Source organism: Staphylococcus sp. SM3655, assembly GCF_016917315.1.
GTDB lineage: Bacteria > Bacillota > Bacilli > Staphylococcales > Staphylococcaceae > Staphylococcus > Staphylococcus aureus.
Genome location: NZ_CP070305.1, coordinates 2,537,541 through 2,595,211, shown reverse-complemented (window position 1 = coordinate 2,595,211; position 57,671 = coordinate 2,537,541). Strand labels below are relative to the sequence as shown.

General features: G+C 32.9%; 46 protein-coding genes (2 of these 46 cut by a window edge). 33 read left to right on the top strand and 13 right to left on the bottom strand.

Going from position 1 to position 57,671, the window contains the following annotated elements; translation table 11 throughout:
- Positions 1-199: the 5' portion of a tRNA 5-(aminomethyl)-2-thiouridylate-methyltransferase MnmM gene (gene mnmM / locus JQN76_RS12580; protein ID WP_000764419.1), read on the bottom strand. Its footprint begins 365 nt before the window's first position; the window shows 199 of its 564 coding nt (coding positions 1-199); it begins with the start codon at positions 197-199; its stop codon lies off the left edge, out of view.
- Positions 196-1,149, bottom strand: a complete 954-nt coding sequence (gene mnmL / locus JQN76_RS12575) for a tRNA modification radical SAM protein MnmL/YtqA (protein ID WP_000526539.1) — start codon at positions 1,147-1,149, stop codon at positions 196-198. The genes mnmM and mnmL overlap by 4 nt, the downstream gene beginning before the upstream one ends.
- Positions 1,150-1,258: 109 nt before the next feature.
- On the opposite strand from mnmL, the gene JQN76_RS12570 reads away from it, so the two are divergent.
- From JQN76_RS12570 to sasC, 4 genes are all read left to right on the top strand, one after another.
- Entirely contained in the window at positions 1,259-2,440 is a 1,182-nt protein-coding gene (locus JQN76_RS12570; RefSeq protein ID WP_001025061.1) for an MDR family MFS transporter, read from the top strand.
- A 287-nt stretch (positions 2,441-2,727) separates the two neighbouring features.
- On the top strand, positions 2,728-5,145 hold the full coding sequence (gene leuS / locus JQN76_RS12565; RefSeq protein WP_001808015.1) for a leucine--tRNA ligase: 2,418 nt from the start codon (positions 2,728-2,730) through the stop codon (positions 5,143-5,145).
- Between the two features lie 21 nt (positions 5,146-5,166).
- Complete coding sequence (locus JQN76_RS12560) at positions 5,167-5,478, top strand: rhodanese-like domain-containing protein (RefSeq protein WP_000836465.1); 312 nt, start codon at positions 5,167-5,169, stop codon at positions 5,476-5,478.
- 325 nt (positions 5,479-5,803) lie between these two features.
- Complete coding sequence (sasC, locus tag JQN76_RS12555; RefSeq protein WP_001050538.1) at positions 5,804-12,364, top strand: LPXTG-anchored aggregation protein SasC; 6,561 nt, start codon at positions 5,804-5,806, stop codon at positions 12,362-12,364.
- Positions 12,365-12,480: 116 nt separating this feature from the next.
- On the opposite strand, the gene JQN76_RS12550 is transcribed toward sasC, so the two are convergent.
- On the bottom strand, positions 12,481-13,749 hold the full coding sequence (locus JQN76_RS12550; protein ID WP_000285020.1) for a BaiN/RdsA family NAD(P)/FAD-dependent oxidoreductase: 1,269 nt from the start codon (positions 13,747-13,749) through the stop codon (positions 12,481-12,483).
- Positions 13,750-14,155: 406 nt separating this feature from the next.
- Here JQN76_RS12550 and JQN76_RS12545 point away from each other — a divergent pair, with 406 nt between their 5' ends.
- The 8 genes from JQN76_RS12545 (at position 14,156) to JQN76_RS12510 (ending at position 22,727) form a co-directional block, all read left to right on the top strand.
- Positions 14,156-15,817, top strand: coding sequence for a putative polysaccharide biosynthesis protein (locus JQN76_RS12545; protein ID WP_000004339.1), 1,662 nt, complete (start codon positions 14,156-14,158; stop codon positions 15,815-15,817).
- Positions 15,814-16,509 (top strand): pseudouridine synthase, encoded by a 696-nt coding sequence (locus JQN76_RS12540; protein WP_001217130.1) that lies wholly within the window; start codon positions 15,814-15,816, stop codon positions 16,507-16,509. Before JQN76_RS12545 ends, JQN76_RS12540 begins: the two co-directional genes overlap by 4 nt.
- Positions 16,510-16,525: 16 nt before the next feature.
- Complete coding sequence (locus JQN76_RS12535; protein WP_001051867.1) at positions 16,526-16,948, top strand: YtxH domain-containing protein; 423 nt, start codon at positions 16,526-16,528, stop codon at positions 16,946-16,948.
- A 204-nt stretch (positions 16,949-17,152) separates the two neighbouring features.
- Positions 17,153-18,562: an Mn(2+)-dependent dipeptidase Sapep gene (sapep, locus tag JQN76_RS12530; protein ID WP_000265411.1), complete on the top strand. Its 1,410-nt coding sequence runs from the start codon at positions 17,153-17,155 to the stop codon at positions 18,560-18,562.
- A 3-nt stretch (positions 18,563-18,565) separates the two neighbouring features.
- Complete coding sequence (gene dat, locus JQN76_RS12525; protein ID WP_000411083.1) at positions 18,566-19,414, top strand: D-amino-acid transaminase; 849 nt, start codon at positions 18,566-18,568, stop codon at positions 19,412-19,414.
- Positions 19,415-19,963: 549 nt separating this feature from the next.
- Positions 19,964-20,755, top strand: coding sequence for a phosphotransferase family protein (locus JQN76_RS12520; RefSeq protein ID WP_000434765.1), 792 nt, complete (start codon positions 19,964-19,966; stop codon positions 20,753-20,755).
- A 14-nt stretch (positions 20,756-20,769) separates the two neighbouring features.
- Positions 20,770-21,414 (top strand): tRNA (guanosine(46)-N7)-methyltransferase TrmB, encoded by a 645-nt coding sequence (trmB, locus tag JQN76_RS12515; protein ID WP_001266157.1) that lies wholly within the window; start codon positions 20,770-20,772, stop codon positions 21,412-21,414.
- 470 nt (positions 21,415-21,884) lie between these two features.
- Positions 21,885-22,727 carry a YtnP family quorum-quenching lactonase gene (locus JQN76_RS12510; protein ID WP_000689582.1) on the top strand — a complete coding sequence of 281 codons (843 nt, stop codon included), beginning with the start codon at positions 21,885-21,887 and terminating at the stop codon, positions 22,725-22,727.
- Positions 22,728-22,851: 124 nt separating this feature from the next.
- Here JQN76_RS12510 and JQN76_RS12505 read toward each other — a convergent pair whose 3' ends face one another.
- Positions 22,852-23,163 carry a PepSY domain-containing protein gene (locus tag JQN76_RS12505; protein ID WP_000163829.1) on the bottom strand — a complete coding sequence of 104 codons (312 nt, stop codon included), beginning with the start codon at positions 23,161-23,163 and terminating at the stop codon, positions 22,852-22,854.
- Between the two features lie 86 nt (positions 23,164-23,249).
- Here JQN76_RS12505 and JQN76_RS12500 point away from each other — a divergent pair, with 86 nt between their 5' ends.
- The 12 genes from JQN76_RS12500 to ccpA all read left to right on the top strand — a co-directional run bounded on the left by JQN76_RS12500 (position 23,250) and on the right by ccpA (position 36,772).
- Positions 23,250-24,326: a M42 family metallopeptidase gene (locus JQN76_RS12500; protein WP_001024574.1), complete on the top strand. Its 1,077-nt coding sequence runs from the start codon at positions 23,250-23,252 to the stop codon at positions 24,324-24,326.
- A 64-nt stretch (positions 24,327-24,390) separates the two neighbouring features.
- Positions 24,391-24,702: a thioredoxin family protein gene (locus JQN76_RS12495; protein ID WP_000811163.1), complete on the top strand. Its 312-nt coding sequence runs from the start codon at positions 24,391-24,393 to the stop codon at positions 24,700-24,702.
- Positions 24,703-24,801: 99 nt separating this feature from the next.
- Complete coding sequence (locus JQN76_RS12490) at positions 24,802-25,659, top strand: DUF1444 domain-containing protein (protein WP_001091387.1); 858 nt, start codon at positions 24,802-24,804, stop codon at positions 25,657-25,659.
- 28 nt (positions 25,660-25,687) lie between these two features.
- Positions 25,688-26,284 (top strand): YtpR family tRNA-binding protein, encoded by a 597-nt coding sequence (gene ytpR / locus JQN76_RS12485; protein WP_001048368.1) that lies wholly within the window; start codon positions 25,688-25,690, stop codon positions 26,282-26,284.
- A gap of 20 nt (positions 26,285-26,304) precedes the next feature.
- A complete protein-coding gene (locus JQN76_RS12480; RefSeq protein WP_000118284.1) occupies positions 26,305-30,129 on the top strand; it encodes a DNA translocase FtsK in 3,825 nt (1,274 codons plus the stop codon).
- A gap of 23 nt (positions 30,130-30,152) precedes the next feature.
- Entirely contained in the window at positions 30,153-31,466 is a 1,314-nt protein-coding gene (murC, locus tag JQN76_RS12475) for a UDP-N-acetylmuramate--L-alanine ligase (RefSeq protein ID WP_000150169.1), read from the top strand.
- Positions 31,467-31,539: 73 nt separating this feature from the next.
- On the top strand, positions 31,540-32,031 hold the full coding sequence (locus tag JQN76_RS12470; protein ID WP_000383814.1) for a DUF948 domain-containing protein: 492 nt from the start codon (positions 31,540-31,542) through the stop codon (positions 32,029-32,031).
- Between the two features lie 73 nt (positions 32,032-32,104).
- Entirely contained in the window at positions 32,105-33,457 is a 1,353-nt protein-coding gene (locus JQN76_RS12465) for a coiled-coil domain-containing protein (RefSeq protein ID WP_000193946.1), read from the top strand.
- Positions 33,458-33,612: 155 nt separating this feature from the next.
- On the top strand, positions 33,613-33,696 hold the full coding sequence (locus JQN76_RS12460; protein WP_031797498.1) for a hypothetical protein: 84 nt from the start codon (positions 33,613-33,615) through the stop codon (positions 33,694-33,696).
- A gap of 455 nt (positions 33,697-34,151) precedes the next feature.
- A complete protein-coding gene (locus JQN76_RS12455; RefSeq protein WP_000066378.1) occupies positions 34,152-35,243 on the top strand; it encodes a bifunctional 3-deoxy-7-phosphoheptulonate synthase/chorismate mutase in 1,092 nt (363 codons plus the stop codon).
- Between the two features lie 353 nt (positions 35,244-35,596).
- On the top strand, positions 35,597-35,710 hold the full coding sequence (locus JQN76_RS12450; protein ID WP_001788994.1) for a hypothetical protein: 114 nt from the start codon (positions 35,597-35,599) through the stop codon (positions 35,708-35,710).
- Positions 35,711-35,782: 72 nt separating this feature from the next.
- Positions 35,783-36,772, top strand: coding sequence for a catabolite control protein A (gene ccpA, locus JQN76_RS12445; RefSeq protein WP_000219066.1), 990 nt, complete (start codon positions 35,783-35,785; stop codon positions 36,770-36,772).
- A 97-nt stretch (positions 36,773-36,869) separates the two neighbouring features.
- Here ccpA and JQN76_RS12440 read toward each other — a convergent pair whose 3' ends face one another.
- Complete coding sequence (locus JQN76_RS12440; protein ID WP_001184008.1) at positions 36,870-38,039, bottom strand: acetoin utilization protein AcuC; 1,170 nt, start codon at positions 38,037-38,039, stop codon at positions 36,870-36,872.
- Positions 38,040-38,063: 24 nt separating this feature from the next.
- Entirely contained in the window at positions 38,064-38,696 is a 633-nt protein-coding gene (locus JQN76_RS12435; RefSeq protein WP_001016008.1) for a GNAT family N-acetyltransferase, read from the bottom strand.
- 168 nt (positions 38,697-38,864) lie between these two features.
- Here JQN76_RS12435 and acsA point away from each other — a divergent pair, with 168 nt between their 5' ends.
- Entirely contained in the window at positions 38,865-40,571 is a 1,707-nt protein-coding gene (gene acsA / locus JQN76_RS12430; RefSeq protein ID WP_205397775.1) for an acetate--CoA ligase, read from the top strand.
- A gap of 439 nt (positions 40,572-41,010) precedes the next feature.
- Entirely contained in the window at positions 41,011-42,678 is a 1,668-nt protein-coding gene (locus JQN76_RS12425) for a formate--tetrahydrofolate ligase (RefSeq protein ID WP_000149403.1), read from the top strand.
- Between the two features lie 244 nt (positions 42,679-42,922).
- Here the strand turns inward: JQN76_RS12425 and JQN76_RS12420 are convergent, their stop codons facing one another.
- Entirely contained in the window at positions 42,923-43,012 is a 90-nt protein-coding gene (locus JQN76_RS12420; RefSeq protein WP_000927785.1) for a hypothetical protein, read from the bottom strand.
- Here JQN76_RS12420 and harA point away from each other — a divergent pair.
- Both harA and JQN76_RS12410 read left to right on the top strand, forming a co-directional pair.
- Positions 43,011-45,698, top strand: coding sequence for a haptoglobin-binding heme uptake protein HarA (harA, locus tag JQN76_RS12415; protein ID WP_001032762.1), 2,688 nt, complete (start codon positions 43,011-43,013; stop codon positions 45,696-45,698). The genes JQN76_RS12420 and harA overlap by 2 nt on opposite strands.
- A gap of 130 nt (positions 45,699-45,828) precedes the next feature.
- Complete coding sequence (locus JQN76_RS12410) at positions 45,829-45,921, top strand: hypothetical protein (protein WP_001789987.1); 93 nt, start codon at positions 45,829-45,831, stop codon at positions 45,919-45,921.
- On the opposite strand, the gene JQN76_RS12405 is transcribed toward JQN76_RS12410, so the two are convergent.
- Positions 45,901-46,806, bottom strand: a complete 906-nt coding sequence (locus JQN76_RS12405; RefSeq protein ID WP_001836680.1) for a transglycosylase domain-containing protein — start codon at positions 46,804-46,806, stop codon at positions 45,901-45,903. The genes JQN76_RS12410 and JQN76_RS12405 overlap by 21 nt on opposite strands.
- Before the next feature lie 381 nt (positions 46,807-47,187).
- Here JQN76_RS12405 and tyrS point away from each other — a divergent pair, with 381 nt between their 5' ends.
- Positions 47,188-48,450 carry a tyrosine--tRNA ligase gene (gene tyrS / locus JQN76_RS12400; RefSeq protein ID WP_000186029.1) on the top strand — a complete coding sequence of 421 codons (1,263 nt, stop codon included), beginning with the start codon at positions 47,188-47,190 and terminating at the stop codon, positions 48,448-48,450.
- A gap of 93 nt (positions 48,451-48,543) precedes the next feature.
- Here tyrS and JQN76_RS12395 read toward each other — a convergent pair whose 3' ends face one another.
- The gene (locus JQN76_RS12395) at positions 48,544-49,818 is read right to left on the bottom strand and encodes a S1C family serine protease (protein ID WP_001279338.1); all 1,275 of its coding nucleotides are present in this window, start codon (positions 49,816-49,818) and stop codon (positions 48,544-48,546) included.
- A gap of 171 nt (positions 49,819-49,989) precedes the next feature.
- Between JQN76_RS12395 and JQN76_RS12390 the strand changes: the two genes are divergently transcribed.
- The 3 genes from JQN76_RS12390 to JQN76_RS12380 all read left to right on the top strand — a co-directional run bounded on the left by JQN76_RS12390 (position 49,990) and on the right by JQN76_RS12380 (position 53,438).
- Positions 49,990-50,607 (top strand): lysophospholipid acyltransferase family protein, encoded by a 618-nt coding sequence (locus JQN76_RS12390; protein ID WP_000287588.1) that lies wholly within the window; start codon positions 49,990-49,992, stop codon positions 50,605-50,607.
- A 127-nt stretch (positions 50,608-50,734) separates the two neighbouring features.
- A complete protein-coding gene (nagE, locus tag JQN76_RS12385; protein ID WP_000276363.1) occupies positions 50,735-52,201 on the top strand; it encodes an N-acetylglucosamine-specific PTS transporter subunit IIBC in 1,467 nt (488 codons plus the stop codon).
- Positions 52,202-52,307: 106 nt separating this feature from the next.
- On the top strand, positions 52,308-53,438 hold the full coding sequence (locus JQN76_RS12380) for an HAD family hydrolase (protein WP_000721708.1): 1,131 nt from the start codon (positions 52,308-52,310) through the stop codon (positions 53,436-53,438).
- Here the strand turns inward: JQN76_RS12380 and JQN76_RS12375 are convergent.
- The 4 genes from JQN76_RS12375 to JQN76_RS12360 all read right to left on the bottom strand — a co-directional run bounded on the left by JQN76_RS12375 (position 53,399) and on the right by JQN76_RS12360 (position 56,899).
- Positions 53,399-53,494 carry a hypothetical protein gene (locus tag JQN76_RS12375; protein WP_031775019.1) on the bottom strand — a complete coding sequence of 32 codons (96 nt, stop codon included), beginning with the start codon at positions 53,492-53,494 and terminating at the stop codon, positions 53,399-53,401. The genes JQN76_RS12380 and JQN76_RS12375 overlap by 40 nt on opposite strands.
- Positions 53,495-53,587: 93 nt before the next feature.
- The gene (gene serA, locus JQN76_RS12370) at positions 53,588-55,192 is read right to left on the bottom strand and encodes a phosphoglycerate dehydrogenase (protein WP_000808837.1); all 1,605 of its coding nucleotides are present in this window, start codon (positions 55,190-55,192) and stop codon (positions 53,588-53,590) included.
- Positions 55,179-56,339 (bottom strand): pyridoxal-phosphate-dependent aminotransferase family protein, encoded by a 1,161-nt coding sequence (locus JQN76_RS12365; protein WP_000291419.1) that lies wholly within the window; start codon positions 56,337-56,339, stop codon positions 55,179-55,181. The genes serA and JQN76_RS12365 overlap by 14 nt, the downstream gene beginning before the upstream one ends.
- Before the next feature lie 113 nt (positions 56,340-56,452).
- Entirely contained in the window at positions 56,453-56,899 is a 447-nt protein-coding gene (locus tag JQN76_RS12360; protein ID WP_000553927.1) for an OsmC family protein, read from the bottom strand.
- Positions 56,900-56,978: 79 nt separating this feature from the next.
- On the opposite strand from JQN76_RS12360, the gene JQN76_RS12355 reads away from it, so the two are divergent.
- On the top strand, positions 56,979-57,671 hold the 5' portion of the coding sequence (locus JQN76_RS12355; RefSeq protein WP_000174285.1) for a glycerophosphodiester phosphodiesterase. The gene runs 51 nt beyond the window's last position; only the first 693 of its 744 coding nucleotides appear in the window; the start codon lies at positions 56,979-56,981; its stop codon lies beyond the right edge, outside the window.

Sequence of the window (57,671 nt, the reverse complement as noted above, 5' to 3'; positions counted from 1 at the left end):
AATCCTTAACTTTATCACGTGTATTTTCCAAAGCTAAATCTTGAATGTCGAAACCATAAACATGTCCTTCTGGTACTTGTTCGGCTAAAAATAAAGTGTCATTGCCGTTACCGCAAGTTGCGTCTACAACAATACTTTCTGGTGTTATATGTTGTTTAATAAGTGTTTTTGAAAAAGGGAGTATACGTTCTAATTTCATTGCTTCACCTTAGACTTGTAACGCAAGCCTTGATAAGAATTTCTACGTGCTAATTCAGCATCGATGCCATTTAATACTTCCCATTTATTAACACTCCACATTGGACCTACCATGATATCTATTGGACCATCACCGGTAATTCGGTGAACGATCATTTCAGGGGGAATCACTTCTAATTGGTCCACAACTAGGTTTGTGTACTCTTCTTGAGTCATAAAAGTTAATAAACCTTTATCGTATTGTTTTACCATCGGTGTACCTTTTAACAAATGAAGTAAATGAATTTTAATACCTTGTACATCCATTTGTGCAACTTCTTTGGCAGTAGCCATCATCATGTCATAGTCTTCGCCAGGTAAGCCATTAATGATGTGTGTACATACATTGATATTATGCTTACGTAATTTTGCCACACCATCATAATAAGTTTTCATATCATGGGCACGATTGATTAAATCAGATGTTGACTGATGGATTGTTTGTAGTCCTAATTCAACCCATAAGTATGTTCGTTGATTCAAATCTGCTAAATATTCGACAACATCGTCTGGTAGACAGTCAGGACGCGTACCAATAGATAATCCCACAACACCCGGTTCTTTAAGTACAGGTTCGAATTTTTCTTTTAATACTTCAACCGGTGCATGTGTATTTGTAAATGCCTGAAAATAAGCAATATATTTTCCTTCGTGCCATTTCTCATGCATCTTTTCTTTAATTTCTTTAAATTGTACTGCGATTGAATCTGCACGATTACCTGCAAAGTCTCCGCTACCTGCAGCAGAACAAAATGTACATCCACCATGTGCTACAGTGCCATCGCGGTTAGGACAGTCAAACCCGCCATCCAATGCAACTTTAAATATTTTTTGTCCAAATTTATTTTTTAAATGGTAATTCCATGTGTGATAACGTTTGTTTTCAAAAGCGTATTGGAAATGATTGCCCATATGTCATTTTCCTTTCTATAAAAAAAGAGTTCTAAGTACAGATTTTAACATATTTTAATGTTATAGTGTTTATTATAGTTTGACAAAAAAGAGAGAGGAACTATGAAATATGAATATACCTAAATCAGTCTGGTGGCTAGTAATTGGCATGGCGTTAAATATTACTGGTTCCAGTTTTTTGTGGCCTTTAAATACAATTTATATGAAACAAGAACTTGGAAAAAGTTTAACTGTTGCTGGTTTAGTGCTAATGATAAATTCATTTGGCATGGTTATTGGAAACTTATTAGGTGGTTCACTATTTGATAAATTAGGTGGATACAAGACGATTTTAATTGGAACTTTCACTTGTCTTTGTAGTACAACGCTACTTAATTTCTTTCACGGGTGGCCTTGGTATGCTGTATGGCTTGTAATGTTAGGCTTTGGTGGCGGAATGATTATTCCTGCGATATACGCTATGGCTGGAGCAGTGTGGCCGAATGGCGGAAGACAAACGTTTAATGCGATATACTTAGCGCAAAATATTGGTGTGGCTGTCGGTGCTGCAATGGGCGGCTTTGTCGCAGAATTTAGCTTTAACTATATCTTTTTAGCCAATCTTATTATGTATGTTGTGTTTGCGCTTGTCGCGGTAACGCAATTTAATATTGAAATTAATGCAAAAGTTAAATATCCAACTCATTTAGATATTACTGGTAAAAAGAATAAAGCAAGATTTATTTCATTAGTACTAATTTGTGCAATGTTTGCAATTTGTTGGGTTGCATATATTCAATGGGAGTCTACAATCGCATCATTTACACAATCTATTAATATTTCAATGGCACAATATAGTGTCTTATGGACAATTAACGGAATAATGATTTTAGTAGCACAACCATTAATTAAACCGATTCTCTATCTGTTAAAAGGAAACTTAAAGAAGCAAATGTTTGTCGGCATCATCATTTTTATGTTGTCGTTCTTTGTCACGAGTTTTGCTGAAAACTTTACAATATTTGTTGTCGGTATGATTATTTTAACTTTTGGAGAAATGTTTGTATGGCCAGCAGTTCCAACTATAGCCAATCAGTTAGCGCCAGATGGTAAGCAAGGACAGTACCAAGGTTTTGTGAATTCAGCTGCTACAGTAGGAAAAGCATTTGGTCCATTTCTTGGTGGTGTATTAGTTGATGCGTTTAATATGCGCATGATGTTTATCGGTATGATGCTACTACTTGTATTTGCATTAATATTATTAATGGTTTTCAAGGAGAATAATACGCAACCTAAAAAAATAGATGCATAATGAGTAAATAGAATTAACGTTATAGACTTGAAATAAATGTCGTTATAACATAATATTAATTTGTATAATTTAATTTCGTTTGGAGCTTTTCTACAGAAAGCTAGTGATGCTGAGAGCTAGTGTTAAGGACTAAATGTAAATCGTATTAATTTTAAATTGAATGAATGACATCTCTTACTATTAAAATGAGTGCACAATTTTTGTGAAATAGGGTGGTAACGCGGCAAATGTCGTCCCTATGTAAATAGAATAGTTAGAGGTGTCTTTTTTATTGAATAGGAGGAAATGTGTTGAATTACAACCACAATCAAATTGAAAAGAAATGGCAAGACTATTGGGACGAAAATAAAACATTTAAAACAAATGATAACTTAGGTCAAAAGAAATTTTATGCTTTAGACATGTTTCCATATCCATCAGGTGCTGGTTTACATGTTGGACATCCTGAGGGCTATACAGCAACAGATATCATTTCAAGATATAAAAGGATGCAAGGTTATAATGTATTACATCCGATGGGGTGGGATGCATTCGGATTACCAGCAGAGCAATATGCTTTAGACACTGGCAACGACCCACGTGAATTTACAAAGAAAAATATCCAAACTTTTAAACGACAAATTAAAGAATTAGGGTTCAGTTATGATTGGGATCGTGAAGTTAATACAACAGATCCAGAATACTATAAATGGACACAGTGGATTTTCATACAGTTATATAACAAAGGTTTAGCATACGTTGATGAAGTTGCAGTTAACTGGTGTCCAGCATTAGGCACTGTTTTATCTAACGAAGAAGTGATTGATGGTGTCTCTGAACGTGGTGGACATCCAGTTTATCGTAAGCCGATGAAACAATGGGTACTTAAAATCACAGAATATGCAGATCAATTATTAGCAGATTTAGATGATTTAGATTGGCCTGAGTCTTTAAAAGATATGCAGCGCAATTGGATTGGACGTTCTGAAGGGGCCAAAGTTTCATTTGATGTAGATAATACGGAAGGAAAAGTAGAAGTATTTACGACTAGACCAGATACTATCTATGGTGCATCATTCTTAGTCTTAAGTCCTGAACATGCATTAGTTAATTCAATTACAACTGATGAATATAAAGAAAAAGTAAAAGCTTATCAAACAGAAGCTTCTAAAAAGTCAGATTTAGAACGTACAGATTTAGCAAAAGATAAATCAGGTGTGTTTACTGGTGCATATGCAATTAATCCTTTATCTGGTGAAAAAGTACAAATTTGGATTGCTGATTATGTATTATCAACATATGGTACTGGAGCAATTATGGCAGTACCAGCGCATGATGACAGAGATTATGAATTTGCTAAAAAGTTTGATTTGCCAATCATTGAAGTCATCGAAGGTGGAAATGTTGAAGAAGCAGCATACACTGGTGAAGGTAAACATATTAATTCTGGTGAACTTGATGGTTTAGAAAATGAAGCGGCAATTACTAAAGCTATTCAATTATTAGAGCAAAAAGGTGCTGGCGAAAAGAAAGTTAATTACAAATTAAGAGATTGGTTATTCAGTCGTCAGCGTTATTGGGGCGAACCAATTCCTGTCATTCATTGGGAAGATGGAACAATGACAACTGTTCCTGAAGAAGAGCTACCATTGTTGTTACCTGAAACAGATGAAATCAAGCCATCAGGGACTGGTGAGTCTCCACTAGCTAATATTGATTCATTTGTAAATGTTGTAGATGAAAAAACAGGTATGAAAGGACGTCGTGAAACAAATACAATGCCACAATGGGCAGGTAGTTGTTGGTATTATTTACGTTACATCGATCCTAAAAATGAAAATATGTTAGCAGATCCTGAAAAATTAAAACATTGGTTACCTGTTGATTTATATATCGGTGGAGTAGAACATGCGGTTCTTCACTTATTATATGCAAGATTTTGGCATAAAGTCCTTTATGATTTGGGTATCGTACCTACTAAAGAACCTTTCCAAAAATTATTTAACCAAGGTATGATTTTAGGAGAAGGTAATGAGAAGATGAGTAAATCTAAAGGAAATGTAATCAATCCTGATGATATAGTAAAGTCTCATGGTGCAGATACTTTACGTCTTTACGAAATGTTTATGGGACCTTTAGATGCTGCAATTGCATGGAGTGAAAAAGGATTAGATGGGTCTCGTCGATTCTTAGATCGCGTATGGCGTTTAATGGTAAATGAAGATGGAACATTGAGTTCAAAAATTGTAACTACAAATAATAAATCTTTAGATAAAGTTTATAACCAAACTGTTAAAAAGGTAACAGAAGACTTTGAAACATTAGGATTTAATACTGCTATTAGTCAATTAATGGTATTTATTAATGAGTGTTATAAAGTTGATGAAGTTTATAAACCTTACATTGAAGGCTTCGTTAAAATGTTAGCACCTATTGCACCACATATCGGTGAAGAATTATGGTCAAAATTAGGACATGAAGAGTCTATTACGTACCAACCTTGGCCAACTTATGACGAAGCACTACTTGTAGATGATGAAGTAGAAATCGTTGTTCAAGTAAATGGTAAATTGAGAGCTAAAATTAAAATTGCTAAAGATACATCAAAAGAAGAAATGCAAGAAATTGCCTTATCTAATGACAATGTTAAAGCGAGTATTGAAGGTAAAGACATCATGAAAGTCATCGCTGTTCCTCAAAAATTAGTCAATATTGTAGCTAAATAATGTTTTAAGGAGGACTTTGAAATGAAGTCAATTACTACAGATGAATTAAAAAACAAACTTTTAGAATCTAAACCAGTTCAAATTGTTGATGTTCGTACTGACGAAGAAACAGCAATGGGATATATTCCTAATGCAAAGTTGATTCCAATGGATACCATTCCGGATAATTTAAATTCATTTAATAAAAATGAAATATATTATATTGTATGTGCTGGTGGAGTTCGAAGCGCTAAAGTTGTAGAATATTTAGAGGCAAATGGCATTGATGCCGTAAATGTCGAAGGCGGCATGCACGCATGGGGCGATGAAGGTTTGGAAATAAAAAGTATTTAAAGTAGTGACATAATTTAAAATAATATTACATTTGTAATGACACCAAGTAACGTTTCGGTTGCTTGGTGTTTTTTGGTATGAATTACTTTCTGTTACAAAACAATCTAAAGCGTTCTTGTTATGTTTTATTAAGATTTTAATTACAAAACGGAAACTAAATTGTAATAAAATAAAACTTTATTTTATAAAATGATGATGATAAAATTGAGTGAACTTAAAATATTGTACAAAATAATATAGCTATAAACATAATATGAGGGAGCGTATATTTTTAGCATAATTCTTAACAACACAGCAGAGAACAGACAACCAGGAGGAAAATGAAATGAATTTGTTAAAGAAAAATAAATATAGTATTAGGAAGTATAAAGTAGGCATATTCTCTACTTTAATCGGAACAGTTTTATTACTTTCAAACCCAAATGGTGCACAAGCCTTAACTACGGATAATAATGTACAAAGCGATACTAATCAAGCAACACCTGTAAATTCACAAGATAAAGATGTTGCTAATAATAGAGGTTTAGCAAATAGTGCGCAGAATACACCTAATCAATCTGCAACAACCAATCAAGCAACGAATCAAGCATTGGTTAATCATAATAATGGTAGTATAGTAAATCAAGCTACGCCAACATCAGTGCAATCAAGTACGCCTTCAGCACAAAACAATAATCATACAGATGGCAATACAACAGCAACTGAGACAGTGTCAAACGCTAATAATAATGATGCAGTGTCGAATAATACCACATTAAATGTACCAAATAAAACAAATGAAAATGGTTCAGGAGGACATCTAACTTTAAAGGAAATTCAAGAAGATGTTCGTCATTCTTCAGATAAACCAGAGCTAGTTGCAATTGCTGAACCAGCATCTAATAGACCGAAAAAGAGAAGTAGACGTGCGGCACCGGCAGATCCTAATGCAACTCCAGCAGATCCAGCGGCTGCAGCGGCAGGAAACGGTGGTGCACCAGTTGCAATTACAGCGCCATACACGCCTACAACTGATCCTAATGCCAATAATGCAGGACAAAATGCACCTAACGAAGTGCTGTCATTTGATGACAATGGTATTAGACCAAGTACCAACCGTTCTGTACCATCAGTAACAGTTGTTGATAATTTACCAGGCTTTACACTTATCAATGGTGGTAAAGTAGGTGTGTTTAGTCATGCGATGGTTAGAACAAGTATGTTTGATTCAGCTGATGCTAAGAACTATCAAGCACAAGGAAATGTAATTGCATTAGGTCGTATTAAGGGAAATGATACAAATGATCATGGTGATTTTAATGGAATTGAGAAAACATTAACAGTAAATCCAAATTCTGAATTAATTTTCGAATTTAATACGATGACTACAAAAAACTATCAAGGTGTGACAAATTTAATAATTAAAAATGCTGATAATGATACTGTTATTGCAGAAAAATCAGTAGCTTATGGTCCGATTTGGCGTTTGTTTAAAGTGCCTGAAAATGTTAGTCACTTAAAAATTCAATTTGTACCTAAAAATGATGCAATAACAGATGCGCGTGGCATTTATCAACTAAGAGACGGTTATAAATACTATGACTTTGTTGACTCAATTGGTCTACATTCTGGTTCGCATGTTTATGTTGAAAGACGAACAATGGAACCTACAGCTACTAATAATAAAGAATTTACAGTCACAACTTCATTAAAGAATAATGGTAACTTCGGTGCTTCATTTAATACAGATGATTTTGTATATCAAGTTCAATTACCTGAAGGGGTAGAATATGTTAATAACTCATTGACTAAAGATTTTCCAAGCAGTAATTCAGGTGTTGATATGAATGATTTTAATGTGACGTATGATGCGGCGAATCGAGTGATAACAATTAAAAGTACTGGTGGAGGTTCAGGTAACTCGCCGGCACGATTAATGCCTGATAAAATATTGGATTTAAAGTATAAGTTGCGTGTTAATAATGTACCGACACCAAGAACAGTAACATTTAATGATACATTAACATATAAAACATATACACAAGATTTTATTAATTCACCTGCTGAAAGTCATACTGTAAGTACAAATCCATATACAATCGATATCATCATGAATAAAGATGCATTACAAGCCGAAGTTGATAGACGCATTCAACAAGCTGATTATACATTTGCATCATTAGATATCTTTAATGATCTTAAAAGACGTGCACAAACGATTTTAGATGAAAATCGTAACAATGTACCATTAAATAAAAGAGTTTCTCAAGCAGATATTGATTCATTAACTAATCAAATGCAACATACGTTAATTCGAAGTGTTGATGCTGAAAATGCAGTTAATAAAAAAGTTGACCAAATGGAAGATTTAGTTAATCAAAATGATGAATTGACAGATGAAGAAAAACAAGCAGCAATACAAGTTATCGAGGAACATAAAAATGAAATAATTGGTAATATTGGTGACCAAACGACTGATGATGGCGTTACTAGAATCAAAGATCAAGGTATACAGACCTTAAGTGGGGATACTGCAACACCGGTTGTTAAACCAAATGCTAAAAAAGCAATACGTGATAAAGCAACGAAACAAAGGGAAATTATCAATGCAACACCAGATGCTACTGAAGACGAGATTCAAGATGCACTAAATCAATTAGCTACGGATGAAACAGATGCTATTGATAATGTTACGAATGCTACTACAAATGCTGACGTTGAAACAGCTAAAAATAATGGCATCAATACTATTGGAGCAGTTGTTCCTCAAGTAACTCATAAAAAAGCTGCAAGAGATGCAATTAACCAAGCAACAGCAACGAAAAGACAACAAATAAATAGTAATAGAGAAGCAACTCAGGAAGAGAAAAATGCAGCATTGAACGAATTAACTCAAGCAACCAACCATGCTTTAGAACAAATCAATCAAGCAACAACAAATGCTGATGTTGATAACGCCAAAGGAGATGGTCTAAATGCCATTAATCCAATTGCTCCTGTAACTGTTGTTAAGCAAGCTGCAAGGGATGCCGTATCACATGATGCACAACAACATATCGCAGAGATCAATGCTAATCCTGATGCGACTCAAGAAGAAAGACAAGCAGCAATTGACAAAGTGAATGCTGCTGTAACTGCAGCAAACACAAACATTTTAAACGCTAATACCAATGCTGATGTTGAACAAGTAAAGACAAATGCGATTCAAGGAATACAAGCAATTACACCAGCTACAAAAGTAAAAACAGATGCAAAAAATGCCATCGATAAAAGTGCGGAAACGCAACATAATACGATATTTAATAATAATGATGCGACGCTCGAAGAACAACAAGCAGCACAACAATTACTTGATCAAGCTGTAGCCACAGCGAAGCAAAATATTAATGCAGCAGATACGAATCAAGAAGTTGCACAAGCAAAAGATCAGGGCACACAAAATATAGTAGTGATTCAACCGGCAACACAAGTTAAAACGGATGCTCGCAATGTTGTAAATGATAAAGCGCGAGAGGCGATAACAAATATCAATGCTACACCTGGCGCGACTCGAGAAGAGAAACAAGAAGCGATAAATCGTGTCAATACACTTAAAAATAGAGCATTAACTGATATTGGTGTGACGTCTACTACTGCGATGGTCAATAGTATTAGAGACGATGCAGTCAATCAAATCGGCGCAGTTCAACCGCATGTAACGAAGAAACAAACTGCTACAGGTGTATTAAATGATTTAGCAACTGCTAAAAAGCAAGAAATTAATCAAAACACAAATGCAACAACTGAAGAAAAGCAAGTGGCTTTAAATCAAGTGGATCAAGAGTTAGCAACGGCAATTAATAATATAAATCAAGCTGATACAAATGCGGAAGTAGATCAAGCGCAACAATTAGGTACAAAAGCAATTAATGCGATTCAGCCAAATATTGTTAAAAAACCTGCAGCATTAGCACAAATCAATCAACATTATAATGCTAAATTAGCTGAAATCAATGCTACACCAGATGCAACAGATGATGAGAAAAATGCTGCAATTAATACGTTGAATCAAGACAGACAACAAGCTATTGAAAGTGTTAAACAAGCTAATACAAATGCAGAAGTAGACCAAGCTGCGACAGTAGCAGAGAATAATATCGATGCTGTTCAAGTTGACGTAGTAAAAAAACAAGCAGCGCGAGATAAAATCACTGCTGAAGTGGCGAAGCGTATTGAAGCGGTTAAACAAACACCTAATGCAACTGACGAAGAAAAGCAGGCTGCTGTTAATCAAATCAATCAACTTAAAGATCAAGCATTTAATCAAATTAATCAAAACCAAACAAATGATCAGGTAGACACAACTACAAATCAAGCGTTAAATGCTATAGATAATGTTGAAGCTGAAGTAGTAATTAAACCAAAGGCAATTGCAGATATTGAAAAAGCTGTTAAAGAAAAGCAACAGCAAATTGATAATAGTCTTGATTCAACAGATAATGAGAAAGAAGTTGCTTCACAAGCATTAGCTAAAGAAAAAGAAAAAGCACTTGCAGCTATTGACCAAGCTCAAACGAATAGTCAGGTGAATCAAGCAGCAACAAATGGTGTATCAGCGATTAAAATTATTCAACCTGAAACAAAAGTTAAACCAGCTGCACGTGAAAAAATCAATCAAAAAGTGAATGAATTACGTGCTAAGATTAATCAGGATAAAGAAGCAACAGCAGAAGAAAGACAAGTAGCACTAGATAAAATCAATGAATTTGTAAATCAAGCCATGACAGATATTACGAATAATAGAACAAATCAACAAGTTGATGATACAACAAGTCAAGCGCTTGATAGCATTGCTTTAGTAGCGCCTGAACATATTGTTAGAGCAGCTGCTAGAGATGCAGTAAAGCAACAATATGAGGCTAAAAAGCAAGAAATAGAGCAAGCTGAACATGCGACTGATGAAGAAAAACAAGTTGCTTTAAATCAATTAGCGAATAATGAAAAACTTGCATTACAAAACATCAATCAAGCAGTAACGAATAATGATGTGAAACGTGTTGAAACAAATGGCATTGCTACACTAAAAGGTGTACAACCTCATATTGTAATTAAGCCTGAAGCACAACAAGCAATAAAAGCAAGTGCAGAAAATCAAGTAGAATCAATAAAAGATACACCACATGCAACAGTTGATGAATTAGATGAAGCGAATCAATTAATTAGCGACACACTCAAACAAGCGCAACAAGAAATAGAAAATACAAATCAAGATGCTGCTGTTACTGATGTTAGAAATCAAACAATCAAGGCAATTGAGCAAATAAAACCTAAAGTAAGACGTAAACGAGCTGCGCTTGATAGCATTGAAGAAAATAATAAAAATCAACTCGATGCAATCCGAAATACGTTGGATACTACTCAAGATGAAAGAGATGTTGCTATTGATACTTTAAATAAAATTGTAAATACAATTAAAAATGACATTGCACAAAACAAAACGAATGCAGAAGTGGATCGAACTGAGACTGATGGCAACGACAACATCAAAGTGATTTTACCTAAAGTTCAAGTTAAACCAGCAGCGCGTCAATCTGTTGGTGTAAAAGCCGAAGCTCAAAATGCACTAATCGATCAAAGCGATTTATCAACTGAAGAAGAAAGACTAGCTGCTAAACATTTAGTAGAACAAGCACTTAATCAGGCTATTGATCAGATCAATCATGCAGATAAGACTGCCCAAGTTAATCAAGATAGTATAGATGCTCAAAATATTATTTCAAAAATTAAACCAGCGACAACAGTTAAAGCAACAGCATTACAACAAATTCAAAATATCGCTACAAATAAAATTAATTTAAGTAAAGCAAATAACGAAGCGACAGATGAAGAACAAAATATTGCAATAGCACAAGTTGAAAAAGAGTTAATTAAAGCTAAACAACAAATTGCTAGTGCAGTGACTAATGCTGATGTGGCATATTTATTGCATGATGAGAAAAACGAAATTCGTGAAATCGAACCTGTTATTAACAGAAAGGCGTCTGCTCGAGAACAATTGACAACATTATTCAACGATAAAAAACAAGCAATTGAAGCGAATATTCAAGCAACGGTAGAAGAAAGAAATAGTATATTAGCACAGTTACAAAATATTTATGACACTGCTATTGGACAAATTGATCAAGATCGTAGCAATGCACAAGTTGATAAAACAGCATCATTAAATCTACAAACAATACATGATTTAGATGTACATCCTATTAAAAAGCCAGATGCTGAAAAAACGATTAATGATGATCTTGCACGCGTCACTGCTTTAGTGCAAAATTATCGAAAAGTAAGTAATCGTAATAAGGCTGATGCATTAAAAGCTATAACTGCTTTAAAATTACAAATGGATGAAGAATTAAAAACAGCACGCACTAATGCTGATGTTGATGCAGTTTTAAAACGATTTAATGTTGCATTAAGCGATATAGAAGCAGTAATTACTGAAAAAGAAAATAGCTTACTGCGAATTGATAACATTGCTCAACAAACATATGCGAAATTCAAAGCGATCGCAACACCAGAACAATTAGCTAAAGTAAAAGTATTAATTGATCAATATGTTGCAGATGGCAATAGAATGATTGATGAAGATGCGACATTAAATGACATCAAACAACATACGCAATTCATTGTTGATGAAATTTTAGCAATTAAATTACCAGCTGAACCGACGAAAGTATCACCAAAAGTAATTCAGCCAGCTCCAAAAGTTTGTACGCCTATTAAAAAAGAAGAGACACATGAATCGCGCAAAGTTGAAAAAGAACTTCCAAATACAGGTTCTGAAGGAATGGATTTACCATTGAAAGAATTTGCACTGATTACAGGTGCGGCTTTGTTAGCTAGAAGACGTACTAAAAACGAAAAAGAATCATAATTAACGAAATGACCTTAATATAACGACACTTTTTAGTGACTCAGTTATATTAAGGTCATTTTTAATTGAATGAAAAAGTTGATCTACTAAAGAGAATCGAACCAAATTTTATACTATTATTCCATTGATGTATGTGAGTAATGACCGGCATATAATCCAGCGACATGTCCTGTTACGAGTGCACTTGTAATATTATAACCACCAGTATAACCATGTATATCTAATACTTCACCACATAAAAATAATCCCGGAACTAATTTAGACATCATTGTTTTAGGTTGAATTTCTTTAAGTGACACACCACCACCTGTGACAAATGCCTTATCTATAGGTAATGTCCCGTTCACCTTAAATACAAACCCTTTAAACATATTTACTAAGTCGTTCAATTGTTGATTTGATAAGTGATGTGATGTGGTATTTTCATCGATTCCAGCTTGTTCCAGCATGAACAGTAAGTAGCGCTCTTCAATTAGACCATGCAAACTGTTTTTAATGATTTTATCTGGTGTGTCCGATAATAATGATGTGATGTGTTGTTTTAATTGTTCATGGTTTAATTCAGGAAATGCATCGATTGCCATAGAAATGTGCTGTGTCTTTTGATTTTTTTGTTCTTTATAAACAAACTGACTACATCTTAATGCAGCTGGACCACTGATACCAAAATGAGTAAATAACATATCCATTTGATGACTGATGCGTTTTTTACCATTTTTCTTAAGTACTGACAATTCAACATCTTTTAAACTTAAACCTTTTAGACGATTGGATTTGATGAAAGGTTCAGCTGATGTAATTGGAACTTCGGTCGGGAATAACTCAGTAATGGTATGACCTAAATCTTGTGCGAACTTATAACCATCACCAGTTGAACCAGTTTGAGGGACACTTGTTCCACCTGTAGCAATCACTAGCGAATGGCTTTCATAACTATTATTTTGAGTATGTACAGTGAAAGTTTGGTCTGTATTAACTTCGATTCTACTAACAGCTTCTTCTTCTTTAATCGTTACATGTTGGCGTTCGATAGTTGTCACTAATGTATCAACCACGTCTTGTGCTTTGTTGGAAACTGGAAACATACGTCCGTGATCTTCTTCTTTTAATTTAACACCCCTAGACTCAAAAAAATCTATGATGGATTCATTATCAAAAATTGAAAAGGGACTATATAAAAATTTCCCATTTCCAGGAATGTTCTTAATAATTTCAGCATATGGTAATCGATTAGTTACGTTACATCTACCGCCACCAGATATTTTGAGTTTACGACCTAGACCTTTCTTTTTTTCAATGAGTAACACACTGCTACTTTGTTCGCTTGCAGCTACTGCCGCCATTAAGCCGCTAGGTCCGCCTCCGATAATAATTGTTTGATACATATACGCTTCCTCCAAATTTGTTACTGGACATTCAATTGCTATTTTATAGTACTTTTTTAAACTTTGCTATATCTCTTGTGTTATGAGATGACAATTATGTTGAATATATTTATAATGTGAACTTCATAAAAAATGAAGATGTATGTGTATGATAAGAATGATTTTTCTACTGTTATGCGATGTTCATCTCAAATAGTAGTATAATGTTTATATGAAATTTCGTAATATTCTAATCAAAATCGAGTATTCAATGACAATGCGTTGATAATTTTGTTATGATAATTCATTGAATATACGACAATGAAATAAAGTTTTGTGATATATTCATAATAATGAAAAATGATTTTACAGAGAAATAGCTTTGAGTTTACAAAACTTTAATAAACATGAGATAGGGAGATTCGTAATGAGTGAAAGTAAAGAAATGGTGCGTGGAACCTTTTTAATTACCATTAGTATATTAATTACCAAGGTATTGGGCGTACTTTTTATCATTCCATTCAACTATTTAATTGGTGGACAAGAAAATATGGCGCCGTTCACATACGCTTATGCACCATATAATATTGCAATTGCAGTTGCGACAGCAGGTGTACCATTAGCAGCTTCGAAATATGTTGCGAAATATAATGCTATTGGGGCATATAAAGTCAGTCAGAAATTTTATAAATCGAGTTTTATTGTAATGAGTATTACCGGTGTTTTAGGTTTCTTGGTACTGTATTTCCTAGCACCTTATATTTCTGAATTAACATTAGCTAGAAACGTTCATGATAAAAACGGTTGGTCAGTCGATGATATTACTTGGATTATAAGAATCATTAGTATGGTTGTTATCTTTATTCCTGTATTAGCGACATGGAGAGGTATATTCCAAGGTTATAAATCTATGGGGCCAACAGCAGTGTCAGAAGTAACTGAGCAAATTGCACGCGTGATTTTCATATTAATCGGAAGTTATTTAGTACTAAATGTCTTTGATGGCTCTATTTTATTAGCCAATGGTATTGCTACTTTTGCAGCAGCAGTTGGTGCGATTATTGGTATATTCACACTCTGGTATTACTGGAGAAAGCGTAAGCATAATATTGATCGTATGGTCGAATCTGATTACACAGATATAGATGTGTCATATGGCAAGATGTATAAAGAAATTATTGCTTATAGTATTCCGTTCGTTATTGTAAGTTTGAATTATCCATTATTTAACTTAGTAGATCAATTTACACATAACGGTGCTTTATCTTTAGTTGGTATACCTTCACAGTTACAAGATATATTCTTTAATATGCTAAATATGTCAACTAATAAAATTGTAATGATTCCGACATCATTAAGTGCTGGTTTTGCAGTGAGTTTAATTCCTTTTATTACAAAAACATTTGCAGAAGGTCGCTTACATGAAATGCATCATCAAATTAGAACATCTATTGGTGTATTAATGTTTATAACTGTTCCAGCTAGTATTGGAATTATGGCCTTGGCACAACCATTATTCACAGTTTTCTATGGTTACGATCCAATTGTTTTAGGTCATGACCCTAACCATGATGGTAGTCGCTTATTATTCTATTATGCGCCTGTAGCAATACTAATTTCACTATTAAGTGTAACGGCATCAATGTTACAAGGTATAGATAAACAGAAATTAACAGTTTATGTTATTTTAGCTTCTGTAGTTATCAAGTTAGCGTTAAACTATCCATTAATTATGTTATTCCATACACCTGGTGCAATTTTAAGTACTAGTATCGCATTATTATTTGCAATTGGATGTAATTTCTATATTCTTAAAAAATATGCGAAGTTTAAATTCAGCTATAGTTGGATTCATTTTGCAAAAATATTCTTGTATTCATTTATTATGATGCTAGGTGTAGAATTAGTATTTTTCCTTGCAAATCTATTCTTAGAACCTACTAAACTTGGTTACTTAATCATTATTATTTTAGGTGTTACAGTAGGTATTCTAATTTACGGTACAATCACAATTAAAACGCGTCTTGCGGACGAATTCTTAGGTGAAATTCCTGAAAAATTAAGACGTAGAGTTAGGTTTTTACGATGAGAATAGATAAATTTTTAGCAAATATGGGCGTCGGTACACGTAATGAGGTCAAACAGTTACTTAAAAAAGGCCTTGTAAGTGTCAACGAACAAGTAATTAAATCACCAAAAACACATATAGAACCAGAAAACGATAAGATATCAGTTCGTGGAGAATTAATAGAATACGTTGAAAATGTCTATATTATGTTAAATAAGCCAAAAGGTTATATATCGGCAACTGAAGATCATCATTCAAAAACCGTTATTGATTTAATACCTGAATACCAACATCTAAATATTTTTCCGGTTGGTCGTCTTGATAAAGATACAGAAGGGCTTTTATTGATAACGAATGATGGTGATTTTAATCATGAATTAATGAGTCCAAACAAACATGTTTCTAAAAAATATGAAGTTATTTCAGCAAATCCTATCACTGAAGACGACATTCAAGCTTTTAAAGAGGGTGTAACACTGTCTGATGGCAAGGTTAAGCCTGCAATTTTAACTTATATTGATAATCAAACGTCACACGTAACAATTTATGAAGGGAAATATCATCAAGTTAAACGAATGTTTCATAGCATTCAAAATGAGGTATTACATTTAAGACGTATCAAAATTGCTGATTTAGAATTGGACAGCAATCTAGATTCAGGAGAATATCGTTTATTAACTGAAAATGATTTTGACAAATTAAATTATAAATAAAAGGGAGACGATTGATATGGCAAAAGGTAATTTATTTAAAGCGATTTTAGGTATAGGTGGCGCTGTAGCAGCTGTAGTTGTTACACGTAAAGATAGTCGTGACAAGCTGAAAGCAGAATATAATAAATATAAACAAGATCCTCAAAGCTATAAAGATAATGCTAAGGATAAAGCGACGCAATTAGGAACAATTGCTAATGAAACAATTAAAGAAGTAAAAACAAATCCGAAAGAATATGCTAATAGATTAAAAAATAATCCAAAAGCATTTTTCGAAGAAGAAAAATCAAAATTTACCGAATATGACAATAAGACTGACGAAAGTATTGAAAAAGGTAAATTTGATGATGAAGGTGGCGCAGCACCAAATAATAATTTACGTATCGTCACTGAAGAAGATTTAAAAAAGAATAAAAATGCATTATCTGATATAGAATAAGGCATACAATTAATAAGTTGGTATTGAACTGGCATATTAAATTAAATTAATACAGAAAAGGAACAAAGCAGCTATTTATGATTTGTGTCATATCGATAGCATCGTTTTGTTCCTTTTTATTATTTTCTGACATCTTATTGTAGTTTTTATATCATTTCATGTAAAATAGAGTTTAACTTATAGAAAAAAGGAAGTCGATTTCGAATGTGGAAAGAAAAAGTTCAACAATACGAAGATCAAATCATTAATGACTTAAAAGGATTATTAGCAATTGAAAGTGTGAGAGATGATGCAAAAGCATCAGAAGACGCACCAGTTGGTCCAGGTCCTCGTAAGGCATTAGACTACATGTATGAAATTGCACATAGAGATGGATTTACAACACATGATGTGGATCATATTGCAGGAAGAATTGAGGCAGGTAAAGGAAATGACGTATTAGGTATCTTATGTCATGTTGACGTTGTTCCTGCTGGTGATGGATGGGATAGTAATCCGTTCGAGCCGGTTGTAACAGAAGATGCTATCATAGCTAGAGGTACACTTGATGACAAAGGTCCAACAATTGCTGCTTATTATGCAATTAAGATATTAGAAGATATGAATGTGGATTGGAAGAAACGTATTCATATGATTATTGGTACGGATGAAGAATCTGATTGGAAATGTACGGATCGCTATTTTAAAACAGAAGAAATGCCAACATTAGGTTTTGCACCAGATGCGGAATTTCCGTGTATTCATGGTGAAAAAGGCATTACAACATTTGACTTAGTTCAAAATAAGCTTGCTGAAGATCAAGATGAACCTGATTATGAATTAATAACTTTTAAATCTGGTGAACGTTACAACATGGTGCCTGATCATGCAGAAGCAAGAGTGCTTGTTAAAGAAAATATGACAGATGTTATTCAAGACTTTGAGTACTTTTTAGAACAAAATCATTTACAAGGTGATAGTACTGTTGATAGTGGCATTCTAGTTTTAACAGTTGAAGGTAAAGCGGTTCATGGTATGGATCCATCTATTGGTGTGAATGCGGGTCTTTACTTACTAAAATTCTTAGCATCATTAAATCTTGATAATAATGCACAAGCGTTTGTAGCATTTAGTAATCGCTACTTATTTAATTCAGATTTTGGTGAAAAGATGGGAATGAAATTCCATACAGATGTCATGGGTGATGTGACAACTAACATTGGTGTTATTACATATGATAATGAAAATGCAGGTCTTTTCGGTATCAACTTACGCTACCCAGAAGGATTTGAATTTGAAAAAGCTATGGATCGTTTTGCAAATGAGATTCAACAATATGGCTTTGAAGTGAAATTAGGTAAAGTCCAACCACCACATTATGTTGATAAAAATGATCCTTTTGTGCAAAAGTTAGTTACTGCATATAGAAATCAAACAAATGATATGACTGAACCTTATACTATAGGTGGCGGTACTTATGCGAGAAACTTAGACAAGGGTGTAGCATTTGGCGCAATGTTTAGTGATTCTGAAGATTTAATGCATCAGAAAAATGAATATATCACTAAAAAACAGTTATTTAACGCAACTAGTATTTACTTAGAAGCAATTTATTCATTATGCGTGGAGGAATAATATATGGAAAAAATTTTTTTAAATGGTGAGTTTGTAAGTCCAAGTGAAGCAAAGGTTTCATACAACGACAGAGGATACGTATTTGGCGATGGTATTTATGAATACATTCGAGTATATAATGGTAAGTTATTTACAGTAACAGAACATTATGAAAGATTTTTACGTAGTGCCAATGAGATTGGTTTAGATTTAAATTATTCTGTAGAAGAATTAATTGAACTATCTTGTAAATTAGTTGATATGAATCAAATTGAAACTGGGGCAATTTATATTCAAGCAACGCGAGGTGTAGCTGAAAGAAATCATAGCTTCCCAACACCTGAAGTAGAACCAGCAATTGTTGCTTATACAAAGAGTTATGATCGTCCTTATGATCATTTAGAAAATGGTGTGAATGGTGTTACCGTTGAAGATATCCGATGGTTACGTTGCGACATTAAAAGCTTGAACTTATTAGGAAATGTATTAGCAAAAGAATATGCTGTGAAATATAATGCAGTTGAAGCGATTCAACATCGAGGTGAAACTGTAACTGAAGGATCTTCAAGTAATGCTTATGCAATTAAAGACGGTGTGATTTATACACATCCGATTAACAACTATATTCTTAATGGTATTACACGAATTGTAATTAAAAAAATTGCCGAAGACTATAACATCCCATTTAAAGAAGAAACGTTTACTGTAGATTTCTTGAAAAACGCAGATGAAGTTATTGTTTCAAGTACTTCAGCTGAGGTTACACCTGTTATTAAATTAGATGGTGAACCAGTTAATGATGGTAAAGTTGGCCCAATTACACGTCAACTACAAGAAGGATTTGAAAAGTATATAGAGTCACACAGTATTTAAAATTCTTTCATCATATTTTTAGATTAAATTACTTAAATTTATCAACTTTCGTAAGTGAATTATGTTATAATTTAAAACGAAGCTTAAAAGTGTTGTTTAGAAAACACATATTAGTAAAAAGTGCCATTTTGTTTCTCATTTTCAGTTGAAATATAATGATAAAAATTATAAAATTTTCTATGAGTTACAAATATGATGTGCATCATATTTTACTAAGTACGTAAATGTTACAGTTCATAAATTTATGCTAACCATGAAAATGGGATAGCAATTATTTTGAAAACTAGAGTTTATCGCCTACAGAGATTCAAAAACATGTAGTTTTAGACACGGTAACATTATATGTCAAGTAAGTGACTATAGAATGTATGGTGTCAATGACAGACATTACGATTTAAATTTAGTCGTGTAATGTAGGCATTGGTTGAGGATTTACAATAATTATCTGGACATAATATTTGTACCAGTATGGTGTTATAAATTAGAATATATGGCTCTTGAAAAACCTATTTCTAGAGCCATTTTCTAATTGAAAGTGAGGTGGACGAGTTGGAGCAGTTTTATCAATTAGGGTGGACACTTGATTCAGCAGGTGGTGCATCTGGTGAAGCATATATGGCTGAACAAGATGGACAAAAGTTGTTTTTAAAACGAAATTCAAATCCATTTATTGCGGCATTATCAGCAGAAGGTATTGTGCCCAAATTAGTATGGACGAAACGCATAGAAACAGGCGAGGTTGTTACAGCACAACATTGGAAAAATGGGCGTGAACTATCTTCAAACGAAATGAAGCAAACAAGAGTTGCACATTTATTAAAGAAGATACACAATTCTAGACCTTTATTAAGTATGTTAAAGCGTATGGAAATGGAACCTATTACTCCTGAGATTATGCTTAATAAAATTAATGCCTCTTTATCAAGAGAAGTTTTAACACATCATATTGTGAGAAAATCATTAACCTATTTAGAAGAGCATATACCGAGTTTAGATTCGCGTTTTTTCACTGTTGTACATGGTGATGTGAATCATAATAATTGGTTATTATCCGATCGAGATGAACTATTTTTAGTTGATTGGGAAGGTGCAATGATTGCAGACCCGGCAATTGATATCGGAATGCTGCTTTACAACTATGTTCCACAACAACAATGGTCTGAATGGCTTGAAACATATGGTGTTCAAGAGAGCTTGAATTTAAATAAACGTATGAAATGGTATACGGTAATTCAATCTATAGGTCTTGTTCAATGGTATGAAGAGCAAAAAAGATATAAGGATATGAACACTTGGCTTAAATTCCTAAATGAAGTTATGAATAGTAACATGTTTATTTAAGAGGAGAATAAAATATGAGAGTTCGATACAAACCATGGGCTGAAGATTATTTAAAAGATCATCCTGAATTGGTTGACATGGACGGTCAACATGCAGGGAAAATGACTGAATGGTTTGATAAAACGCAACCGATACACATTGAAATTGGTTCGGGTATGGGGCAGTTTATTACAACATTAGCTGCTCAAAATCCTCATATTAACTATATTTCAATGGAACGTGAGAAAAGTATCGTTTATAAAGTATTGGATAAAGTTAAAGAGATGGGTTTAACAAATTTAAAGATTATTTGTAATGACGCCATTGAATTAAATGAATATTTTAAAGACGGCGAAGTTTCGCGTATTTATTTGAACTTTTCAGATCCATGGCCAAAAAATCGTCATGCAAAACGACGTTTAACGTATCATACGTTTTTAGCGTTGTATCAACAAATCTTAAATGATGAAGGAGATTTACATTTTAAAACTGATAACAGAGGACTATTTGCCTACAGTTTAGAAAGTATGTCTCAATTTGGAATGTATTTTACAAAAATAAATCTAAATTTACATCAAGAAGACGATGGCAGTAATATTTTAACAGAATATGAAAAGAAATTTTCGGATAAAGGGTCACGTATTTATCGTATGGAAGCGAAATTCCATTCACAAAAATAAAACACTTATGAGGGTATGTACACATACAATCATAAGTGTTTTTTCGTACTATAATGGTTCTATAGATAAAGGTTCTATAATAAATCGGAATGATGGAAAAAAGTATTTTACTTTTCATCTGTCCGATTTTTTGATTTTGAATATAAAAAAAGCGCAATTATCTCTATAATTAAAAGTGACTAAACAAATAACTAAAGGAGATAATGCGCCTATGAACAATGTTATACTAAATACCTTTGATTTAAAAGAATAAAGCTTGCATTTTACTTGTAAATTTTAATTATTAATTTAAAATTACAGGCCGATGGTTATGATGCATTTACATATAATATGATTGCATTAATCTTTATAAGTAGTTAGAAGTGTATTAGTGTGGGGCGTTTCGTTTTTGTTCGCATTTATGAATAGTGATATGATGTAATAAACACATGCTAATTGTAATAACGAATACAGAAAGAATAGGTGATGTTATGAAAATCGGGGATATATCTATTCATTATCTAAATGGTGGCAATACAAAAATGGATGGCGGTGCAATGTTTGGTGTTGTTCCGAAGCCGTTGTGGTCAAAGCAATACAATGCAAATGAACGAAATCAAATCAATTTACCGACACATCCAATTTTGATTCAAACGGCTCAATATAATTTGATTATAGATGCGGGTATTGGTAATGGTAAATTATCTGAAAAGCAATTACGTAATTTTGGAGTAGATGAAGAAAGTCATATTATTGCTGATTTGGCAAATTATAATTTAACGCCAAAGGATATTGATTATGTGCTAATGACACATATGCATTTTGATCATGCTGCCGGTTTGACTGATCAAGCGGGACATGCAATTTTTGAAAATGCGATTCATGTTGTGCAACAAGATGAGTGGCATGAGTTTATTGCACCTAATATAAGAAGTAAATCAACTTACTGGGATAAGAATAAAGGCGATTATAGTAACAAGTTGATTTTATTCGAAAAACATTTTGAACCGGTTCCGGGTATCAAGATGCAACATAGTGGAGGTCATAGCTTTGGCCACACGATTATTACGATTGAAAGTCAAGGAGATAAAGCAGTTCATATGGGTGATATATTCCCAACTACTGCACATAAAAATCCTCTATGGGTAACGGCATATGATGATTATCCTATGCAATCGATTCGTGAAAAAGAACGCATGATACCATATTTTATTCAGCAACAATATTGGTTCTTGTTTTATCATGATGAAAACTACTTTGCTGTAAAATACAGCGATGATGGTGAAAACATAGATGCATATATTTTACGTGAAACATTAGTTGATAATAACTAAAATAAAGATGTATTACTAAACAAATTTTCAAAAATAAAAAATTGAGCCACATCCAATCTTACTAATTAGGGTGTGGCTCATTTTTAAGTTTTACGATCCAAATCAAATATGGATAAAATTCGTATTAACGCTCTACAATGTTAATGACTTCACCAGTATATGCATCTGCATAAAAATCATAATGAATATTTTGACCATTTTTAATAGTTGTAATTCCACCTTGATAAACTAAACGGTATTTATCAGTTTCAGGATGAACGAATGGTTCATAAACGATATATGAGCCTTTGACATTCATAAAATATGATTTTACTTCATTAAGTACTTTAACGGGATTATAGCGTTTACGATTAATATATTGGATGATTGAAATGGTAGAAATAATTACAATGGCTACTGCAATTATTGTTGGAATTATATATTTCAGTTTAGTCATCATTTATGCTCCCTTGATTTCAAATTCATATCATTAGTTTACCATATTGAAGATGATATAATAACTTATAAGGAGTGAGAACTTTTATGAACATAAATAAAAAAGTAACATTACAACGAATTCAAACTTTAACTGAGCTTCATGGGGCACCAGGTTTTGAAGAAGAAGTAAAAAATTATATGACTCAGCAAATGGCGCCGTACGTAGATGAATTTATTGAAAATCGTATGGGTGGATTTTTTGGTGTGAAAAAATCTAAAAATCCAAATGCAAAACGTGTAATGATTGCAGCACATATGGATGAAATCGGATTTATGATTACAAATATCACTAAAAATGGAATGATTCAATTCACAAATTTAGGTGGTGTTGCAAATGATATTTGGCAAGGACAACGCTTAGTAATTAAAAATAGAAATGGCGATAAAATTATCGGTGTTGTTTCTAATATACCTAAACATTTTCGTACTGGTAGTGAAGGTGCACCGGAAATTAAAGATTTAACATTAGATATAGGTGCTCAAAATGAAGATGAGGTGCGTGAGCGCGGAATAGATATAGGAGATACAATTGTACCTCACACGCCATTCACACAGTTATCTGAACATCGATATAGTGCTAAAGCATGGGATAATCGTTATGGTTGTGTCTTGGCAATTGAAATACTAGAATTATTAAAAGATATAGAATTAGATGTAGACTTGTATGTTGGCGCAAATGTTCAAGAAGAGGTTGGATTACGAGGTGCGAAAGCATCTGCAGAGATGATAGACCCAGACGTTGCATTTGTAGTTGATTGTTCACCTGCCAATGATGTTAAAGGAAACCAACCATTATCTGGTGAACTTGGTAAAGGGACGTTAATTCGCATAAAAGACGGTACAATGATTTTAAAGCCTGCATTTAGAGACTATTTATTAAAGTTAGTTGAAGCACATGACATTGAACATCAATACTATATGTCACCAGGTGGAACAGATGGTGGAGAAATTCATAAAGCTAATATTGGTATTCCGACTGCAGTAATTGGTGTATGTGCACGATATATTCATAGTACAGACTCAGTATTTGATATAAGAGACTATTTTGCAGCTAGATCTTTACTTTCAGAAGCCATTTGTAATTTAGATAATAATCAAATAGAAACATTACAATATAAATAATCGGGTAATAACAACTATTATCTCTAAATAGTTATATATAATCATTAATTAAGGAGACATAAAAATGAAACAACTTGAATCAGAACAACAATTTGAATCTTTAAAACAAGGTGCTACAGTATTTGAATTCACTGCAGGCTGGTGTCCAGATTGTAGAGTGATAGAACCAGATTTACCGGAATTAGAAGCGAGATATCCTATGTTTGACTTCGTATCAGTAGACCGTGATAAATTTATGGATATTTGTATTGAAAATGGTATTATGGGTATTCCAAGTTTTCTAGTATATAAAAATGGAGAACTGCTTGGAAGTTATATTGGAAAAGAACGAAAATCAATTGAACAGATAGATGCATTTTTAGCTCAATACGTGTAATTTAGACTAGAGAAAAACGGGGTAATACTCGTTTTTCTCTGTTACTATGTGTTGATTTATTGTAAACTATTATAAGGTGCGAAATTAGGAGTGTTACATATGAATACCTTTCAAATGAGAGATAAATTAAAGGAACGTTTAAGCCATTTAGACGTTGATTTTAAATTTAATCGTGAAGAAGAAACTTTGCGTATTTATCGAACAGATAATAACAAAGGTATCACGATTAAACTTAACGCTATAGTCGCAAAATATGAAGATAAAAAAGAAAAAATTGTAGATGAAATTGTTTATTACGTTGATGAAGCTATTGCACAAATGGCAGATAAAACCCTTGAGAGTATATCATCTAGTCAAATTATGCCTGTCATTAGAGCGACTAGCTTTGATAAAAAAACTAAACAAGGTGTTCCTTTTATCTATGATGAGCATACTGCAGAAACAGCAGTTTATTATGCAGTCGATTTAGGGAAATCATATCGTCTAATTGACGAAAGCATGTTAGAGGATTTGAAGTTAACTGAACAACAAATAAGAGAAATGTCTCTGTTTAATGTTAGAAAATTGTCAAATTCATATACGACTGATGAAGTAAAAGGTAATATTTTTTATTTTATTAACTCAAATGACGGGTATGATGCAAGTAGGATACTAAATACTGCATTTTTAAATGAAATTGAGGCACAATGTCAAGGCGAAATGCTCGTAGCAGTGCCACACCAAGATGTGTTAATTATTGCAGATATACGCAATAAAACAGGATATGATGTGATGGCACATTTAACAATGGAATTTTTCACTAAAGGTCTAGTTCCAATTACATCATTATCCTTTGGATATAAACAGGGTCATCTTGAACCGATATTTATTTTAGGTAAAAATAATAAACAAAAAAGAGATCCAAACGTGATTCAGCGTTTAGAAGCAAATCGTCGTAAATTTAATAAAGATAAATAGAAATAATTGGATAAGGAGTTTTGTCATAATGAATTTATTTTACAATCCTAAATATGTAGGAGATGTCGCATTTTTACAAATTGAACCAGTTGAAGGTGAATTAAACTACAATAAAAAAGGTAATGTTGTTGAAATTACTAATGAAGGTAATGTTGTAGGTTATAATATTTTTGAAATCTCAAAAGATATAACAATTGAAGAAAAAGGTCATATTAAATTAACTGATGAACTTGTAAATGTATTCCAAAAGCGTATTTCAGAAGCTGGTTTTGATTATAAATTAAATGCTGATCTATCACCGAAATTTGTAGTTGGCTACGTTGAAACTAAAGACAAACATCCTGATGCAGATAAATTAAGTGTACTAAATGTAAACGTTGGAAATGACACATTACAAATTGTATGTGGCGCGCCTAACGTTGAAGCTGGACAGAAAGTTGTTGTTGCTAAAGTAGGTGCAGTGATGCCTAGCGGTATGGTAATTAAAGATGCTGAATTACGTGGTGTTGCCTCAAGCGGTATGATTTGTTCAATGAAAGAATTGAATTTACCTAATGCACCTGAAGAAAAAGGTATTATGGTATTAAATGACAGCTATGAAATTGGACAAGCATTTTTTGAATAATTAAGGAAGGTAGTGAAAATATGAGCTGGTTTGATAAATTATTCGGCGAAGATAATGATTCAAATGATGACTTGATTCATAGAAAGAAAAAAAGACGTCAAGAATCACAAAATATAGATAACGATCATGACTCATTACTGCCTCAAAATAATGATATTTATAGTCGTCCGAGGGGAAAATTCCGTTTTCCTATGAGCGTAGCTTATGAAAATGAAAATGTTGAACAATCTGCAGATATTATTTCAGATGAAAAAGAACAATACCATCGAGACTATCGCAAACAAAGCCACGATTCTCGTTCACAAAAACGACATCGCCGTAGAAGAAATCAAACAACTGAAGAACAAAATTATAGTGAACAACGTGGGAATTCTAAAATATCACAGCAAAGTATAAAATATAAAGATCACTCACATTACCATACGAATAAGCCAGGTACATATGTTTCTGCAATTAATGGTATTGAGAAGGAAACGCACAAGTCAAAAACACATAATATGTATTCTAATAATACAAATCATCGTGCTAAAGATTCAACTCCAGATTATCACAAAGAAAGTTTCAAGACTTCAGAGGTACCGTCAGCTATTTTTGGCACAATGAAACCTAAAAAGTTAGAAAATGGTCGTATCCCTGTAAGTAAACCTTCAGAAAAAGTTGAGTCAGATAAACAAAAATATGATAAATATGTAGCTAAGACGCAAACGTCTCAAAATAAACAATTAGAACAAGAAAAACAAAATGATAGTGTTGTCAAACAAGGAACTGCATCTAAATCATCTGATGAAAATGTATCATCAACAACAAAATCAATGCCTAATTATTCAAAAGTTGATAATACTATCAAAATTGAAAATATTTATGCTTCACAAATTGTTGAAGAAATTAGACGTGAACGAGAACGTAAAGTGCTTCAAAAGCGTCGATTTAAAAAAGCGTTGCAACAAAAGCGTGAAGAACATAAAAACGAAGAGCAAGATGCAATACAACGTGCAATTGATGAAATGTATGCTAAACAAGCGGAACGCTATGTTGGTGATAGTTCATTAAATGATGATAGTGACTTAACAGATAATAGTACAGATGCTAGTCAGCTTCATACAAATGGCATAGAGAATGAAACTGTATCAAATGATGAAAATAAACAAGCGTCAATACAAAATGAAGACACTAATGACTCTCATGTAGATGAAAGTCCATACAATTATGAGGAAGTTAGTTTGAATCAAGTATCGACAACAAAACAATTGTCAGATGATGAAGTTACGGTTTCGAATGTAACGTCTCAACATCAATCAGCACTACAACATAACGTTGAAGTAAATGATAAAGATGAACTAAAAAATCAATCCAGATTAATTGCTGATTCAGAAGAAGATGGAGCAACGAATAAAGAAGAATATTCAGGAAGTCAAATCGATGATGCAGAATTTTATGAATTAAATGATACAGAAGTAGATGAGGATACTACTTCAAATATCGAAGATAATACCAATAAAAACGCGTCTGAAATGCATGTAGACGCTCCTAAAACGCAAGAGCACGCAGTAACTGAATCTCAAGTAAATAATATCGATAAAACGGTTGATAATGAAATTGAATTAGCACCGCGTCATAAAAAAGATGACCAAACAAACTTAAGTGTCAACTCATTGAAAACGAATATTGTGAATGATGGTCATGTTGTGGAAGATTCAAGCATGAATGAAATAGAAAAGCATAACGCAGAAATTACAGAAAATGTGCAAAACGAAACAGCTGAAAGTGAACAAAATGTCGAAGAGAAAACTATTGAAAACGTAAATCCAAAGAAACAGACTGAAAAGGTTTCAACTTTAAGTAAAAGACCATTTAATGTTGTCATGACGCCATCTGATAAAAAGCGTATGATGGATCGTAAAAAGCATTCAAAAGTCAATGTGCCTGAATTGAAGCCTGTACAAAGTAAGCAAGCTGTGAGTGAAAGCAAGACTGCGAGTCAAGCCACACCATCATCAAGCACTTATTCACAAGAGTCAAATACAAATGCATATAAAATAAATAATATGACATCAAATAATGTTGAGAACAATCAACTTATTGGTCATGCAGAAACAGAAAATGATTATCAAAATGCACAACAATATTCAGAGCAGAAACCTTCTGCTGATTCAACTCAAACGGAAATATTTGAAGAAAGCCAAGATGATAATCAATTGGAAAATGAGCAAGTTGATCAATCAACTTCGTCTTCAGTTTCAGAAGTAAGCGACATAACTGAAGAAAGCGAAGAAACAACACATCCAAACAATACTAGTGGACAACAAGATAATGATGATCAACAAAAAGATTTACAGCCTTCATTTTCAAATCAAAATGAAGATACAGCTAATGAAAATAGACCTCGGACGAACCAACCAGATGTTGCAACAAATCAAGCTGTACAAACAACTAAGCCGATGATTCGTAAAGGCCCAAATATTAAATTGCCAAGTGTTTCATTACTAGAAGAACCACAAGTTATTGAGCCGGACGTGGACTGGATTACAGATAAAAAGAAAGAACTTAATGACGCATTATTTTACTTTAATGTACCTGCAGAAGTACAAGATGTAACTGAAGGTCCAAGTGTTACAAGATTTGAATTATCAGTTGAAAAAGGTGTTAAAGTTTCAAGAATTACGGCATTACAAGATGACATTAAAATGGCATTGGCAGCGAAAGATATTCGTATAGAAGCGCCTATTCCAGGAACTAGTCGTGTTGGTATTGAAGTTCCGAACCAAAATCCAACGACGGTCAACTTACGTTCTATTATTGAATCTCCAAGTTTTAAAAATGCTGAATCTAAATTAACAGTTGCGATGGGGTATAGAATTAATAATGAACCATTACTTATGGATATTGCTAAAACGCCACACGCACTAATTGCAGGTGCAACTGGATCAGGGAAATCAGTTTGTATCAATAGTATTTTGATGTCTTTACTATATAAAAATCACCCTGAGGAATTAAGATTATTACTTATCGATCCAAAAATGGTTGAATTAGCTCCTTATAATGGTTTGCCACATTTAGTTGCACCGGTAATTACAGATGTCAAAGCAGCTACACAGAGTTTAAAATGGGCCGTAGAAGAAATGGAACGACGTTATAAGTTATTTGCACATTACCATGTACGCAATATAACAGCATTTAACAAAAAAGCACCATATGATGAAAGAATGCCAAAAATTGTCATTGTAATTGATGAGTTGGCTGATTTAATGATGATGGCTCCGCAAGAAGTTGAGCAGTCTATTGCTAGAATTGCTCAAAAAGCAAGAGCATGTGGTATTCATATGTTAGTAGCTACGCAAAGACCATCTGTCAATGTAATTACAGGTTTAATTAAAGCCAACATACCAACAAGAATTGCATTTATGGTATCATCAAGTGTAGATTCGAGAACGATATTAGACAGTGGTGGAGCAGAACGCTTGTTAGGATATGGCGATATGTTATATCTTGGTAGCGGTATGAATAAACCGATTAGAGTTCAAGGTACATTTGTTTCTGATGACGAAATTGATGATGTTGTTGATTTTATCAAACAACAAAGAGAACCGGACTATCTATTTGAAGAAAAAGAATTGTTGAAAAAAACACAAACACAATCACAAGATGAATTATTTGATGATGTTTGTGCATTTATGGTTAATGAAGGACATATTTCAACATCATTAATCCAAAGACATTTCCAAATTGGCTATAATAGAGCAGCAAGAATTATCGATCAATTAGAGCAACTCGGTTATGTTTCGAGTGCTAATGGTTCAAAACCAAGGGATGTTTATGTTACGGAAGCAGATTTAAATAAAGAATAATTATGAGTAAGGAGTTTTATATAATGACACACTATCATTTTGTCGGAATTAAAGGTTCTGGCATGAGTTCATTAGCACAAATCATGCATGATTTAGGACATGAAGTTCAAGGATCGGATATTGAGAACTACGTATTTACAGAAGTTGCTCTTAGAAATAAGGGGATAAAAATATTACCATTTGATGCTAATAACATAAAAGAAGATATGGTAGTTATACAAGGTAATGCATTCGCGAGTAGCCATGAAGAAATAGTACGTGCACATCAATTGAAATTAGATGTTGTAAGTTATAATGATTTTTTAGGACAGATTATTGATCAATATACTTCAGTAGCTGTAACTGGTGCACATGGTAAAACTTCTACAACAGGTTTATTATCACATGTTATGAATGGTGATAAAAAGACTTCATTTTTAATTGGTGATGGCACAGGTATGGGATTGCCTGAAAGTGATTATTTCGCTTTTGAGGCATGTGAATATAGACGTCACTTTTTAAGTTATAAACCTGATTACGCAATTATGACAAATATTGATTTCGATCATCCTGATTATTTTAAAGATATTAATGATGTTTTTGATGCATTCCAAGAAATGGCACATAATGTTAAAAAAGGTATTATTGCTTGGGGTGATGATGAACATCTACGTAAAATTGAAGCAGATGTTCCAATTTATTATTATGGATTTAAAGATTCGGATGACATTTATGCTCAAAATATTCAAATTACGGATAAAGGTACTGCTTTTGATGTGTATGTGGATGGTGAGTTTTATGATCACTTCCTGTCTCCACAATATGGTGACCATACAGTTTTAAATGCATTAGCTGTAATTGCGATTAGTTATTTAGAGAAGCTTGATGTTACAAATATTAAAGAAGCATTAGAAACGTTTGGTGGTGTTAAACGTCGTTTCAATGAAACTACAATTGCAAATCAAGTTATTGTAGATGATTATGCACACCATCCAAGAGAAATTAGTGCTACAATTGAAACAGCACGAAAGAAATATCCACATAAAGAAGTTGTTGCAGTATTTCAACCACACACTTTCTCTAGAACACAAGCATTTTTAAATGAATTTGCAGAAAGTTTAAGTAAAGCAGATCGTGTATTCTTATGTGAAATTTTTGGATCAATTAGAGAAAATACTGGCGCATTAACGATACAAGATTTAATTGATAAAATTGAAGGTGCATCGTTAATTAATGAAGATTCTATTAATGTATTAGAACAATTTGATAATGCTGTTGTTTTATTTATGGGTGCAGGTGATATTCAAAAATTACAAAATGCATATTTAGATAAATTAGGCATGAAAAATGCGTTTTAATATGTTTATAATAGAGTAGTATGGGTATTTATTATTAATGACATTATTACATGTTAATTAGGAGGCGTTTTTAATGGATTGGATTTTACCAATTGCTGGAATTATCGCTGCGATTGCATTCTTAATTTTATGTATCGGTATCGTAGCTGTATTAAATTCTGTTAAGAAAAACTTAGATTATGTTGCAAAAACACTTGACGGTGTAGAAGGTCAAGTTCAAGGTATTACTCGTGAAACAACAGATTTACTTCATAAAGTAAACCGTTTAACTGAGGATATCCAAGGTAAAGTAGATCGTTTAAACTCAGTTGTAGATGCTGTTAAAGGTATCGGTGACTCAGTACAAACGTTAAACAGCTCTGTAGATCGTGTAACAAATTCAATTACACATAATATTTCTCAAAATGAAGATAAAATCTCACAAGTTGTTCAATGGTCAAATGTTGCAATGGAAATTGCAGACAAATGGCAAAATAGACACTACCGTCGTGGAAGTGCAAATTACAAAGCTAATAATGTAGCAACTGATGCAAATCATAGCTATACTTCTCGAGTAGATAAATAATTAATAATTAAACAAATGCACTTAAATGAGGTTGTTACTTATTTAAGTGCATTTGTTATAGGAGGATACACAAATGACGCAACAACAAAATAATAAAAGAACATTAAAAAATAAACACACTTATCAAAATGAACCATTACCCAACCGTAAAGATTTTGTTGTTAGTTTTATAACTGGCGCGCTTGTTGGTTCAGCTTTAGGTTTGTATTTTAAAAATAAAGTTTATCAAAAAGCAGATGATTTAAAAGTCAAAGAACAAGAACTGTCGCAAAAATTTGAAGAAAGAAAAACGCAACTTGAAGAAACGGTTGCCTTTACAAAAGAACGTGTTGAAGGATTTTTAAACAAATCTAAAAATGAGCAAGCAGCATTAAAAGCACAACAAGCAGCAATAAAAGAAGAAGCAAGTGCAAATAATTTGAGTGATACATCACAAGAGGCACAAGAGATTCAAGAAGCTAAAAAAGAAGCACAAGCAGAAACGGATAAAAGTGCAGAAGTATCAAATAAAGAATCAAAAGCAGTGGCATTGAAAGCACAACAAGCAGCAATAAAAGAAGAAGCAAGTGCAAATAATTTGAGTGATACATCACAAGAGGCACAAGAGATTCAAGAAGCTAAAAAAGAAGTACAAGCAGAAACGGATAAAAGTGCAGAAGTATCAAATAAAGAATCAAAAGCAGTGGCATTGAAAGCACAACAAGCAGCGATAAAAGAAGAAGCAAGTGCAAATAATTTAAGTGATACATCACAAGAGGCACAAGAGGTTCAAGAAGCTAAAAAAGAAGCACAAGCAGAGAAAGACAGTGACACATCAACTAAAGATGCAAGTGCAGCAAAGGTAGAAGTATCAAAACCAGAGTCACAAGCTGAAAGATTAGCAAACGCTGCAAAACAGAAGCAAGCTAAATTAACACCAGGTTCAAAAGAGAGTCAATTAACTGAAGCGTTATTTGCAGAAAAACCAGTTGCTAAAAATGACTTGAAAGAAATTCCTCAATTAGTTACTAAAAAGAATGACGTATCAGAGACAGTTAATACAGATAATAAAGACACTGTTAAACAAAAAGAAGCTAAATTTGAAAATGGTGTTATTACACGTAAAGCTGATGAAAAAACAACTAATAATACAGCTATTGACAAGAAATCAGGTAAACAATCTAAAAAAACAACACCTTCAAATAAACGAAATGCATCAAAAGCATCTACAAATAAAACTTCAGGTCAGAAAAAGCAACATAATAAGAAATCAGCACAAGGTGCTAAGAAACAAAGTAGTTCAAGTAAGTCAACTCAAAAGAATAATCAAATTAGTAATAAGAATTCAAAAACAACAAATGCTAAGTCATCCAATGCATCAAAAACGTCAAATGCTAAAGTTGAAAAAGCTAAAAGTAAAATAGAAAAACGTACATTCAATGACTAAGATTACTAAAATCGTTTAATAATCAATCATAGCAGTAAGCTATGTATTATATTTTTAAAAATTGAATTTCAAAATAAAAGGTAGGCATTCAGGTGCTTACCTTTTTTGATATCATCAGTTTATTTTGAAAGGCAACGCGATCATTCCATGTATTTATGTTGTTTGTAACATCGTTAGATTACAATTGTGATATTGCACATTTTAAGCTAAAGATGGAAAAATATTCGATAATCAAATAAACAATGAATCTTAGAAGATACAATGATGTTCACTAATTCAAATATAGCCGAATATGTTGGTGAGTGATGTTCACTATAGATTTATATTAATATACAAAGGTTGTTAATTTTTATTAAGCGTTAGGTTGTAAGTATTAGATTTTTAGATTTATAATAGACATCAGAAACGAAAATTTTTCTTAAAAGCATAAATGTCTATTCAAAATAAGCTATAATGGTAACACAAATTAAATCAATCATCATTGGGTATTTAATATCAAAATAGAATAAAAATTTTCCAACAAAAGCCAAAAAACTTAAAATGGTAGTCTCGAATCATATAATTAGAAAATTGATTATTTTCTGTCAATTTAGGGTTGAACTATACATATGATATTGTTAGAATATTTTTTAACATTATATTTTATTGCTTTAAAGTGGAATATACTTGAAATAATTCGTAGAGGTGAGTAAGGATGAGTAATAAATTAGAATCATACAGAAGTGAGATTGTCTCACTGAATCATCAAATTTTAGATTTATTATCTAAACGTGGTGAACTAGCACAAAAAATTGGGGAGGAAAAATTAAAACAAGGTACACGTATCTATGATCCACAACGCGAAAAAGAAATGCTTAACGACTTAATTGATAGCAACAAAGGACCATTTAACGATAATACAATTAAGCAATTATTTAAAGAAATTTTTAAAGCCTCTACAGATTTACAAAAATCTGAAAATGAAAAACACTTATACGTATCACGTAAGTTGAAACCTGAAGATACGATTGTAACATTTGATAATGGGGGCATTATTGGAGACGGCAATAAATCATTTGTATTTGGGCCATGTTCAGTTGAATCATTTGAACAAGTTGAAGCTGTTGCTAAAAACTTACATGCTAAAGGTGAAAAATTTATTCGTGGCGGTGCATTTAAACCACGTACATCACCATATGATTTCCAAGGCCTAGGTGTTGAAGGACTTAAAATACTTAAACAGATTAAAGATAAATATGATTTAAATGTTGTCAGCGAAATCGTAAATCCAAATGATTTTGAAGTGGCTGATGAGTATTTAGACGTATTCCAAATTGGTGCACGTAATATGCAAAACTTCGAGTTATTAAAAGAAGCTGGCCGTACGAAAAAGCCTATTCTATTAAAACGTGGTTTATCTGCTACAATCGAAGAGTTTGTTTATGCAGCTGAATACATTGCTTCACAAGGTAATCAAAACATTATTTTATGTGAACGTGGAATCCGAACTTATGAAAAGGCGACACGTAACACTTTAGATATTTCAGCAGTACCAATTTTAAAACAAGGTACACACTTACCAGTCATGGTAGATGTTACGCATAGTACAGGTCGTAAAGATATCATGTTACCAACTGCGAAAGCAGCATTAGCAGTTGGTGCTGATGGAGTTATGGCTGAGGTGCATCCAGATCCATCTGTTGCACTTAGTGATGCGGGTCAACAAATGGATTTAGATGAATTCCAAGCATTTTATGATGAATTAAAGCCTTTAGCTGATTTATATAACGCTAAAAAGTTAAAATAATATTCCAAGGAAACTATAGACTACTTAACTAATATGTCATGTTGAAGTAGAATATTATCTTTGAATCGACAATTTTAAACTTATAGCCATTCTAAGAGTATATTACTTTTAGAGTGGCTATTATTTTTTGTATAGAAATAAAGGTATACTGCACTTAACGATTGTTATAATACTTCGACACTTGTTCAATTTCACAATTATTAAAGATTATGACTGATAGCAGTAATTAAAATTATAACTATGAATTATCTGTAAAATATAATAGATTCACACATTTGTTGCTGAAATGTGAACATTTTTCAACAAATGCAATTGATATTTGAAAAGGCTTTCTCAAAACATTACAATTAAAAATGAAAAAAGTTTATATAAAATTAAAATATATCGTTCGTTATCATTTAGCGTTTGTATTTATTTCAAGTTTTTCGCTAAATTTTTCCAAACAAAAATATGTTACTGTAAATTAAAATATGGTAAACTATGAAAATGAAATGAAAACATGTTATTATAATGAATAAAACGTTTACAAGGAGGAAATTATGACAGTTACTATATATGATGTAGCAAGAGAAGCGCGTGTCTCTATGGCCACAGTGTCGCGTGTTGTTAATGGGAACCAAAATGTTAAAGCAGAAACTAAAAATAAAGTTAACGAAGTCATTAAGCGTTTGAATTATCGTCCAAATGCTGTTGCTAGAGGTTTAGCTAGTAAAAAGACAACAACAGTAGGTGTGATCATTCCAGATATATCTAATATCTATTATTCACAACTTGCTCGTGGACTTGAAGATATTGCAACAATGTATAAATATCACTCAATTATTTCAAATTCAGATAACGATCCTGAAAAGGAAAAAGAAATTTTTAATAACTTATTAAGTAAACAGGTTGATGGTATTATTTTCCTTGGTGGTACAATTACTGAAGAAATGAAAGAATTGATAAATCAATCATCTGTACCTGTAGTAGTATCAGGAACAAATGGTAAGGATGCACATATAGCATCAGTTAATATTGATTTTACTGAAGCTGCGAAAGAAATTACGGGAGAATTAATTGAAAAAGGCGCTAAATCATTTGCTTTAGTAGGTGGAGAACATTCTAAAAAAGCTCAAGAAGATGTTTTAGAAGGTTTAACTGAAGTGTTAAATAAAAATGGTCTTCAATTAGGTGATACATTGAATTGTTCTGGTGCTGAAAGTTATAAAGAAGGCGTAAAAGCTTTTGCCAAAATGAAAGGTAATCTTCCAGATGCTATATTATGTATCAGTGACGAAGAAGCTATTGGTATTATGCATAGTGCAATGGATGCTGGTATTAAAGTTCCAGAGGAATTACAAATTATTAGTTTCAATAATACACGTTTAGTTGAGATGGTTAGACCACAACTTTCTAGTGTTATTCAACCATTATATGATATCGGTGCAGTAGGGATGCGCTTATTAACAAAATATATGAACGATGAAAAGATAGAAGAACCAAATGTAGTTTTACCTCACAGAATTGAATACCGAGGAACTACAAAATAAATTCACAAAATTAGGCATTCATCTAACGACCCGAATTATATGGGTGTTGGAAGAATGCCTTTTATTTATCTTTTAAAATCGTTGCAGATTAGGTTACTTATTGACGAGTAGATTCGTACCAACTCGCTATATGTAAAGCTAATTTTTTATTTTTTTCACTAATTTCTTTTGTGCGGGGGACATAGGTATAATCATTTAAACGATCTTCCCATCTTTTAGGTAATAATTCAGATGAATAATGTTTCCATTTATTAATCCATTCTAACGGTAAATAACCACTTTGAATTGGTTGATCAATTAAACTTAAGAATACATGACTCCATGCACGTGGTACGACTCTCCAAATATTGTAGCCTCCGCCACCAAACATAATTACCTTTCCATTCGTATAAGTATCAGCTAAATATTTTACAAAATATGGGATTTCATATAATGAATGTAACGTACAATTTAGATGAGTTAGTGGATCACGATAATGTATATCGACACCATTTACGCTTAGAATAATATCAGGTTTAAAACTCTTTACGACAGGCTCAACTGTTAATTTAAAACACTCCAAAAATGATGCATCTTCTGTATACGGTTCAAGTGGGACATTTACAGTGTGTCCATAGCCGATATCTTCACCGCGTTCAGTATAGTGACCAGAGCCTGGGAAAAGAAACTTTCCGGTTTCATGGATAGAATAAGTAGTAACATGGTTATCGGCATAGAAACTCCATTGTGTACCATCTCCATGATGTGCATCGGTATCTATGATTAAAACGCGTTGATTGTATTCTTTAGCTAAGTATTGTGCGGTAATTGCAATATCATTGTATATACAAAAACCACTTGCTCGACCAGGTTGAGCGTGATGCAAACCACCACCTAAGTGACAACCATTTAATACTTTGCCTGACATAATAAGATCTGCTAAAGTTAAAGCGCCTCCAACAATTGTGGCACTATGGCGGTGCATATGCTTAAATTGACCATTCTCTTCATCATTTAATCCATATTTCTTAGCCTCATCTTCACTGATAATGCCATGTGAAGCATGCTTAATAGCTTCGACGTAATCATATTTATGAATTAACATTAATTCGTCATCTGTTGCAATTCTAGGTTGTACTATTTGTTCTGGAGACAATAAATTTGCATTCAAAAGTAGCTCTGTTGTTAATTTTAAACGCATTTGATTGAAGGGATGTTGGTCATGAAATCGATATTGTAATAACTTATCTGAATAAACATATGCAGTTTTTGATGAATGTTGTTGCATATAATCCCTCCGATATTCCAAAAATTAAAAGAAAAACCGATTCATATAACGAATATCATCAAACGCTTGTTGCTGTTCTAATGTAATGTTTTTGCCAATTCTTGCCATTAAACAATTAGCTGGATGACTTGTTATTTCTGGATCATCTGTAGCGAATATTTCAAGTCCACCAGTTGCCATTAACCGCTGCATTAATTTTTTATAGTCAAATACATCTAACTTTGAATTTTTTAAATCCCAATGCCAGTAATATTCTGTAGTTATAACGATATAATTCTCGAATTCTGGTGTAGAAAGGCTAAGTTGTATCAGCTTTTCTGCAAGTTGTAATTGCCTAAAATTGATGCTGACTTCAATTGCCCCCAATTCGATTAAATATGGAAGGTTACCTGTAGACCAGCGCTCAATTTCATCAGGATAGTGGAAAGTGACATAACCCACAATGAGTTGATCTTGGCGAGCAACATAAATTCTACCTTCTGGTAATGTTGTAATTTCTAACAAAGCTTCATACTGATCTTCAGCATCTCTAAATGCGGTTAAATGCGCATCGAAAGTAAGCGCTTTCAAATCTTCGTATGTTAAAGGACCTTCAATAACAAATTGCTTGTCATGAATGTAATAATCTTCCGATTGATACGTCTTTAAATGATTCATATTTTCAACTCCTCAATCGACGTCGTGATTGTATTAAATTCATTATATAGAAAATTTACAATAATTAATACTAGAAAAAGAATAAAAGTAAAAATTTTGAATAATTAGAAATGTTATGTATAATATTGAGAAAGAAAGCGTTTTCGCATAACAAAGGGGGAGTTTCAAATGAAAGTCGAAGTTTATAAAGGAGCGCAAGGCAAACATAACCTTAAAGATTATGAAGAAACATATAATACTTTTGATTGGAAAGACGTAGAACAAGCATTTTCTTGGAGTGAAACTGGAAAAATGAACATGGCATATGAATGTATAGATCGCCATGTAGATCAAGGATTAGGGGATAAAATAGCGTTAAATTACAAAGATGAGCACAGAAAAGAATCGTATACTTATAAAGATATGCAACGGTTATCTAATAAAGCAGCGAATGTTTTGTCTGAACATGCAGAAGTTGACAAAGGTGACAGAGTATTTATATTTATGTCGCGTACACCTGAACTATATTTTGCGTTGTTAGGTGTTTTAAAAATTGGTGCAATTGTTGGGCCGTTATTTGAAGCATTTATGGAAAAGGCAGTTGCTGATAGATTAGAGAACAGTGAAGCTAAAGTGTTAATTACTAATAAGGCATTGTTACCTCGAGTACCTGTAGATAAATTACCGAACTTGAAAAAAATTGTTGTCGTAGATGAGGATGTAGAAGACAATTACATAGACTTCATTAGTTTGATGGAAACTGCTAGCGATGAATTTGACATTGAATGGTTAAAGTCGGATGATGGTTTGATTTTACATTATACATCAGGTTCTACTGGGCAACCTAAAGGTGTATTGCATGTTCAACAAGCAATGTTAGTGCACTATATTTCTGGAAAATATGTATTAGATTTACAAGAAGATGATGTTTATTGGTGTACAGCAGATCCAGGTTGGGTTACAGGAACATCTTATGGTATTTTTGCACCATGGTTAAATGGCGCTACAAATTGTATAGCTGGTGGTCGCTTTTCACCAGAACAGTGGTATAGTATGATTGAAGATTTTAAAGTGACGATTTGGTATACGGCACCAACAGCTTTAAGAATGTTAATGAGTGCTGGTGACGATATTGTTGAGAAATATGACTTGTCATCGTTACGTTCGATTCTATCAGTAGGTGAGCCTTTAAATCCTGAAGTTATAAAATGGGCGAAAAAAGTATACGGTTTAACGGTGTTAGATACTTGGTGGATGACAGAAACAGGTGGACATATGATTGTTAACTATCCAACGATGGACGTCAAGCTTGGCTCAATGGGCAAACCATTACCTGGTATTCAAGCTGCAATTATCGATGATGCAGGTAATGAATTACCACCAAATCGAATGGGCAACCTTGCTATAAAAAAAGGCTGGCCATCAATGATGTATCGTATCTGGAAGAATCCAGAAAAATATAAGTCATATTTTATTGGAGACTGGTATGTATCTGGTGATTCGGCATATAAAGATGAAGATGGTTACTTCTGGTTCCAAGGACGTGTTGATGATGTAATTATGACAGCTGGTGAACGAGTTGGAACATTTGAGGTTGAGTCTAAATTGGTTGAACACGAAGCAGTTGCCGAAGCAGGAATTATTGGTAAACCTGATCCAGTTCGCGGTGAAATAATTAAGGCGTTTGTTGCACTGAGAAAAGGATATGAACCAACAGACGAATTAAAAGAAGAAATTCGTTTATTTGTTAAAGAAGGTTTGTCGGCACATGCAGCACCACGTGAAATCGAATTTAAAGATAAATTACCTAAAACACGCTCAGGTAAAATTATGAGACGTGTATTAAAAGCTTGGGAATTAAATTTAGATGCAGGGGATTTAAGTACAATGGAATAATGACATGAATGTTATTGAAGATTTCTTTCGAAGAATAAAGGGAGACAACATATTTCATGTTAATGTTTAAATATTAGTTTACTTTATGATAAGCAATATAAAGAGCTGTTAACTTGTGTCATATCATTTCGTAGAAAGCATTTGAAAATGATGACATAACAATAATGGCATATCTTTATATTGCTTTTTATTTTTAATATGATCTTTGGAAGATGATTATTTTAAATAATAGAAAAATATAGTTATCAATAGTATCAAGCGCTAAAAGTTTTATAATACAAAACTTTAATAAGTGAATTTATTGCAAAAATGAAAGCGCTAACCCGATTTAGTCGACAAGTTTTTAACAGTTCGTTATTATATGAATGTAAGTAAAAATTTCTTAGCTACAACTTACATATTATAAATGCATAAATTAAACAAAAAGGGGCGAAAAAAGTTGACTCATTTATCAGATTTAGATATTGCGAATCAATCAACACTACAACCAATTAAGGATATTGCTGCATCAGTAGGTATTTCAGAGGATGCATTAGAACCTTATGGTCATTACAAAGCTAAAATCGACATTAATAAAATTACGCCAAGAGAAAACAAAGGGAAAGTTGTTTTAGTAACTGCGATGAGCCCAACACCAGCTGGTGAAGGTAAATCAACGGTTACAGTTGGTTTAGCTGATGCATTCCATGAGTTAAATAAAAACGTTATGGTTGCATTAAGAGAGCCTGCTTTAGGACCAACATTTGGTATCAAAGGTGGTGCGACTGGTGGTGGTTATGCGCAAGTCTTACCTATGGAAGATATCAACTTACATTTCAACGGAGATTTCCATGCGATTACAACTGCAAATAATGCATTGTCTGCGTTTATCGATAATCATATTCACCAAGGTAACGAATTAGGAATCGATCAAAGACGTATTGAGTGGAAACGTGTATTAGATATGAATGATCGTGCACTTAGACATGTAAACGTTGGGTTAGGTGGACCTACAAATGGTGTACCACGTGAAGATGGCTTTAATATTACAGTAGCGTCTGAAATTATGGCGATTTTATGTTTAAGTAGAAGTATTAAAGACTTAAAAGATAAAATTAGTCGTATTACTATTGGTTACACTAGAGATCGCAAGCCAGTTACAGTTGCAGATTTAAAAGTGGAAGGTGCACTTGCAATGATTTTAAAAGATGCAATAAAACCAAACTTAGTACAATCAATTGAAGGGACACCTGCATTAGTTCATGGTGGACCATTTGCGAATATCGCACACGGTTGTAACTCAATTTTAGCAACTGAAACAGCACGTGATTTAGCTGATATCGTTGTAACGGAAGCTGGATTTGGTTCAGACTTAGGCGCTGAAAAATTCATGGACATTAAAGCGCGTGAAGCAGGATTTGATCCGGCAGCTGTCGTTGTTGTTGCGACAATTCGTGCGTTAAAAATGCATGGTGGTGTAGCGAAAGATAATTTAAAAGAAGAAAATGTAGAAGCAGTAAAAGCAGGAATTGTTAATTTAGAGCGTCATGTTAATAATATTAAAAAATTCGGTGTAGAACCGGTTGTTGCAATTAATGCATTTATACATGATACCGATGCAGAAGTAGAATATGTAAAATCTTGGGCTAAAGAAAATAACGTACGAATTGCCTTAACTGAAGTTTGGGAAAAAGGTGGTAAAGGTGGCGTTGACTTAGCAAATGAAGTATTAGAAGTCATTGATCAACCTAATTCATTTAAACCTTTATATGAATTAGAATTACCATTAGAGCAAAAGATTGAAAAGATTGTGACTGAAATCTATGGCGGTTCAAAAGTAACGTTTAGCAGTAAAGCGCAAAAACAATTAAAACAATTTAAAGAAAATGGTTGGGATAATTACCCAGTATGTATGGCGAAAACACAATATTCATTCTCAGATGATCAAACGTTGTTAGGTGCACCATCAGGATTTGAAATTACAATTCGTGAATTAGAAGCGAAAACAGGTGCAGGATTTATCGTAGCGTTGACAGGTGCAATCATGACTATGCCTGGTTTACCTAAAAAACCAGCAGCATTAAACATGGATGTTACTGATGATGGTCATGCAATTGGGTTATTCTAATAAATCATGTCAATTGTTTAATAAAGATAAGTAAATAGTTTAATAGACCGGACTGTTGGAGATGCATTATTTCAGCAGTTCGGTTTTTTGCTGTGCTAAAAATAGATTCCATTTGGCGAATCTAACGACAATGTTTGAAGGTGGTTAATTAATGTATATGAAGATAAAAAGTGGGTTTGAAGAATAGGAAAGCGATGCAATGAATATTCATATTAAAAAATTTTAATAAAATAGGTTGCAATATTTAATTGGGATGCGCTACAATTAACACTAATAATTGATATTGATAATTATTATCAATTAAATATAATCTTATAGGAGTTGTTAACAACATGAACAAACATCACCCAAAATTAAGGTCTTTCTATTCTATTAGAAAATCAACTCTAGGCGTTGCATCGGTCATTGTCAGTACACTATTTTTAATTACTTCTCAACATCAAGCGCAAGCAGCAGAAAATACAAATACTTCAGATAAAATATCGGAAAATCAAAATAATAATGCAACTACAACTCAGCCACCAAAGGATACAAATCAAACACAACCTGCTACGCAACCAGCAAACACTGCGAAAAACTATCCTGCAGCGGATGAATCACTTAAAGATGCAATTAAAGATCCTGCATTAGAAAATAAAGAACATGATATAGGTCCAAGAGAACAAGTCAATTTCCAGTTATTAGATAAAAACAATGAAACGCAGTACTATCACTTTTTCAGCATCAAAGATCCAGCAGATGTGTATTACACTAAAAAGAAAGCAGAAGTTGAATTAGACATCAATACTGCTTCAACATGGAAAAAGTTTGAAGTCTATGAAAACAATCAAAAATTGCCAGTGAGACTTGTATCATATAGTCCTGTACCAGAAGACCATGCCTATATTCGATTCCCAGTTTCAGATGGCACACAAGAATTGAAAATTGTTTCTTCGACTCAAATTGATGATGGAGAAGAAACAAATTATGATTATACTAAATTAGTATTTGCTAAACCTATTTATAACGATCCTTCACTTGTAAAATCAGATAAAAATGATGCAGTAGTAACGAATGATCAATCAAGTTCAGACGCAAGTAATCAAACAAACACGAATACATCTAATCAAAATACATCAACGATCAACAATGCTAATAATCAACCGCAGGCAACGACCAATATGAGTCAACCTGCACAACCAAAATCGTCAACGAATGCAGATCAAGCGTCAAGCCAACCAGCTCATGAAACAAATTCTAATGGTAATACTAACGATAAAACGAATGAGTCAAGTAATCAGTCGGATGTTAATCAACAGTATCCACCAGCAGATGAATCACTACAAGATGCAATTAAAAACCCGGCTATCATCGATAAAGAACATACAGCTGATAATTGGCGACCAATTGATTTTCAAATGAAAAATGATAAAGGTGAAAGACAGTTCTATCATTATGCTAGTACTGTTGAACCAGCAACTGTCATTTTTACAAAAACAGGACCAATAATTGAATTAGGTTTAAAGACAGCTTCAACATGGAAGAAATTTGAAGTTTATGAAGGTGACAAAAAGTTACCAGTCGAATTAGTATCATATGATTCTGATAAAGATTATGCCTATATTCGTTTCCCAGTATCTAATGGTACGAGAGAAGTTAAAATTGTGTCATCTATTGAATATGGTGAGAACATCCATGAAGACTATGATTATACGCTAATGGTCTTTGCACAGCCTATTACTAATAACCCAGACGACTATGTGGATGAGGAAACATACAATTTACAAAAATTATTAGCTCCGTATCACAAAGCTAAAACGTTAGAAAGACAAGTTTATGAATTAGAAAAATTACAAGAGAAATTGCCAGAAAAATATAAGGCGGAATATAAAAAGAAATTAGATCAAACTAGAGTAGAGTTAGCTGATCAAGTTAAATCAGCAGTGACGGAATTTGAAAATGTTACACCTACAAATGATCAATTAACAGATTTACAAGAAGCGCATTTTGTTGTTTTTGAAAGTGAAGAAAATAGTGAGTCAGTTATGGACGGCTTTGTTGAACATCCATTCTATACCGCAACTTTAAATGGTCAAAAATATGTAGTGATGAAAACAAAGGATGACAGTTACTGGAAAGATTTAATTGTAGAAGGTAAACGTGTCACTACTGTTTCTAAAGATTCTAAAAATAATTCTAGAACGCTGATTTTCCCATATATACCTGACAAAGCAGTTTACAATGCGATTGTTAAAGTCGTTGTGGCAAACATTGGTTATGAAGGTCAATATCATGTCAGAATTATAAATCAGGATATCAATACAAAAGATGATGATACATCACAAAATAACACGAGTGAACCGCTAAATGTACAAACAGGACAAGAAGGTAAGGTTGCTGATACAGATGTAGCTGAAAATAGCAGCACTGCAACAAATCCAAAAGATGCGTCTGATAAAGCAGATGTGATAGAACCAGAGTCTGACGAGGTTAAAGTGACTGATAATAATATTGACAAAGATGTGCAACATGATGTTGATCATTTATCCGATATGTCGGATAACAATCACTTCGATAAGTATGATTTAAAAGAAATGGATACTCAAATTGCCAAAGACACTGATAGAAATGTGGATAAAGATGCCGATAATAGCGTTGGTATGTCATCTAATGTCGATACTGATAAAGACTCTAATAAAAATAAAGACAAAGTCATACAGCTGAATCATATTGCCGATAAAAATAATCATACTGGAAAAGCAGCAAAGCTTGACGTAGTGAAACAAAATTATAATAATACAGACAAAGTTACTGACAAAAAAACAACTGAACATCTGCCGAGTGATATTCATAAAACTGTAGATAAAACAGTGAAAACAAAAGAAAAAGCCGGCACACCATCGAAAGAAAACAAACTTAGTCAATCTAAAATGCTACCAAAAACTGGAGAAACAACTTCAAGCCAATCATGGTGGGGCTTATATGCGTTATTAGGTATGTTAGCTTTATTCATTCCTAAATTCAGAAAAGAATCTAAATAATTAACTGGATATAGCATATGTATGATTAACTTTGTAGACAATGTGAAACCAATTAAATTATAAACTATTGATTGGTTTAATGGCTTTCCTTTAGAGTAAATAAAAAGAACAGCAGTGAGAAATTTTCTAATTGAAAATAATCTTACTGCTGTTTTTAATATTTGGATTCATTGTTGTGGTTACTTTAAAAAGTGAGCATCAATTAACGCTTTTTTCGATTTAACAAATGTGATTTAATATCATATTTTAATGCGTCGTTGTGTTCTTTTTCAGTGATTTGATCTTCGATTAACATACGCTTTAATACATAATGTTGTCTTTGGATACTATATTTCAAATCTTTATCCGATTTTAATGTTCCATCTTTTTCGTAGGGTGTATAGCCATAAGGGCTTTGCAACAAACCGATAAGGTATGCAGATTGTGCAATTGATAAATCTTTTGGTGGAATACCAAACAAACTATATGAAGCGGATGCAATTCCGGAAATATTAGCGCCATTATAATCTCTACCGAAGGGAACTATATTTAAATATGTATATATAATTTCATCTTTTGAGAGTAGGTGTTCTAATCTAATTGCTAGGCGAAGTTCATTTGCTTTTCTACTATATGTTTTTTCGTTGGTAAGAACTTGATTTTTAACAAGTTGTTGTGTAATTGTGCTACCACCTGAACTTTGATCAGTATTAAAAATATCTTGTATCATTGCTCTTAAAATCGCCTTTGGTAAGATGCCATCATGTTTATAAAATAAAGTGTCTTCAGATGACGTTAATGCTTTAATGACATTTGGACTTGATGTTTTAGGGCCTATAATGAGTGAGTTTTGAGAATGGTTATACTCATATAATAAATTTTTGTTATTATGATCTAATAATTCATCGCCAGGTATTTGTCGAACTTTTTTTATTAAAGCATCATCTGATAATGAGTCGGACGTTTTAGTTAAATGATGAAAATATAAAGACATCGCAATCACAGCGATAGCAACGATGGCAATGAAAATCATAAATATAAAAACAATGACATGTTTGATAGCTTTATATATCTTTTCAAAATGATATATACGATGATTCAATTGATGATTGTTGTCTTGATTCGTCATCTTTAACCTCCTAAATTACGTATAGTATACCATATTTAAGCAATTTGACTTTTATTTTAACGTTAATTATAATTAGGGAAAATGCATAAAGAATAGGATAAAAGGACAAGTAATATTATTTGAAATCATCAGAGAGCTAGTGGTCGCTGTGAACTAGTGTTTTTAATAATATGAATACACCTTTATAACTAACATGTCCTACGTTTATTAATGAACGTATCATTAATAGAGTGAACATTATCTTATGATTATGTTTAAGTTTGGTGGTAACGTGCAATCGCGCCCTTACATATTTGTTGTAAGGGTTTTTTTTACGTTCAAAAAACTTTAAAGTATTTTAACAAGTATTCAATAAATAATTATAAATAGGAGGAAATAATAATGACGAATGTATTAATTGAAGATTTAAAATGGAGAGGTCTTATTTATCAACAAACTGATGAACAAGGTATTGAAGATTTATTAAATAAAGAACAAGTGACGTTATACTGCGGTGCCGATCCAACGGCAGATAGTTTACATATTGGTCACTTACTACCATTCTTAACATTAAGACGTTTTCAAGAACATGGACATCGTCCTATCGTTTTAATTGGCGGTGGTACAGGTATGATTGGTGATCCATCAGGTAAATCAGAAGAACGTGTGCTACAAACAGAAGAACAAGTAGATAAAAATATCGAAGGTATTAGTAAGCAAATGCACAATATTTTTGAATTTGGAACAGACCATGGTGCAGTGCTTGTTAATAATAGAGACTGGTTAGGACAAATCTCATTAATTAGTTTTTTACGTGACTATGGTAAACACGTCGGCGTTAATTACATGTTAGGTAAAGATTCAATCCAAAGTCGTTTAGAACATGGTATTTCATATACAGAATTCACATACACGATTTTACAAGCTATTGATTTCGGTCATTTGAATAGAGAATTGAATTGTAAGATTCAAGTAGGTGGATCAGATCAATGGGGTAATATCACAAGTGGTATTGAATTAATGCGTCGTATGTATGGTCAAACAGACGCATACGGTTTAACTATTCCGCTTGTAACTAAATCAGATGGTAAGAAATTTGGTAAGTCTGAGTCAGGTGCTGTTTGGTTAGATGCTGAAAAAACAAGTCCTTATGAATTTTATCAATTCTGGATTAATCAATCAGACGAAGATGTAATTAAATTCTTAAAATACTTTACTTTCTTAGGAAAAGAAGAAATTGATCGCTTAGAACAATCTAAAAATGAAGCACCGCATTTACGTGAAGCTCAAAAAACATTAGCTGAAGAAGTAACTAAATTTATTCATGGTGAAGATGCATTAAATGATGCAATCCGTATTTCACAAGCATTATTTAGTGGTGATTTAAAATCATTATCAGCGAAAGAATTAAAAGATGGATTTAAAGATGTGCCTCAAGTGACATTATCAAATGACACAACAAATATCGTTGAAGTCCTTATTGAAACAGGCATTTCTCCTTCTAAACGACAAGCACGTGAAGATGTTAACAATGGTGCGATTTATATTAATGGTGAGAGACAACAAGATGTTAATTATGCTTTAGCACCAGAAGATAAAATTGATGGCGAATTTACGATTATTCGTCGCGGTAAGAAAAAATACTTCATGGTTAACTATCAATAAATATAATTGCATAGCTAAATAAATTAGAGCCTACTCATATTCATTCCTAAGAATGTAATGAGTAGGCTCTTAATGTACTTTTCTGTCTGTAAATTATCTAAAGAAATCTCTATCGCCTTGGCCAGGTGATTGACGTTCTGATCGGCTTTGACGTTTTGGTTGTTCTTTTTGTTGTTTTAATTTCACTTTAACTTCTTTTGTTTTACCATCACGGATAACGGTAACAGTGACTGATTCACCAGGTTTTTTATTTTCATATAAATAGCTTCTTAAATCAACATCATCTTTAATTTTCTTGCCATCAATTTCTGTAATAATATCACCTTTTTTAAGATCAATATCACTATCAGCTTTGGCGACATAAATACCGTCTTCTCTATCAGTATGAAGTTGCTCGCGCTCTTCTTCAGGAATATCTTTCAAATTAATTAAACCAATACCAATCGAAGGGCGGTCAATTTTACCATGTTTTACAAGTTGTTCAATTGTTACTTTAACTTCATTACTTGGAATAGCAAACCCGATACCTTCAACTTGTGTCGCAGCAATTTTCATTGAGTTAATACCAACTAAATTACCATTAATATCTACTAATGCGCCACCTGAGTTACCTGGGTTAATAGCAGCATCTGTTTGAAGAACGCTAACTTTTGTATTGCCACCAGTTGTCTCAGCGTCAATCGTACGTTCGCTTGCTGAAATGATACCAGATGTTACAGAGTTAGCAAATTGTAATCCTAATGGGTTACCCATTGCGAATACGCTATCGCCAGTTTGTACTTTTGAAGAGTTGGCAAATTGAATCGCTTTAATACCTTTTGTATTTTCAATTTTAAGTACAGCAATATCAGTTACTGCATCTTTACCAACTAATTTCGCTTTAACTTGTTTTTTATTATGTAATTGGACTCTAATTTCATTTGCGCCATCAATAACATGATTGTTTGTAACGATATAAGCTGAATTGTTGTTTATTTGATAGATAACACCTGAACCTACTCCAGCTTCAGATGGTTTAGATGATTTGCCTTTTAATAAGTCGTCTACACTTGATGCTTTTTGCATGTTAATAACTCCAACAATTGTAGGGGAGACAGATTTTATCATTTCATGAACGGTACCGAATTTCTTGCTTTGACCGTCTAATTGATTGCCACCTTTATTATTTGTTGTCTGAACAGTTGAACCATCTTTATTTAAAATTGTACTATTTAATACTTTGCCTATACCAAGTACTAGAAGTGCACCAATAATTCCAGCAATCAATGCAACGATGACTGTTTTAAACCATGGAAATTTAGGTCTTCTGTATCTAGGTGTTTGGCTATGGTTTGTTGTAGAATGATCTGTATGATTAAAATCTGACATACTTAACCTCCATTATATGATTTATATATGCTTTAATTATGTCTTTTTTTTATAATTATTGCTAGTAATACACTATACAACTTTAGATGTATTTTCAGACTATCTTGTTCTAGTAAAAATATAGTGATAAAATCTAGTTGTTATAAACAAATAAGTTAAGTAGGTGGCACAATGTATTCAGTGATTAGTAAGATTTTGAATTTCATTTTAGTTAAAATGTCAAAATCATTATACGTAATCGGTAAAGATAATATTCCTAAGGATAGTAAATATGTCGTAACTTGTACGCATGAAAGTTATAACGAAGTCATTATGCTAGGTATGGCATTATATCCTAATCAAATTCATTATATGGCTAAAAAAGAATTATTCAAAAATAAATGGATTGGTAAATTTTTAACGTCTTTAAATGCATTTCCTGTAGATCGTGAAAATCCAGGACCTAGTACTTTAAAACGCCCAATCAATTTGTTGAAAGATAATAAGACAGTTGGTATCTTCCCAACAGGTTCTCGCACATCGCAAGAAGGTGCACCTTTGAAACGTGGTGCTTCAACAATTGCAATGTTAAGTAAGTCACCAATATTACCTGTTGCTTATGTTGGTCCTACTAAGATTCACGGTCTTTTAACAGGACAAGCATACATAAATATTGGTAAACCAATCGATATTAACGATTTACCTAAAGATTTAAAACGAAACGAGCGTATCGATTATATTACAAAAGAGATTGAAACACGAACAGCAAAGTTACAACAAGAATTGCATGAAATTGTAAAAAGTTTATAAAATAACTTGAGGTAGAAATATAGCTGGTTAGTAAGCCTAGGTGACTATAACGGAGTATCGAAGTAGTTATTCTAGTTACATTAGTAATCTTTATATTTCTACCTTATTTTAAGAAGGATGACATTCAATGTATAAATTTTTCCAAAATTTAGGGCGTTCGTTAATGTTACCAGTTGCCATTTTACCGGCTGCAGCAATTATTGCCGGAATTGGTAATACGTTAAATGCACTTCATGCGACGCCGAAAATCGCAATGTTCTTTACTACGGTAGGTACTACGATTTTAGAGCAATTAGGTATTTTATTTGCAATTGGTGTAGCTATAGGAATGGCAAAGAAAAATGATGGTGCAGTCGCGCTTGCAGCTACGTTAGGATATTTTTTAGTTACAGTTGTATTATCACCAATGAAATTAGCGCCTTTATTAGGAATGAAAGCTTCGGAAATAAATTCAGCTTTTGAAAAGATGAATAATGGCAATGTCTTTGTTGGTATTGTAATAGGTTTAATAGCAGCTTATGCATACAATAAGTTTAGTGAAACAGAATTACCATTAGCATTATCATTTTTTAGTGGTAAACGTCTAGTTCCAATTATGACTGCATTTTACTGTACATTTTTAGTTGTCATATTGTTATTCTTATGGCCACTACTTTATTCATGGATTTTAAAATTTGGTGAATCTATAGTCGGTTTAGGATCGTTTGGAGCTTTCATATATGGTGTTGCCAATAGATTATTAATTCCTACAGGATTACATCATGCACTGAATAGTGTGTTCTGGTTTGATACGATTGGTATTAATGATATTGGTAAATTCCAAAGTGGCAAAGATGCTATAAAAGGTATTACAGGACGCTATCAAGCGGGATTCTTCCCAATCATGATGTTTGGTATTCCAGCGGCTGCGTTAGCAATGTATCATACAGCTAAAACGACTCAGAAAAAACAAGTTTACGGTTGGTTCCTAGCGAGTTCAGTTGCAGCATTTTTCGTTGGTGTTACAGAGCCGATTGAGTTTGCATTTATGTTTGTTGCGCCAATCTTATATGTTGTTCATGCGTTATTAACAGGATTATCTTTATTTATCGCAGCTACATTCCATTGGACAGCTGGATTTTCATTTAGTGCAGGTTTGATAGATTATGTGTTATCACTAATTAATCCGGTATCAAATCATCCATTGATGTTGCTTGTTCAAGGTGTTGTATTTTTCATCTTATACTATGTGATTTTCCGTGTAGTAATCCAAGTATTTAACTTGAATACGATTGGTAGAGGTGAAAATGAATTAGTTGATCCAACAGTTGTAAAAGATAATATTGCTCCTGGTGAAAATGATATTAAACAAAGTAAATATCATCAACATGCTATACAAATATTAGAAGGTTTAGGTGGTCAAGAGAATATTGTTAATTTAACTAATTGTGCAACAAGGTTGCGTCTAGAGTTAAAAGACACATCTATTATTGATCAACAGAAGATTAAAAACGCCGGTGCAGTTGGTGTTACTGTTAATGGTAAACATTCAACTCAAGTTATTGTCGGTACACACGTACAGCAGGTTGCTGATGAAATTGAAAAACATTTATAAAATTTAAACAGCTAAAGCGCAAATCCAACTTCAATAGGGTTTGCGCTTTTTTTAGTCAAATAGTAGAATGATTTATATCTGAATTTTCAGAAATGGAGTGGGGATTGTGAAGAAAATTTTATTTGATGTTGATGGCGTTTTTTTAAGTGAAGAACGTTGTTTCGATGTCTCTGCATTAACGGTATATGAATTATTAATGGATAAGTGTTATTTAGGTCTTCATTCACATATAGATTGGGAAACTTTGACTGATAACGATATACAAGACATTAGGAATCGAATTTTTCAAAAAGATAAGATTTTAAACAAATTAAAATCGCTAGGGCTGAATTCAAATTGGGATATGTTATTTATCGTTTTTAGTATTCATTTAATTGATATTTTGAAAAAGTTATCACATGATGAAATTGAGGCATTCATGTATCAAGATGAGCCTGTCGAATTGAAGTTGCAAAATATAAGCACAAACTTAGCAGACTGTTTTAATTTAAATGAACAACTACCTTTACAATTTTTGGATAATGTAAAAGTTGGTAAAAATAATATTTATGCTGCTTTGGAAGAGTTTGCAACAACAGAGTTACATGTTTCGGATGCTACTTTATTTAGTTTGAAGGGTGCATTATGGACGTTAGCGCAAGAAGTTTATCAAGAATGGTATTTAGGATCGAAGTTGTATGAAGATGTTGAAAAGAAAATAGCACGAACTACTTTTAAGACAGGTTATATTTATCAAGAAATTATTTTGAGACCAGTAGATGAAGTTAAGGTACTTCTGAATGATTTAAAAGGTGCTGGTTTCGAATTAGGTATTGCAACAGGTCGTCCTTATACTGAGACTGTTGTGCCATTTGAAAATTTAGGATTGTTACCATATTTTGAGGCTGATTTTATTGCAACAGCAAGTGATGTTTTAGAAGCAGAGAATATGTATCCGCAAGCACGACCATTAGGAAAGCCGAATCCTTTTAGTTATATCGCAGCTTTATATGGTAATAATCGCGATAAATATGAATCTTATATCAATAAGCAAGATAACATTGTAAATAAAGATGACGTATTTATAGTAGGCGATTCGTTAGCTGACTTATTAAGTGCTCAAAAAATAGGTGCAACGTTTATTGGAACATTAACAGGTTTAAAAGGTAAGGATGCTGCAGGTGAGTTAGAAGCGCATCATGCCGACTATGTTATTAATCATTTAGGTGAACTTAGAAGTGTACTAGATAATTTGTAATTTGATTGTTGTTTGACAGCATAACTTGAAGTGAATGATTGAACCAAAGGTTTCATATTGAGTTACAATGAAATTAATAATGAAAAAATGCCAAGAAGCAATGGAAGTAATCCAATGTCTTCTTGGCATTTTGAATTTACATAAATTGTTTATGACTGTACCGTCAATTCAGTTGTGAAAATTTGATTGTATTCACCAACTTGTTTAAGTTCATCAATTATATTGTTTGAAACAGGTTGATCAACGGATAAAATCATTAGCGCATCTCCGCCCGCTTCAGTTCTACCTAAAGTCATAGATGCAATGTTGATATTGTATTTACCTAACAATGCGCCAGTTTTTCCTACCATACCTGGAGTATCATTATGATATGACACAATTTGATATTGATTTGGCTTTAAGTCTACAGAAAAATTATTAATTCTAACAATTCTTGGACCGAAACCTGTAAAGACAGAAGCGCCAACTTTAACGGAATCGCTATCGTTTGATAGTTCTACCTCTAAGTAGTTACTAAAACCTGTCTCTGCTTTATTATTTTCAATATTTAATGTCACTTGTTGTTGATTTAACAACATTAGAGCATTGATAATATTGACTTCAGGACCAAGATCATCTTTTAAAATATGAGTAATAATTGTACGTGTTAATAAACTACTATCAATAGAGGCTAAGTCGCCACCGTACGTAATTTTAATAGAGCTTGGTGCATTGTACATTAATTGAATAGCTAATTCACCAACTGTTTGGCTTAAATTGATGAATGATTTTACAGTATCATCTATATTGCTTAAGTCCATTTTAGGTGCATTCACTGCATGCGTTACAGTACCATCAATTAAAATTTCGATGATTTCATTTGAAACAGAAATTGCCACTTTTTCTTGAGCTTCGACTGTTGATGCACCCAAATGAGGTGTAACAATAATTTTATCATGTGCAACAAGAGGCGAATCAGTTGCAGGTTCATGTTCAAACACATCGATAGCTGCCCGACTAATTTGTCCTTCGTCTAATGCTTTTATTAGCGCCTTTTCATCAATAATACCACCACGTGCCACATTGATTATTTGCAAACTAGGTTTTGCTTTGGCAAAAAAGTCAGCATTAATTAAGCCTTTTGTTTTAGGTGTTAGTGGTGTATGTAATGTAACGAAATCAGAATGTTGGGCAATCTCATCAACTGTTGCCTTCGTAATGCTTAAAGATTTTGCTTTTTCATCCGTTAAGTAAGGGTCAAAAGCTAGTATTTTCATTCCGAAACTTTGCGCACGTTTAGCAACACCTAAACCAATTCTACCAGCACCAATGACACCTAATGTTTTATGATAAAGCTCAGTACCTTTAAATGCATTTCGATTCCATTCTTTATTTGTAAGTGATTGGTGTGCTTGCGGAATATTTCGAGCCATTGATAATAACATTGCCAGTGAATGTTCAGTAGCTGAAATCGTATTACCATCTGGGGCATTAATAACTAAAATACCTTTTAATGTTGCAGCATCAATATTAATATTATCTACACCAACACCGGCGCGTGCGATTACTTTTAAAGAATCAGCAGCATTTATGATATTTTCAGTGACCGTAGTTTGACTACGAACGATTAAAGCATGGTATGAAGGTATAATTTTGATTAATGCTTCTTCGGACAAGCCAGTTTGAATATCTACATTAAATTGTTCGTGATCTAATAATGCTTTGATACCATCTTTTGATATGGGATCTGCAACGAGTACATTAAATTGCTTCATGAATAACCTCCATATATTTTGATATACCTTTACCGATATAGTTAACTTTACGGTGTTCAGTTAAAATAATTTCTAAAGCAGATACTACCGATAAAATATCGAAAGGACTAATTTTCCCCATATGACCAATTCTTAAAATTTGACCTTTAAGATGGCCTTGACCACCAGCAATTGTTATTTTAAACCGATTTTTAAGTTCATCTTTGATTATTTTCACTTCATCATTTGTATTAGGTTTGAATGCTGTAACCGTTGGAGATGCATCTTTATCATTGACTAATAAAGTTAAATCTAATGCTTTTAAGGCGCTTCTTAATGCATTTCTAATTGCATAGTGTCGTGCTATTACGTGATTGAAACCTTCTGCTTTTACGGTTTCAACGTATGCATTTACACCTCTAAATAAAGACACATTTGGTGTGAACGGTGTAGAATTGTCAGCTTGTGACGAAATGTATTTATTTAAGTCTAGATAAAATTTTGGCGTAGTTACTTCTTTGAAACGTTCTTTTGCACGGTGGCTATAAGCTACAAAAGCTAATCCTGGAGGTAACATAATTGCTTTTTGACTACCAGAAACAAGTACATCAATTTTATCTTTGTTAATGTCAACATCAACAGCACCAATGCAACTTACGCCGTCAACTACAAAATAAATATTACTATTAAATTGATTGATGGCATTTCCTAACTCGTGAATAGGGTGTAGCACTGTCGTAGATGTTTCGCAATATTGACTAAATACTGCTTTAACTTCAACATCTAAAGTTGAAAGATAATTGATGAAATCTTTAACATCTACAGCTTCTCCCCATGTTACGTCATAAATGTGCACATTTTTGTAATAAGTTTGTGCAATTTGTTTAAATCGGTTACCAAAGGCACCTGAAACAATGACAACGAAGTGATCTTCAGGGTTTACAATGTTCAACATACTAGCTTCTAAGACGCTTGTACCGCTAGATGTTAAAATAAGTACATCATTTTGACTCCCAAATATTGGCTTTAGACCTTGAAATGCTTGTTGTGCGATGTCTTCAAAATCTTTAGAACGATGACCAACCATAGGTGCTTGAATTTCTCTCATAATGGCATCAGGTACAGGGGTTGGGCCAGGTGTTAATAACAACGGTTGATGATAATACATTTATATGCCTCCTATAAATAAGATTTCACTATTTTAGCAAATTTTCTGAAAATTTAAAAGCCTAAAAAAGTGATAACGCTATATTGTCGAACAAACGTTATCACTTAACGATTTTATTTGGCCTGAATGCTGGGATAGATTTTTATGTCCACATTATTTCTTACAGCATTTGAAATCATGCAATTATTATCTGCAATTGTTATCAATTTTGGTAATCGCTTTTCTAATTGTGCTATTTGATCACTTGGAATTTGAATTTGAGGATGGTGCACAATTTTTGACATACTGAATTTTCCGTTATTTAAACAAGCTGTTCCAATCGATTGTTGTTCAATTGAAATATCTGTGAACTTTGCACGTTCAAGAGTAGCTGCTAATGAGATGATATAACATGATGAAGCGGCTGATACTAACATTTCATCGGGATTTGTTCCTATACCAACACCACCTAAAGAAGCAGGTATAGAAATATTCTCTGAAAGTATGTCGCCTTGAACGTTTCCGACATTGTTACGACCACCTTGCCAAGAAGTTTGGACTTTAAAGTCATGTTGATGCAATTGCTTTAACCTCCAATATAATTGTGATAGTTTAATTTTAGAATAGTTTATCAAAGTTTAACAGAAAGGTGACTTATCAATGACTCTGAATAAACTGAAAGATGAATTACAAATTGTTTCGCACCGTGGATTGCCGAGTGATTTTCCTGAAAATACAATGGTCGGTTATCGAGAGGTAATGGGGCTCAATGTTGCTATGTTAGAAATAGATGTTCATTTGACCAAAGACCAACATTTTGTTGTGATACATGATGAAACAATTGATAGAACATCGGATGGTAAGGGGCGTATTTCTGATTACACATTATCGCAATTAAAATCATTTGATTTTGGTAGTTATAAAGATGTTGCTTTTAAGGGAGAACGAATACCCACGTTAGATGAAGTACTTTCATTATGCTTAAAGTATGATAAAAAGCTATTGATTGAATTGAAAAGTCCGAATTTATATCCAGAAATAGAATGTAAATTGCTGGCATTTTTGGAAGAAAAGAAAGTCGATGCGACACAAGTAGTTATACAATCTTTTGATATCGAATGCATCGAAAAGTTAAACACATTGGGCAGTATATATGAATTAGGTGTGCTTTGTAGTAAACGTAATTATTGGTATAAAAAGCCAAACTTTTCAAGAATTGCTCAAATTGCTAGTTATGTTAATCCTAATTATGCATTAGTGACCAGAAAATTTGTTGATAAAGCACATCATCATCAATTACAGGTTATGCCATACACAGTTAATAAATTGAAAACTGGAGAAAAATTAAGACAA

What these genes read in the sequence shown, in the direction of transcription:
- JQN76_RS12505 (WP_000163829.1), bottom strand. Translation starts at nt 23,163, where the DNA reads ATGACTAAACTGAAATATATAATTCCAACAATAATTGCAGTAGCCATT.
- harA (WP_001032762.1), top strand. Translation starts at nt 43,011, where the DNA reads ATGAACAAACATCACCCAAAATTAAGGTCTTTCTATTCTATTAGAAAA.
- ytpR (WP_001048368.1), top strand. Translation starts at nt 25,688, where the DNA reads ATGAATTTATTTTACAATCCTAAATATGTAGGAGATGTCGCATTTTTA.
- JQN76_RS12570 (WP_001025061.1), top strand. Translation starts at nt 1,259, where the DNA reads ATGAATATACCTAAATCAGTCTGGTGGCTAGTAATTGGCATGGCGTTA.
- JQN76_RS12510 (WP_000689582.1), top strand. Translation starts at nt 21,885, where the DNA reads ATGAAAATCGGGGATATATCTATTCATTATCTAAATGGTGGCAATACA.
- JQN76_RS12470 (WP_000383814.1), top strand. Translation starts at nt 31,540, where the DNA reads ATGGATTGGATTTTACCAATTGCTGGAATTATCGCTGCGATTGCATTC.
- JQN76_RS12365 (WP_000291419.1), bottom strand. Translation starts at nt 56,339, where the DNA reads ATGTATTATCATCAACCGTTGTTATTAACACCTGGCCCAACCCCTGTA.
- JQN76_RS12395 (WP_001279338.1), bottom strand. Translation starts at nt 49,818, where the DNA reads ATGTCAGATTTTAATCATACAGATCATTCTACAACAAACCATAGCCAA.
- JQN76_RS12405 (WP_001836680.1), bottom strand. Translation starts at nt 46,806, where the DNA reads ATGACGAATCAAGACAACAATCATCAATTGAATCATCGTATATATCAT.
- serA (WP_000808837.1), bottom strand. Translation starts at nt 55,192, where the DNA reads ATGAAGCAATTTAATGTACTCGTTGCAGATCCCATATCAAAAGATGGT.
- JQN76_RS12440 (WP_001184008.1), bottom strand. Translation starts at nt 38,039, where the DNA reads ATGCAACAACATTCATCAAAAACTGCATATGTTTATTCAGATAAGTTA.
- nagE (WP_000276363.1), top strand. Translation starts at nt 50,735, where the DNA reads ATGTATAAATTTTTCCAAAATTTAGGGCGTTCGTTAATGTTACCAGTT.
- JQN76_RS12435 (WP_001016008.1), bottom strand. Translation starts at nt 38,696, where the DNA reads ATGAATCATTTAAAGACGTATCAATCGGAAGATTATTACATTCATGAC.
- JQN76_RS12460 (WP_031797498.1), top strand. Translation starts at nt 33,613, where the DNA reads ATGTTGTTTGTAACATCGTTAGATTACAATTGTGATATTGCACATTTT.
- JQN76_RS12550 (WP_000285020.1), bottom strand. Translation starts at nt 13,749, where the DNA reads ATGTATCAAACAATTATTATCGGAGGCGGACCTAGCGGCTTAATGGCG.
- sasC (WP_001050538.1), top strand. Translation starts at nt 5,804, where the DNA reads ATGAATTTGTTAAAGAAAAATAAATATAGTATTAGGAAGTATAAAGTA.
- sapep (WP_000265411.1), top strand. Translation starts at nt 17,153, where the DNA reads ATGTGGAAAGAAAAAGTTCAACAATACGAAGATCAAATCATTAATGAC.
- JQN76_RS12480 (WP_000118284.1), top strand. Translation starts at nt 26,305, where the DNA reads ATGAGCTGGTTTGATAAATTATTCGGCGAAGATAATGATTCAAATGAT.
- mnmL (WP_000526539.1), bottom strand. Translation starts at nt 1,149, where the DNA reads ATGGGCAATCATTTCCAATACGCTTTTGAAAACAAACGTTATCACACA.
- dat (WP_000411083.1), top strand. Translation starts at nt 18,566, where the DNA reads ATGGAAAAAATTTTTTTAAATGGTGAGTTTGTAAGTCCAAGTGAAGCA.
- JQN76_RS12420 (WP_000927785.1), bottom strand. Translation starts at nt 43,012, where the DNA reads ATGTTGTTAACAACTCCTATAAGATTATATTTAATTGATAATAATTAT.
- JQN76_RS12540 (WP_001217130.1), top strand. Translation starts at nt 15,814, where the DNA reads ATGAGAATAGATAAATTTTTAGCAAATATGGGCGTCGGTACACGTAAT.
- JQN76_RS12490 (WP_001091387.1), top strand. Translation starts at nt 24,802, where the DNA reads ATGAATACCTTTCAAATGAGAGATAAATTAAAGGAACGTTTAAGCCAT.
- murC (WP_000150169.1), top strand. Translation starts at nt 30,153, where the DNA reads ATGACACACTATCATTTTGTCGGAATTAAAGGTTCTGGCATGAGTTCA.
- trmB (WP_001266157.1), top strand. Translation starts at nt 20,770, where the DNA reads ATGAGAGTTCGATACAAACCATGGGCTGAAGATTATTTAAAAGATCAT.
- JQN76_RS12560 (WP_000836465.1), top strand. Translation starts at nt 5,167, where the DNA reads ATGAAGTCAATTACTACAGATGAATTAAAAAACAAACTTTTAGAATCT.
- JQN76_RS12465 (WP_000193946.1), top strand. Translation starts at nt 32,105, where the DNA reads ATGACGCAACAACAAAATAATAAAAGAACATTAAAAAATAAACACACT.
- acsA (WP_205397775.1), top strand. Translation starts at nt 38,865, where the DNA reads ATGAAAGTCGAAGTTTATAAAGGAGCGCAAGGCAAACATAACCTTAAA.
- JQN76_RS12500 (WP_001024574.1), top strand. Translation starts at nt 23,250, where the DNA reads ATGAACATAAATAAAAAAGTAACATTACAACGAATTCAAACTTTAACT.
- JQN76_RS12390 (WP_000287588.1), top strand. Translation starts at nt 49,990, where the DNA reads ATGTATTCAGTGATTAGTAAGATTTTGAATTTCATTTTAGTTAAAATG.
- JQN76_RS12450 (WP_001788994.1), top strand. Translation starts at nt 35,597, where the DNA reads ATGAAAAAAGTTTATATAAAATTAAAATATATCGTTCGTTATCATTTA.
- JQN76_RS12535 (WP_001051867.1), top strand. Translation starts at nt 16,526, where the DNA reads ATGGCAAAAGGTAATTTATTTAAAGCGATTTTAGGTATAGGTGGCGCT.
- tyrS (WP_000186029.1), top strand. Translation starts at nt 47,188, where the DNA reads ATGACGAATGTATTAATTGAAGATTTAAAATGGAGAGGTCTTATTTAT.
- ccpA (WP_000219066.1), top strand. Translation starts at nt 35,783, where the DNA reads ATGACAGTTACTATATATGATGTAGCAAGAGAAGCGCGTGTCTCTATG.
- JQN76_RS12375 (WP_031775019.1), bottom strand. Translation starts at nt 53,494, where the DNA reads ATGAAACCTTTGGTTCAATCATTCACTTCAAGTTATGCTGTCAAACAA.
- JQN76_RS12455 (WP_000066378.1), top strand. Translation starts at nt 34,152, where the DNA reads ATGAGTAATAAATTAGAATCATACAGAAGTGAGATTGTCTCACTGAAT.
- JQN76_RS12545 (WP_000004339.1), top strand. Translation starts at nt 14,156, where the DNA reads ATGAGTGAAAGTAAAGAAATGGTGCGTGGAACCTTTTTAATTACCATT.
- JQN76_RS12495 (WP_000811163.1), top strand. Translation starts at nt 24,391, where the DNA reads ATGAAACAACTTGAATCAGAACAACAATTTGAATCTTTAAAACAAGGT.